Genomic DNA, 57671 nt, shown 5'->3' with positions numbered 1-57671 from the left:
GCGAGCTGGTGGTCGAACTTCGCGTCGTGCTGTGGGAAAAGCCGAACGAAAAGGTCACCGACCTGATGCGGCACATGCGTCACGGGCTGTATGTCTGAAGACAGCGCCCAATATGACAGTTTTGCGTCGGTATTCACCGCTGCGCACCCTTTGTTACCGCCACTAACACGAGATGATCCAAGTCTGCTTGAACCCTAGAGCCGCCTATGTCATAGGCAGCGTTCATCTAAGGTATCAGGGGACTATGTATGGTTCAGGCTTCCGGCCTCATGGCAGGCAAACGCGGTCTCATCATGGGCGTGGCCAACAACCGTTCGATCGCGTGGGGCATTGCCAAGGCCATCCACAGCCAAGGCGGGGAAGTAGCGTTCACCTACCAGGGCGATGCGCTCAAGAAGCGCGTCGAGCCGCTGGCGGCTGAACTCGGCGCCTTCATGGCCGGCCATTGCGACGTCGGCGACGAATCGACCATCGACGAGGTCTTCGACAATCTCGAAAAACACTGGGGCAAGATCGACTTCCTGGTGCATGCGATCGGCTTTTCCGACAAGGACGAGCTGACCGGCCGCTATGTCGATACCTCGGCGGACAATTTCGCCAAGACCATGCAGATCTCGGTCTATTCCTTTACATCGGTCGCAAGGCGCGCGGAAAAGCTGATGACCGACGGCGGCTCGATGCTGACGCTGACCTATTACGGTGCTGAAAAGGTCATGCCGAACTACAACGTCATGGGCGTCGCCAAGGCGGCACTCGAAGCGAGCGTCAAATATCTCGCCGTCGATCTCGGCCCGAAGAACATCCGCGTTAACGCGATCTCGGCAGGCCCGATCAAGACGCTCGCAGCGTCGGGTATCGGCGACTTCCGCTACATTCTCAAATGGAACGAATACAATGCGCCGCTGCGCCGTACCGTCACCATCGAGGAAGTCGGCGATGTCGGTCTCTACATGCTGTCCGACCTGTCTCGCTCCGTCACCGGCGAAACCCATCACGCCGACAGCGGCTACCATGTCGTCGGCATGAAGGCCGTCGACGCGCCTGATATTTCGGTCATCAAGGACTGATGCTCTTCCAGGGACGTCTGCCGTGCTCATCTACATGATCCGCCACGGGCAGACGGACTGGAATGCCGAAGGCCGGCTCCAGGGCCAGCAGGATATACCGCTCAATGCGCTCGGCCGCTCCCAGGCGACGCGCAACGGCGAGCGGCTGCGCGAGATGATCGGCGCGGCCGACGGGTTCAGCTTCATCGCCAGCCCGCTGTCGCGGACTCGCGAAACCATGGAACGGCTGCGCACCGCCATGGGCCTCGATCCCCTCGCCTATAAGACCGACAAACGGCTGATCGAGGTCTCCTTCGGCGACTGGGAAGGCTACACACTCGATGAAATCGGCCACATTTCTCCGGATCGGCTCAGCGCCCGGGCCGAGCAGAAATGGAGTTTCATCCCGCCGGGCACGTCTGCCGAGAGCTATGAGATCCTCTGCTGGCGGATCGGCGCCTGGCTGCAATCCCTCGACGGCCCGACCGTCTGCGTCAGCCATGGCGGAGTGATCCGCTCGCTCTTCCGACTGATCGGAAACCTCGACGAAGACGAGGCCGCCACCGTTCCGACACCGCAGGACCGCATCCTTGAAGTCGATACCCGCAGCAACCAGATCGAATGGGTCTGACCGTAGCTGAAACGGCGCAACATATATTCTAAATTATACTTCGCTAAGCCTGCAGTATTACTGAACAATCTGCAGATCATCGACGACGCGGCTGCCATCGACAACCGTGTAGAAGACGAGCACTTTGACGCCTGCCTTCAAGCCCTCGAAATTGAATTCCTCAGGCACCTTGTAGGTCTTTCCGTCGTCGAGCGTGAAGTTGAGCGCCTTCGCGTCCACGGCCTTGATCGTGGCTTCGACGTCGGCACTTTGCGCCCAGCTGTTGAGGGGCGAAAAGACGCTGGCCGTGGCAAGCAGAGCAGCAATCAGGATGCGCATGGTCGAAAGCCTTGATGAGGTCGATGATGTCTCGTTTCGAAGCACAGATAGCCTCCTGATTGTGGCGAAAATCGCCCCGCACCATGACATTTTCCGTATAAGTAATGGGCTGATAGTTAACGCTTTTCCAAGATTCGATGCCGCGCGGCGATCGAGCCCCGCCACGTCCGCAAACCATTCATAGTATTCGTACAATAAATCGCGCCAAAGTTTGTAGGGTGTGGTGAAAGCGTAAATTAACCCCCGCCCCATAGGCTGCCCCATCATGCCACAGAGGTTAATGAGAAGGTTTGCGCGCGTGAAATTCTGGCCGTTGTCCGGTTCCAAATCACTGCGCCTCGCGCGCAGCACCAAGGCCCCGACGGCAATCGCATTCGTCATCGCCCTTACGGTGATCTCGATCGGCGTGATCGTCGATCAACGTTATACCGAGGGCTTTCGGAGCGACCTTCGGGCGACGACGGAAAATGTTGCCGGCCTGTTGGCGCGGCGCCTCATTGCACGCGTGGAGACCGACACCGCTGCCGCCGGCCATCTGGTCCACGCCCTGAGGGAAGACGCAGAGGGCTCTGCGGAGGGGTTCAAGCACTACGTTGACAAGGCGCTTGGCGAGGCAGCGCATTTTTCGGGCGTGGCGGTCGCGCCCAATTTCGAGTTTGCCCAGTTCATCACGCGCGACGGCATTGCCGGCGGCATGCCGGGCAAGGTCGGCAGGATCGATATCCCGCGCCTCGCGAACGACCTGAAATCCGTCAGCGGCCGCAACCGCGTATCGCTGCTGAGCGGAAGTCAGGAGGAACACCTGACCCTCGTCGTGCCGGTGCCGAAGGAAGAGGGCGACACCGAGCTGTGGGGCGCCATCGCCGTGCTGATCGACAAGCAGGGCCTGATGGAGGCGTCCGGCGTCACCTTCTCCCCCGCGACGGCGACGAAACCGAACCTGATCAATCTCGAATGGCTGAACGTCGTCTTGCGGGACGCGGACAGGCCGGAATATTTCGCCTTCTTCGGCAATGACTCGATCGAGGACCAGTCTCCGATGAAATGGGCGGTGCCTATCGGCGGCGCCAACTGGACGCTGCTTGCCGCTCCTCGTTCCGGCTGGGACGTCGTGCCGCCCAGCCAGCTGGGGATCCGCCTCGCCATCGTGATTGCCGCACTCGCGATTATCGTGCCGATCTTCGTCGCCACCTCGCTGATTTCGGAGCGCAACCGCAATATCGACGCACTGAAAGTGCGGGAACTCAACCTCATCGAGCTGTCGCAACGTTTCAACCTTGCCATGGAAGCCTCCAATATCGGCATCTGGGAGGTGACGGGCAACAGCAACAGTCTCTTCTGGGACAGCCGCGCCGCCGGGCTGCACGACAAGCCGGCGGCCAGCGAAGGCAATCGTCTCTACGACTGGCTCGGATCGATCTATCCGCCCGATCGGACGGCGGCCGAGACACATTTCATCAACTGCGCCTCCAGCAACACGCCCTGCAGCGAGACCTATCGCGTCCAGTTGCCGGACGGCACGCTGCGATACCTGAGGTCCGCGGGCGCGAACTATCGCAACGCCGACGGCACCCTGCGCACCACCGGTATCGTCTGGGACGTCACCGGCGACGTGGTGATGACGCAGACGCTGCGCAACGCCAAGGAAAATACCGACATCAAGAATGCCGAGCTGGAGCTGGCGCTCGATGAACTGTCGAACCGCGAACAGGACCTGGAAGAGCTGTCGCAGCGCCTCGACCTGGCGCTCGACTCCTACGACTGCGGCATCTGGGAGGCAGACCTGCGCGACAACAGCGCGTTCTGGGACGAGCGGATGCATCAGCTCTACGGGCTCGCCTATAGCGGCCGCCGCACGAGCCGGGAAGACTGGTTGAACTGCCTGCATCCCGACGACCGCGAAGCCGCCGTGAACGCCGCAGACAATTCGGTCGCTGTCGGAGAAAAGCTCAACGCCATCCACCGGATCATGCTGGAAAACGGCCAGATTCGCTATATCCGCTCGGTCGGCCAGGTCCATACGGCGCGCAACGGCATCGCCAAGATCGTCGGCATCGCCTTTGATATCACCGCCGACGTGCTGCTTGCCGACCAGCTCAAGAATGCCAAGGACGAAGCGGAAGCCAAAAACGCCGAACTCGAACTCGCCAAGAGCCGCATCGAGCACAATTCGCTGCACGATCCACTGACGCTGCTGGCCAACCGCCGCAAGCTGGACATGGAACTCGACCGGCTGTCGCGATCCAGCCACAGCGAGCGCCAGAAGTTCTCGATCCTGCATCTCGATCTCGACCGTTTCAAGCAGATCAACGACACGCTCGGCCATGCGGCGGGCGACGCGATGCTCGTGCACGCCTCGCGCATCCTGTCCCGCAACGTCCGCGGCAGCGATATCGTCGCACGTATCGGCGGCGACGAATTCGTGATCCTCGCCACCGGCAATTCCAGCAGCGAAGAGATAGGCCAGCTCGCCCAGCGCATCATTGCGGAATTCCACCAGCCGATCGATTTCGAAGGTTTCGCCTGTCGTTGCGGCGTTTCCATCGGCATCGCCCAGGCAAGCGGCATGAATGTCGATGCCCGCCGCACGCTCGTCAACGCCGATATCGCGCTCTACCGGGCGAAGGGCATGGGCCGCAACCGATACGAATTCTTCACCCAGAACCTGCAGGCCGAGATCGTCAGCCACAAGCGTACCGCCGACGAGGTGCTGGCCGGCATCGACAACGACGAATTCATCACCTTCTACCAGCCGCAGTTCGATGCCCGTACCAGCCAGCTGACCGGTGTCGAGGCCCTTATCCGCTGGAACCATCCGCATCACGGAATTCTGGCACCCGACCGGTTCCTGAAGATTGCCGAAGACCTCAATGTCTCCGCAGCACTCGACCATATCGTGCTCCAGACAGTCCTGAAGGACAAGATGCGCTGGGCGGCACTCGGTGTGCGGGTACCGAAGGTTTCCGTCAACGTTTCTTCCAAGCGCCTGCATGACGAGACGCTGATCGATACACTGCAAACGCTGGCGATCACGCCCGGCGAGATCTCATTCGAGCTGGTGGAATCGATTTTCCTCGACGAGAGCGAAGCATCGGCGGCCGGCAATCTCGAACGGATCAAGGAACTCGGCATCGATATCGAGATCGACGATTTCGGCACCGGCCATACCTCGATCGTCAGCCTTCTGAAGCTGAAGCCGAAGCGGCTGAAGATCGACCGCCAGCTCGTCATGCCGATCCTGACCTCGCCGCAGGAACGGGCGCTGGTGCGCTCGATCATCGACATCGCCCGTTCGCTCGGCGTGGAAACGGTGGCGGAAGGCGTCGAGACGATGCAGCATGCAAGCCTTTTGCGCGAACTCGGCTGCGATCTCTTGCAGGGTTACGCCTTCGCCCGGCCGCTCTCCTTCAACGATTTCACCCAGGCTGCGCATGCTGGCTGGCGCAAGGCCGCCTAGAGCCGGCATTGTTCACCATTCCGGCGCGATCGTTCCGTCAAGAAAGACTTGTCGCCCGGCAACCTTTTCCATATGACAGCCGCGTCAGAAGTTGGCGAAAGGCCAACTCCGCCACAGCTGGTCTTGTCACGCCATGTCGCACAACACGTTCGGTCATCTTTTCCGCGTCACCACCTGGGGTGAGAGCCATGGTCCGGCACTCGGCTGCGTCGTCGACGGCTGCCCGCCCGGCATCCGCTTCACGCTCGCGGAAATCCAGGCCTGGATGGACAAGCGCAAGCCTGGCCAGTCCCGCTTCGTGACGCAGCGGCGCGAGGAGGACATCGTCAAGGTGCTCTCCGGCGTGATGATCGATGCCGACGGCGAGACGATGATCTCGACCGGCACACCGATTTCCATGCTGATCGAGAATACCGACCAGCGCTCCAAGGATTACGGCGAGATCGCCCGCCGCTACCGGCCCGGCCACGCGGACTATACCTATGACGTGAAATACGGCATCCGCGACTATCGCGGCGGTGGCCGTTCTTCCGCCCGCGAGACGGCGGCCCGTGTCGCCGCCGGCGCGCTTGCCCGCAGGGTCGTGCCGGGCCTCAATGTCCGCGCCGCGCTGATCCAGATCGGCAAGCATAAGATCGATCGCGCCAACTGGGATTGGGATCAGGTCGATCAGAACCCGTTCTTCTGCCCGGACGCGGCGATGGTGCCCGTGTGGGAAGATTATCTCGACGGCATCCGCAAGGCCGGATCGTCGATCGGCGCCGTGGTGGAAGTTATCGCCGAGGGTGTTCCCGCCGGCCTCGGCGCTCCCGTCTATGGCAAGCTCGACCAGGATATCGCCAGCCTGCTGATGTCGATCAACGCCGTCAAGGGCGTCGAGATCGGCGACGGCTTCGGTGTCGCAGAACTTTCCGGCGAGGAAGATGCCGACGAGATGCGCATGGGCAATGACGGCCGGCGCATCTTCCTTTCCAACCATGCGGGCGGTATCCTCGGCGGCATCTCGACCGGCGAGGCGGTGGTCGCCCGCTTCGCGATCAAACCGACCTCCTCCATTCTTACCGAGCAGCGCTCGATCGACGTCGATGGCAACAATGTCGAGGTGCGCACCAAAGGTCGCCACGACCCCTGCGTCGGCATCCGCGCCGTGCCGATCGGCGAGGCGATGGTTGCATGCGCGATTGCCGATCACTACCTCCGCGACCGGGCCCAGACGGGCCACAGTCACTCCGGACGACATCTCTAGGAAACGACAGCCATGGCCTATGATCAGAAGCGCGTCGTCGACGCCCTCCGCGCCTTCGAAGCCGGCGAAATCGTCGTCGTAACCGATGACGACGACCGCGAGAACGAAGGCGACCTGATCGTCGCCGCCGTCCACTGCACGCCGGACAAGATGGCCTTCATCGTGCGCCACACGTCCGGCATCGTCTGCGCACCGATGCCGCGCGAGGAGGCCAAACGGCTCAACCTCAACGCCATGGTGGCGGAAAACGACAGCGCCCATACGACGGCCTTCACCGTCACCGTCGATTTCAAGCACGGCACCACGACCGGCATTTCCGCCGAGGACCGGACGCTCACCGTCCGCAATCTCGCCAATCCGAATGTCGGCCCGAGCGACTTCGTGCGGCCCGGCCATATCTTCCCGCTGATCGCCCGCGAAGGCGGGGTGCTGATGCGTTCCGGCCATACGGAAGCGGCCGTCGATCTCTGCAGGCTCGCCGGACTGCCGCCGATCGGCGTCATCTGCGAACTCGTCAACGACGATGGTACCGTGACGCGCGGCCAGCAGGTCACCGACTTTGCCGCCAAACATGGCCTGAAACAGGTTTCCGTCGCCGATCTGATCGCCTATCGCCAGCGCAAGGAAACGCTGATCGAGTTGCAGACGGCCTTTGACGTCGAGACGCCGCACGGCAAGGCAAAGGCGCATGCCTATTCGCTGCCCTGGGATCCGATGCAGCATGTGGCGGTGATCTTCGGCGACATCCGCGACGGCGTCGATATTCCCGTCCGCCTGCATCTCGAAAACGTCACCCGCGACGTATTCGGCACGCAGCGCTCGGTCGATCGTTACATGGCGAAGATCGAGGAAGAAGGCCGCGGCGTGATCATCTACCTGCGCGAAGGTTCGGTCGGCGTCGGCCAGAAGGATCATGGCCGCAAGCTGCGCCAGGACCAGGAGGGCCATGCCGAAGCCCAGGCCCGCGAGAGCGAATGGCTGGAAATCGGCCTCGGCGCGCAGATCCTCAAGGATCTCGGCGTCACCTCGATCAAGCTTTTGACCCGCAGCGAGCGCCACTATGTCGGCCTCGAAGGTTTCGGCATCAAGATCGCCGAAACGGTGATCTGCTGATCACCCTCAATCCTTAGGGTTGCAAAAGGTTTAGGACCGTTTCATCGTCGCTCGTTGTCGGGCGGCGATTTTTCGTGTACGGATAATAGTTGAAGATCATCTGGGATGAGACGAAACGGATTGCGAATATCGAGAAGCACGGTCTCGATTTCGCGGATGTTGGTTTTTTCGGCTGGGAAACGGCCGTGATGGAACGCGGCCATTCCGGCCGCATCAAGGCAATCGGCTATTTCGAAGACGGCACCGCGGTCGTGATTTTTGCGAAGCTGGGGACCGAAGCAATCTCGATAGTCAGCTTCCGTCCGGCCAATACGAAAGAAAAGAGGCTTCTCCAATGGCAATGAAACGTCGGATTTTGAAGGAATTCCAACCGGGTCGTGGCTATACCAAGGAAGATTGGGACGCCGTCGATAGCCCGCCGCTGACCGATGAGGAACTCGCGAGCATGCGGCCGGCCCGCGAAGTCCTGCCGCCGGAATTCTTCGAGGCGATCGACGAGATGCGCCGTGTTCGCGGCCGGCCGAAGCTTGAAGCGCCAAAGGTGGCCGTCACGCTCCGGCTCGATCCGGACGTGCTTGAAAAATTCAAGGCCGGCGGCAAGGACTGGCGAGCCAAGATGGCCGAGGAACTGCGCAAGGCAGCCGGGCTCTGAGGCGACCTACCGGCTTGCGGCCAGGATTTCCGCGATGAAACGGTGAGCCTTGAGTGCATCCTCGCCGGTGACGCGCAGAGGCGCACCGGTTCGAACCGCATCGACGAGATTCCCGATCAGAGCCCGGTGCATCTCGTGGCCGAAGGCCATCGGGTTGGCCCCTGCCCCGCTGCCGGATTTTTCGTCGCCCTCCGTGATGCTCGTGCCATCCACGAAGGCCGCATTGAGCGTGCCGCCAGTGAAGACCGCCGTACCTCGGGTTCCAAGCAATTCAATGCGCTCCGGCAGGCCCGGATAGGCGCAGGTGGTGGCGTTCAACGTGCCGATCGCGCCGTTTTCGAAAGCGAAAGTCGCCGTCACCAGGTCCTCGGTTTCCATCGAATGGATCGGGCTGGTGCGGACGAAGGACGAGACGTCTTTCGGCGTGCCGGCGAAGCTCAACAGCAGGTCGATCGTATGGATGCCCTGGGTGAGCAGCACGCCGCCGCCGTCGCGCGCCATCGTGCCGCGACCCTCGACGTCGTAATAGCTCTGCGGGCGCCAGTTGCGGATCGCGGCGGATGCCTCGATCAACTGGCCCAGCCGGCCGGAGCTGACGATCTCGTCAAGCTTCAGCGCCGCCGAGCGGAAACGGTTCTGCAGGACCATGGCGAGCAGTACGCCCGCATCGCGCGCGGCGTGGACGATTGCTGCCGAGCGTTCAAACGAGATGTCGAGCGGCTTTTCCAAGAGAATATGCTTTTTCGCCGCGGCGCATCGCTGGACGAGTTCCAGGTGACTGCTCGGCGGTGTGAGGATCAGCACGGCCTCGATCGTCCCGTCAGCAAAGATCGCATCGAGATCGCCGGTCACGGGGATCGGGTATTCTGCCGCGAACGCCTCGCGCCGAGCGGCGGTGGGGCTGAAGGCCGCGACGCATTCGATCCGGTCGGACAGGTCGAGCAGGGCGCGGGCATGGTGCCCAGCCGCCATGCCGAGCCCGATCATCGCCACTTTCAATTTTGCCATTTCGTCCTCCCCCTCAAGATCTGTCTTCAGCCGAGAACTTCCAGCGTCCGCATGATGCCGCGCAGTTCCGCCAGACCCTTCAATCGGCCGATGCAGGAATAGCCGGGATTGACGCGTCTGCCTATGTCGTCGACGATCGCGTGGCCGTGGTCGGGCCGCATGGGGATCTGCCAATCCGCTCGACCCTCGGCCTTGCGGCGTTTTTCCTCGGCCATCAGCGCCATGGTGACCCGCACCATGTCGGTATCGCCCTCCAGATGCTCCGCCTCGTGGAAGGAGCCGTCGCCTTCCCTGGTGACGTTGCGCAGGTGGGCGAAATGGATGTCGGAAGCGAACTCCCTGGCCATCGCCACCAGATCGTTTTCCGGGTTGGCGCCGTAGGAGCCGGTGCAGAGGGTGATGCCATTCGAGGGTGACTTCACCGCCGTAAGCAGCGCGCGGGCATCGGACGCCTTGCAGACGACGCGCGGCAGGCCAAAGAGCGGGAACGGCGGATCGTCCGGATGGATCGCCATTTTCACGCCCGCCTCTTCGGCGACCGGGATGATCTCATCTAAGAACGTGAAGAGGTTTTCGCGGAAGCCGCCTTCCTGCAGCTCCTTGTAGATATCCAGCATGCGGTTGAGGCTCTGCCGGTCATAGACGAATTCGCGGGCCGGCACCCATTCGATCAGGTTGCGCTCCAGCCGGGCGAGGTCGCTCTCGCTTGCCGCCTTAAGCCATGCTTGAGCCTTGGCGATGCGGTCGGCCGGGTGATCTGCCTCCGCGCCAGAGCGCTTCAGGATCAACACGTCGTAAGCGCAGAATTCGACGATATCGAAACGCAAAGCCGTACCGCCATGCGGCATCTCGTATTCGAGATCGGTGCGCGTCCAGTCGGTGATCGCCATGAAATTGTAGCAGACCGTCTTGATGCCCGCCCTGGCGACCGCGCGGATCGAGGCCTTGTAGTTGTCGATCAGCTCGCGGTAACGACCGGTGCGGGTTTTGATGTCCTCGTGGACGATGATGCTTTCCACCACCGACCAGGCGAGCCCTGCCTCCTCGATGATCGCCTTGCGTTTGGCGATCTCGTCGTCGGGCCAGATGCGGCCGTCATTTAGGTGATGCAGCGCGCTGACGATGCCGGTCGCGCCCGCCTGTTTCACATGCGAAAGCTTGACCGTATCGTCCGGCCCGAACCAGCGCCAGGTCTGTTCCATTGTCGTTCTGCCTTATCAGTATCAGCCGATCCGCATGCCGGTCGCGGCGTCGAAAAGATGGCTGTTGGTGGGCGCCAGCGCCAGATAAAGCACTTCGCCGGTTTTGATGAAAAGCCGCTCGCGCAGCTGGGCCGAGAATTTCTGGCCGTCGACCGTGCCCTGCACGAAGGTTTCCGAACCTGTCGGCTCGATATTCGTCACCGTCATCGGAATGCCTTCGCCGCCGGAGGCGATGGAGAGGTGCTCGGGCCTGATGCCGTAGGTGACGGCCGCGCCGGCGAGAGCCGGGGCCTCCGAGCCGAGCGGCAGGCGGACGCCGTTTTCGGTCAGCACGGACTTACGATCCTCGGCCACCTTTCCGGAGAGGAAATTCATTGAAGGCGAGCCGATGAAGCTGGCAACGAAGGTGTTGACCGGCCTGTCGTAAAGCTCCAGTGGCGCGCCGACCTGCTCGACGATGCCATCCCGCATCACGACGATCCGGTCGGCCATGGTCATCGCCTCGATCTGGTCGTGGGTGACGTAGACGGTGGTGGTCTTGATGCGGGCGTGGATATCCTTCAGCTCGGCGCGCATCTGCACGCGCAGCTTGGCGTCGAGATTGGAGAGCGGCTCGTCGAACAGGAAGACCTTCGGATTACGCACGATGGCGCGGCCCATGGCGACACGCTGGCGCTGGCCGCCGGAGAGCTGCTTGGGGTAACGCTTGAGGTAGTCGGTCAAGCCGAGGATACGCGCGGCGTCGTTGACGCGCTCGGTGATCTCTTCCTTCGACTTCTTGGCCAGCCGCAGCGAAAAGCCCATGTTTTCGGCGATCGTCATATGCGGATAGAGCGCGTAGTTCTGGAACACCATGGCGATGTCGCGGTTCTTCGGCTCGACTTCGTTGATGACCCGGCCGTCGATGCGGATGGTGCCGCCGGAGATATCTTCCAGCCCGGCGATCATGCGCAGCAGCGTGGACTTGCCGCAGCCGGAGGGGCCGACGAGCACCACGAAAGCGCCGTCCGGCACATCGACCGACACGCCCTTGATGGTCTCGAGGTCGCCATAGGCCTTGCGGACGTTCTGGATTTCAACGGAAGCCATGTATTTATCCTGAAACTGTTCGGGTTTGGGGCTTCAACCGATCTGCGGCGCGGATGGCTGCGAGCAGGCTGAGGCCGGTGTGGTAACCCGGATCGAGATCCGGCGTGGCGGGCACGAAATCGACGGGGCCGTCCCTGGTCATGGTCTGGTAGGCGATCGGCGGCGTGCCGCGCCAGTAGCGCTCGAAGAAGGCGGCATGCGCGGTCTTCCAGACCTTGAGGCTCTCGGCGCTGCCGGTGCGCTCATGGACGAGAGCCGCCGAGCGGATGGTCTCCGGTAGCGACCACCAGGGGCAATAGGGGCTCTGCGCTGCGCCGGTCTTGAGGGACACCGTGAGCGTGATGCCGGGACCGACGAAACCTTTGTCGAAGGACGAGACGAGGATGCGTTCCAGCGTCTCGATCAGGGCCGTGTCGGCGGCGTCGTCGAGATAGTCGAGCGCGAAGCCGACGAACTCGATGCCGTGGCCGACGTTGCAGCTATCTTCCCCGGGGATGTTGCGGAGCAGGCCGGTCGCGGCATCGTAGTGCCGGTCGATGACATGGGCGATGAAGCGGTCGGCATAAGCCAGATGCGCCGTGTGGCCCGCCCGCTTCAGCGTGCCGGCCGCGCCGAGCAGGATCATCCGCGGCCCGAAATCATCGGCCTGGGCCGCAAGGCTGTCGAGCGAGAGCGGGCGGCGTTCATCCATCTGGAAACGGCCGGTTTCGATGGCAGCGATCACCCGGTCGAAATAGGCGAGATGGTCGGCGATTTCCGGCAGGCCGAAGCGGCTGGCGGCCGCCACCAGCCCCTTGGCCACGAAGGCGTCCGAATAGGTGTAGATCAGGGCCGGCTTTTCCTGGGCGTGGACCACGTTCGCCTGATCGGCATAGACGGCTTGCATGTCGCGGTCGTAGCAGAAATAGGCATGGCCATCCGGCTTCTGAAGTGCAGCCAAAAGGCCATGGAGGCGGCGTGCGGCGGCGTCCAGCTTTTCGGCAAGCGGCGGCAGTTCGGTCTCGAAGAACTCGGCGTGACCGATCAGGGCTTCGAGCCCCCGGCCTTGGATCCAGCCATAGGTGTAGTCCGGGCCGCGAACACCGTCTTCCGCACCGTAGTCCTTCAGCGTCAGGCTGTTCTGCTTGGTGTTCAAAAAACCGCCGCCGAGCATCGGCCGCTGCAGCATCCAGTAAAGCGTGCCGGCATTGGCGGCGGCATAGGTGGTGCGCGCCTCTTCGAAGAAATCCATCCTCGTCACTCCTTGAGGCCGGTGCTGGCGACGCCCTGCACGAAATTGCGGCGCAGGATGACGAACAGCAGAATGGACGGAATGAGGACCGTGGCGGAGGCGGCGCTGAGGCGGCCGAGATCGACCGTGAAACCGGTCTGGAACAGCGCCAGCCCGACCTCGATCGTGTAGCTGGTGCGGGTGGTCGCGACGATCATCGGCCAGGCGAAGGCGGTCCAGGCCTGGAAGAAGGCGAGCACGGCGAGAGCGCCAAGCGCGCCGCGCAAGAGCGGCAGGACGATGTGGAGGAAGATCCAGAATTCGCCGGCGCCGTCGATGCGGGCGGCCTCCAGCAGTTCGTCGGGAATCGAGTGGATGACGTTCTGGCGGATCAGGAAGATGCCGAAACTCATCACCAGGTACCCGAGCAGCAGGCCCCAGATGGAATTGAGGATGCCGAGGCTTTTCGCCTGGAAATAGAGCGGGATCATGTAGACCTCGAACGGCACGATGGCGGTTGCGAGGAAGAGCGCGAACAGGATGTTCAGCGTCCGGAAGCGGAATTTGCCGAAGATGTAGCCGGCGATCGCAGACGTCGCGACGATGGCGATGGTCGACATGACAGCGAAGGCGATGCTGTTGCCGATCCAGCGGAGCAGCGGCGTTTCGCCGAGCACCGCCGAAAAATTGGCAATCGTCGGATCACGCGGGATGATGGTCGGCGGCCAGGCCAGCATTTCCGCCGGGGTCTTGAAGGCGTTGGCCACCAGGAAGACCAGCGGCAACAGCATCAGGATCGAGACGACGATGAGGAAGACATCGATCGCGAAATTCGTCATCCGCTTCTTGCGGCGCAGGCGCACGCCCTCGGCAAGCTCTTCGGCAGTCGGTTCGATATAGGTGACGGAATCGGTGGTCATGCCTTGCCCCTTTCCCGCAGCATCGAGAACTGGATGAGCGTCAGCGCCAGCACGATGACCAGAAGCACGACGGCCTCGGAGGCCGCGTAACCGACGCGATAATTGCGGAAACTGTTTTCCAGCATGTCGAGGACCAGCACCCTCACCTGCCGTCCCGGCGCGCCCTGCGCATCGGACGCCAGCACGAAGGCCTGGGCATAGACGTTGAAGCCGGAGACCAGCGTCACGACCGAGACATAGAGGGTGATCGGTTTCAGCATCGGGATCGACAGGTACCAGAAGCTCTGCGGGCCTGAGGCGCCGTCGAGTTTCGCCGCTTCATAAAGCGAGACCGGCAGGTTCTTGAAACCGACGATGTAGATCAGCACCGCATAACCGAGTGCCTGCCAGGAGCAGAGCACGATGATGCAGATGACCGAGAGAACCGGATCGAACAGCCATGACTGCGCCGGGATGCCGAAGAAGGTCAAAAGCGCGTTGAGAGGCCCGAGCCGGGCGTCAAAGATCCATTTCCAGGCCATGGCGGCGGGAACCAGCGACACGACATGCGGAATGAAGATCGCGGTCTCGTAGAAACCGGCCATCCGCGAGCGGGTGCGGTGGAAGATCAGCGCGGCGATGATCAGCGCCATCGGGATCGTCAGCACCAGCACGCCGAAGGCGATGATCGTGGTGTTGAGCAATGCGTCGAGGAACAGGTGGTCGCCCATCAGCTCGCGAAAATTGGCGAGGCCGACGAAGGGCTTGTTCTTCGACAGGATGTCCCACTTGAAAAGGCTGAGCCTCAGCGTGTCGGCGATCGGATAAAGCCGGACATAGGCAAAGACTGCCAGGGTCGGCAAAATCGCAAGGATCGCAAAAATCCATCTTTTGCGCTTCAGCATAAAGTTTGGCCTGTAGACAGCAGGGTTCGGCCGCGGCGCGGGTCGGACCCAGGATCCCCGTTAAAGTGCCCGGAGCGATGATGCCCCGGGCCCATGCGATTGGCGAGTGGTGGCGGCGATTATTTCGCAGCCAGGCCTTCGCGGGCGAGGATGGTGTTCACTTCGTCGCTGGCCTTCTTGAGGAAAGCGTCGATCTTGGCATCGTCGCCGGCCATGGACGCGTCGCCGAAGGCAACGACGAGCTGGGCGGCAACGCGGGTCAGGATCTCTTCGATCGGGCCGATCGACGGCAGCGTGAAGAACTCGTAACCCTTCGGATAGTCGACGAAGGCGGCGAAGGCCGGCTGCTTGGAGGTGACGCTCGAATAATCGATGCCCGAACGGTTCGGCAGCCAGCCGACATTCTGCAGCAGCCAGACGAGGTTTTCCGGCGAATTGGCGGCCTTGGCGAATTCCCAGCCGAGCTTGGCATCGGCGCCCTTGCCGGCGACATAGAGGTTGGTAGGCAGGGCGATGGAACCCTTCGGCAGCGGCGCGGTGGCGTATTTCAGGTCCGGCGCCTTCTTGGCGATATCGCCGATCACCCAGGATTCGCGGATGAACATGGCGGTCTGGCCGCGCTCGAAGGCATCGGCGTCGGCCGGCATTTCCGGGGTCACCGTCTTGGTGGTGAAGATGTTGGTGAGATACTGTTTCAGCGCCTTGCGGCCCGCTTCGTTGGCGAAATTGGGCTTCCACTTGCCGTCACCGGCGGGAACCAGGATCGCGCCGCCATATTGGTGCATGTTGATCCAGAATTTCTCCGCGATGCCCTGGCCACCACCCGAGAGACGCAAGCTCCAGCCGGAGACGGTCGCCTTGCCGGATGCGTCGCGCTTGGTCAGCTTCTCGGCATAGGCGGAATATTCCTCCATGGTCTTCGGCGCGGCAGTCAGCCCCGCAGCCTTGAACATGTCGGTGTTATAGAAGAGTGCACCCTGGCCGCGGAAGAGCGGCACGCCGTAGATCTTGCCGCCCTTGCCTGCGGTATCGCTGAAGAACTTGTCGAAATTCTTCGGGTCCTTCACGAAGGTCGCGATATCGGCCGGCGCTTCCGGCAGAAGGTCGTTTTCGAGGTAACGGGTGGCGGTCGAGCCCGAGAGCTCGATGACCGTCGTGCCGTCCTGGCCGCCGGTAAGGCCGAGTGCCACGCGCTTTTCGTGCTCGCGAAGGGCGATCGCCTCGACCTTCACGTCGAGTTTTGGATAGGCGGCCTTCATGCCCTGGGCGACATGTTCGTAGAACGGCGCCATTTCCGGATAACCGCTCCAGACGGTGAGCGTTTCAGCCGAAACAGTGGTGACGCCGGAGAGAAGCGTAGCGCCGAATGCCGCGCTCATCAGCAGCGCGCGGGTCGAAATCCTGGTCTTGACTGATCTGTTTTTCATGTCCCTGTTCCCTTGTTGTTGTTGACAAAAAGCTCTCATGCAACCGGTTGCGTGTCAAGCATCGGATCGTTTGTGGCAGCTCGTCCGCTCATGCGGCCTCGCTTCCAGCGCAGGTGGTTTTCGCGAGTTCGATGGCGCAGGCCGCAAGCGCTTCCGCCGAGCCCGGCGCGAAGGTTGCCGCCATGCCGTAATAACGGTGCGCCTCGTCCACCTCGTAGCCGCCGAACTGGAATTCGCTGGCGGGCGGGATGTAGCCGGGATTGTCGTCGGCAAAGCCGATGACAAAGGCCGGCTTGTCCGGACCGAGTGCCGCACGAATGGTCAGCGCCGTCTCCGCAAAGATCTCGCCCGGCAGCGCCACGATCGGCACGCCGCCCCAATCGAGGACGGTCACGCGGGCTGCGAGCGGTCCGGGTTTGATGGGCGCAATGTTACGCGCCCAATCGGTCCAGTAACCGAGCAGGTTTTTGCGTGCGGGTTCGGCGCTCAAGGCTTCTTCCCGCCAGCGCTTTTCGAGAATGTTGGGCGCTTCCGTCTCTCGGCGTTCGAAGGCGAGGCTCACCGTGCCATTGCGGGCATGCACCGTGTCCGAAACCGGCTGTTCCGCAGCGCCGAGTGCCGCCTCGGCGACCTTGCGGCCGATCCGTTCGGCAGACGCAAAACTGCGGTCGGGGTTGGCGGCGAGCGAGATCGAGGCATGCGCGGAATGGCCGGTATTGGCGTCGCCGACGCAGCCGGTCATGAACAGGGCGACTGCGCCGGGATGGGCTTCTTCCAGCGCCTGGCGCACGAAATGCGGATAGTCGGCCGTCCAGAGGAGATTGTCGGCCGCCAGCACCACCGGATGGCAGGCATAGGCGATAACGAGAGCGATCATGCCGCCATCGGCGGCACGGATGCGAAGGAGCGGCAAGGAAGCGTCCACGGGTCCGCCCGGATGGCGCCGATTGCGCGCAATCCCCGGATCACTTCCCTGCCCCACGGTGATGGTTGCCGGCCGGCGCGCGGCGGCGGCCTTGTCGATGGCGGCGACGCAAGCGTCTTCCAGCCGCTCCAGGTAGGTCGGGTCGGCGGCGATGCTGAGACGTCCGGCCATGGAAACCGGGCCGCCGTGATTGTGGAGTGCTGCGACCACGACGTTTTCCGCCGGCAGGACGCAACGCTCACGGATGCAGGCGCTCATGGCCGCATCGATGCCGATGACATCGGCGACGACGACCGCCGTGTCCCCGACCACCACGGCACGGGCCGTGAGGGCATCATGGGCGCCTTTGGCCGGCAGCGTGCGGGCCGCGAAGCCGGACATGGAAAGGCCAGGCGGCGGGGTGATATCGACGATGGCGGCTCCAGCCCGGATCATGCGCAGTAAGCTTTCTCGCCGTGGACCCAGGCTTCCCGCACCTTCAGTTCACCCGCCCCTTCAGGCCATTCGAAGCGGATGAGATCGGCGCGGGCGCCGACTTCCAGCTGGCCGCGCCCGGCGACGAAGCGGCCGGGGTTTCGGGTTGCAAGCAGAAGCGCATCGGCGAGTGGAAGGCCCGCCATCTGCGACGCGATCGCAATGTTGGCAGACAATGGCAGGCTGGCGCCGGCGAGATACGGCGTGCCGGCAACGCTGATGCGGCCTTCGGGAGACACTTCGACACGGCCGCCGACGGGCTGGTCGTAGATGCCGGCGGGCATGCCGGCGAGCGCCACCATGTCGGAGACCAGGATCGCCCGGTCCAGGCCCTTGGCGCGCAGCATCGCCTTGAACGTATCGGCCGGCAGGTGCCAGCCGTCGGCGATGAAGCTTGCCGCCAGCCGGTCGTCGGCGAGCTGCGCCCAGATGAAATTCGGATGGCGCGGCAGCATGGCGGCAGCACCATTGCCGAGATGGGTGGAGAGGACCGCGCCCGCTTCCGCCGCCGCATGGATTTCATCTGCCGTCGCGGCTGTGTGGCCGAGCGCCACGTGGACGCGCCTCGCCGTCAGCGCCCGGATGTATTCGAGGCTTCCCTCGTGTTCAGGCGCGATCGTCACCACCGAAACCAGATTGCCGGAAACCTGCTGCCAGCGATCGAATTCTGTGATCGACGGCGGGCGGACATGGGCGAGCGGATGGGCGCCGCGCGGACCATCCTTGTCCGAGATAGACGGGCCTTCGACATGGATGCCCGGCACCATTTCGGCAATCAGCTGGTGGCCGGCGCGGATCCTTGCGATATCGGCGAGCGCCTGGAGGATCGAGGTCTCCGACGCCGTGATGATGGTCGGCAGCCAAGTGGTGACGCCGACGCTCAGCATTTCCTCGCAGAGCGAGAGGAGGATGTTGGCGGTGACTTCGCCGTTGTTAAGGTCGAAGCCGCGATAACCGTTGACCTGCAGGTCGATCAGCCCGGCGGAGAGATAAAGCGGGCTGGTGTTTTCCACTGGGCGAATGGCGGCAATCGTGCCGTCGGCGATGTCGATCGCAAAACCTTTGCCGGTGCGGGGATCGATACCGTCGACGACCATGGTCAGAGCGCCCTCACCCTGCCTTGGAAACTGGCGATGAACCGGCCGTTCGCCTCGTCGCCGCCCGGCGCATTGCCGCTGCGCCAGACCGGCGGCTCGATGCCGCGTTCGACGAGTTTGGCCACCGTGCGGATGACCAGGCAGTTCAGCGTGAACGCGTTGGCGAAGGTGGAGATCGCCGCGATATTCTCGCTCATGCCGGGAACCGTCACCACCGCATCGCCGATCGGCACCTTGCAGTCGATGGCGATGTCGACGATATCGTGCAGGTTCTGTTTGGTCGGGTGGCGGGCCGGATGGTCCGGCGAAGTTTTCGAGGCATGTTCGCGGGAGCTGACGCCGATCAGGAAGGCGCCGCGGCGTTTCGCCTCCAGCGCCGCATCGATCAGCGCGGCGTTGATGCCATAGGCGTTGACGAGGATGAGCAGGTCCGTTTCGCCGAGCCGCTGGTTTGCGATCACCACCTTGCCGTAACCCGGCGTCCGTTCGATCGCCATGGAACGGAGCGCGCCGTTCGACAGAAGCGTGCCTTCATCGAGAATGGCGCTGATATGCATCAGCCCGCCGGCGCGGAAGAAGACTTCCTGCGAAGCAAGATTGGAATGGCCGCCGGGGCCGTAGATATGCACGAGGCGATCGGCGGCGATCTGGTCGGCGAGCTTGACTGCCGCCTGGTCGAGCGCGGTCTTTTCCTCCTCCAGGACCCGTCGCATCAGGCTTTGGGTCGAGGCAAGGTAACCTTCGCAGAGCGCATCCGCATCGATGACGGAGTGATCAGGCATCGGGGTCCGAATCCTTGTCGATATAGAGGGTGCAGGCGGGGTGGAAGCGCAGGACGCTTGCCGGGCATTCGGTGGTCAGCGGACCGTAAAGCGTCTTCGAAACGGCGTCGCGCTTGATGGCGCCCGGCACGACGCAGAACAGCCGGTCGGCGCGCAACAGGCGCGGCACCGTCAGCGTGATTGCCTCATTCGGCACCGAAGCGAGATCGGCAAAGCAGTCGTCATCGACCTGCTGCTGGCGGCAGATGTCGTCCAGTTCGACGACCTTGACGTCGAGCGGATCGTTGAAATCGGCGACCGGCGGGTCGTTGAAGGCGATATGGCCGTTGACGCCGATGCCGAGGCAAACGAAATCGATCGGCGCCTCGTTCAAGAGGTCGGAATAGCGGCGCACTTCGGCGCTCGCATCCGGTTCCGGGGTGATGCGGTGCACGGCGGCGAACGGCAACCTGGCGAACACGTGCTCGTCCAGCCAGTTGACGAACCGCGCCGGCGAGGACGGCGACAGGCCGATATATTCGTCCATGTGGAAGGCGGTGACGCGGCTCCAGTCGATGCCGGGCGCGGCGCAAAGCGCCTTCAGCATGTCCGCCTGGCTGGGGGCGGCGGCAAAGATCATCCTGACACTAGCCTGGTTGGCGAGACGTTCCACCAAGGCGGCGGCGATGTCGATGGCTGCGGCTGCGCCCATCTCGGCCCGCGTTGCAAAGCTTTCGACCGCGAGGCGGTCGAAGGTCCGCCGCGTTTCCGGCAAAGGACGATGGGCGGTGGCGAGGGTCAACGCGGTCTCCATGTCTGCAGGGACGTGTCGGCAGGCGGGCTTCGCCTCGCCGCATCCGTTGCAGGTCCCCTTTTTCTTGTTGGTGAAAGAGTTCCATGCAACCGGTTGCATGTCAAGTGGATGAATGGCAGTCTTTCGGCTGAATACGGGGGCGGAATTGATAGCGCCGCGGACTTCATGCTAAGTGCCAAACCAACGGGCGAATTCACGATTTCCAATGATCAAGCAGGGCCGATGATCAAGCGGACCAAGGGCGTCACCATCAGCCAGGTCGCGGATGCGGCAGGCGTTGCGCGTTCCAGCGTCTCGCGCGCCTTCACGCGGCCGGACATGCTATCCCCGGAAACCGTGACGCGGATCATGAAGGCGGCGGAAGCGCTCGGCTACGTGCCGAACCACACGGCGCGGGCGCTGAGCACCGGGCGGCACGGCAATGTCGGGCTGATCGTGCCCGATATCGCCAACCCGTTCTTTCCGCCGCTGATCCAGGCCGCCCAGTTGGAAGCGGACCGTTCCGATTTCTGCATCTTCCTCGGCAATACGGAGGAGAACCCGAAGCAGGAGGACAAGCTGGTCGGCCGGTTCGCCGGCCAGGTGGAAGGACTGGTGCTCGCCTCCTCGCGCCTTTCCGACGAGCGCATCCGCGCCCATGCGGGCCTGTTGCCGCTGGTGCTGATCAACCGCGATATCGACGGCATTCCCCGGGTGCTGATCGACAGCGGATCGGGCGTGCGCCAAGCGGTCGAACATCTCGCCAAGCTCGGCCATCGCCGGATCGTCTATGTCAGCGGCCCGTCGAATTCCTGGTCGAACAAGCAGCGCCGCACCGCCATCAAGGCCGCGGCATCCGGCCTCGGCATCGTCGTCGAGACCGTGCCGGCGGTGCTCGCGAGCTACAATTCCGGCCGCAATGCGGTGAGCGCTATCCTCGCAACCGGCGCCACCGCAGCCGTCGCGTTCGACGACCTGACGGCGCAAGGGGTGCTGGCCGGGCTTTCCGAAAAGAAGGTTTCGGTGCCCGGAGATTTCAGCCTGATCGGTTGCGACGACGTGCTCGGAGCGGTCACCTATCCGGCCCTGACATCGGTCTCCAACCGCTCGACGGAGGCCGGCCGGGTGGCGGTCTCGCTGCTTCTCGACATGCTGCAGTCGCGGGCCATACGCGACGTGCGCTACGTGCTGGAAACACATCTCGTGGTGCGCAATACGACGGCCGCGGCCCGATAGAGCTGGAACCTTGCCCTTTGGGGCGGGTTTCAGCAAGGATGTCCTATCTCTCCACGGGAGGATTCCATGTCCGACGAAATGCACGTGACCGAACAGCGACGTTATGGACGTGGAGGATTGCGCCCGTGAACCGAAGCATCAAGATCACGCCGCCGAGCCTCGATCCGGCCGCATCCGTCGCCGACCTCACCATCGAAACCATCCTCTTCGAATTCAGCGACTGGGTGCCGAACAATCCTGATCTGCCGGTGCTGGTCTATCGCAACGCGATCGCGGCCGAAGGCGAGATGGCGCCGAAGTTGGAAGAACTGTTCCGGGAGAATGGCTGGCAGGGCATCTGGCGCAATGGCGTCTTCGATTATCAGCACTATCACACAGGCGCCCACGAGGTGCTGGGGATTGCGGGCGGCCGGGCCCGGCTACTGATCGGCGGACCTCGCGGCAGCGAACTCGGCGTCAACGCCGGAGACTGCCTGATCCTGCCCGCCGGCACCGGCCACAGGCGGATCGATGCCAGCCGAGATTTCCTGGTGGTCGGCGCCTACCCGCCCGGACAGGATCCGGACATCCAGACCCGGCCCGCGAACCGGGCGCAGCTTGACACTATTGCAAGCCTGCCGCTTCCCAAGACCGACCCCGTGGAAGGCGCCGACGGCGCTCTTCTTCGCGTCTGGTCGCGGCGCCGGTCCTAGAGCCTCCTCCCATGCCCGCCACCGCGTTCAGAATGGCAGGCCGACGTCTGCTCACCGCAGCTTTTCGGGCGGCGAGATGCTGTGTCTGCGACCTTGAAATCGCCCATAAATCAGGCATCAAAACGTCGCGGCATAAGCACGGCCATCGAGGCCATTAGATTTGAGCCTCACGCCGGCGAGGCATTTGACGGCCCCCAAAATGTATGGCTACCTTATATTTTAGCGCGAACGGGAGGAGACTGTTCGCGTCACATCACACTCCGGCCTCGCCCGCGAGGTGCCGGACTGAACTCTAGGAGGAGAGTGCAGTGAAGCGATTTCTGGCAGGCACCCTGGCGCTGGTGTTTTCGGCATACATTCCGGGCGGTACAGCCACCGCCGCCGACGATTATCCGAGCCGGCAAATCACGCTGATCGCCGGTTTCCCGGCCGGCAGCGGCGCGGACGTCTATGCCCGCTTCTTCGCCAAGAAGCTGGAGGAACAGCTCAAGCAGACCGTCATCGTCGACAACAAGCCGGGCGGCCTCGGAAGCCTCTCGGTCGTCGCACTCAAGAACGCCAAACCGGACGGTTATACGATGCTGATCGGATCGGCCGACCAGTTCACCGCCGCCCCTTACGTCTTCAACGCCCCGCCCTATGATCCGCTGAAGGACTTCGATTATGTCGCGCCGGTGTTCAGCCAGGCGTTCATGATGCTGGTCAACGCCAAGTCGCCCTACAAGACGATTTCGGAACTGACCGCGGCGATGAAGGAAAAGGGCGACAAGGGCTCCTATGCCACGTCGAATTTCCCCTCGACCATTCTCGGCGAGATGTACAAGGCCAATTCCGGCGACCTGAAAACCCTGCAGGTCCGGTACAAGACCAGCGCCGACTCGTTGAACGACTTTGCCAGCGGCACGATCGACTTCATGGTCGGCGACCCGGTCTTCGGTCTTGCCCGCTCGCGCGACGGAACGCTTCGCGTGCTGGCCGTCTCGACGGCGAAGCGCATTTCGTCGATACCGGATATCCCGACCTTCGCCGAACAGGGCGTACCGAATGTCGACGTGCGCATCTGGTGGGTCCTCGCCGCGCCGAAGGGCACGCCGAAGGACATCGTCGACAAGATGCACAAGGTGATGACGCAGGTCACCACCAGCGACGAAGCCCGCAAGTTCGTCGGCACCAATGGCGGTGAGCCGATGACGCTCGACAGCCCGAAGGCGACCCTCGACTATGCGACGATGGACACCAAGCGCTGGGAAGAGTGGGCAAAGATCGGCAAGATCGAAAAGCAGTAGGCTTCCAGACGCATGACCGTATCAGGAAGGCCGGGAGGATCTCCGGCCTTTTTCATTTCAGCCTGTCCGAAACAGGGGGCAATGCGCCTTTCTCGAGCAACCGCGGATTGATCTTCTGCATCAACAGCTTCGCCGAAGATGCAGGCTTGAAGCGTGAGAAACCGCCTGCGTCAGGCAATTTTATCGGAACCAGCACAGCCGCTCGACAGTTAGACCGCATAATTCGACGGCTCTAATCGACGGCGAGGCAAAACCGATGAACACGCGCCCCCAATTCATCGCCGGGACTTCGCTCGCGCAACTCCCCCCGCAGATCTACTACGTTCATCCCCTGATGCTGAGAGGTCTCGACGCCTGGCGGGAGGTTTTCGCGCATGCCAGGGATCTCGGTTTCGACACGGTGCTGACGGCGCCGCTTTTCGAACGGGGCAATAACGCCAGCGTCTTCGTGACCAGGAATTTCGATCGGCTCGACCCGGAGCTCCAGATCGGCTCATCCGTCGAGGACGGGATCAAGGCCCTGATCGCGGCGGCGGGCGAAAGTAAGATCAAGCTGATGCTCGACCTCGTGATCGACCGGGTCGCGGTGGACGCGGACCATGCCGGGCCAATCCTTGCGGACCCGCGTATCGCGCCGCGTGAAAGCTGCAGCCGGGGCATCGATTTCATGAGTGAAGCCCGCCATATCGAGGACTGGCGCAAACGGATGGCGCAGCTGACCGGCCTCGGGATTGCCGGTTTCCGCTGCCTCGGCATCGGCCGGATGGCGCCGGAGGCCTGGTACGACCTGATCATCTCGACCCGCAAAGCGGCGCCGGAGACGACATTTCTGGCCTGGACGCCGGGGGCCTCCTTCGAGGATCGCCGGGCGCTCGAGGGCGCCGGCTTCGACGGCAGCTTCTCGTCGCTCGCCTGGTGGAACATGGAGGAACGGTGGATCCTCGACGAATACCAGATCCAGCGCCAGCTCGGTTACCAGATCACCTTCCCGGAAGCGCCGTTCGGCAAACGCATCGCTCATGGCACCGACAGTTGCGAAGTGCTGCAGCGGAAGGCCATCCGCTCGCTCAAACTCGCCTCGACCTTCGCCAGCGGGCTGATGATCCCGATGGGGTTCGAGTTCGGGGCCTCGACGCCGCTCGACCCGCTGTTCGGCGATGGTACGGGGCTGAGGGGCTTGCGCGAGCAGGGTTCTTTCGATCTCTCCGCCGATATCCGCAGCGTGAACACGGGCACCAACAAGACGGCGGCCGGGTTCGCCCGCCAGCCGCTGCGCCTCATTTCCACCAGCCAGACGCCGGCCGTGGCATTGATGCAGACCGACAGGGAAGATGTTCGTTCGGCGCAGAAGGTGCGCGTCGTGGTTCTGAACCGGGATCTGCGCCGCTCCGTTGCCGCTCCCTTCAACGCGCTTCGCGAAGCCGCCTCGCCTTTCCTGCCGCTCGAAGCGCCGGAGGCGGACGGCGAAGCCTTTGCCGCACAGCTCAAGCTGAAACCTGGCGAGATCCGGATATTCGAGGGCCGGTCGTCGGTGCCGATCGTCGATGCTGTCCCCGTGCCGACTATCGACAAGGCGACCGCCTCGCCACGCCTCGCGATCGAAAAGATCACGCCTTCCGTCGATGACGGCCGTTTCGTGGTCAAACGTGTCGTCGGCGAGACGGTGACGGTCGAGGCGGATATTTTCGGCGATGGCCATGATCCGCTGGCCGCGGCGCTCAAGTGGCGCGCGGCCGACGAGACCGAATGGAACGAGGAGCGCATGCAACTCGTGCTCAACGATCGCTGGAGCGCGGAGTTCACGCTGAAGCGCATGGGGCGTCACGAATTCCTGATCGAGGCGTGGCGCAATCCGTTTGCGATCTTCCGCTATGAATTCGTCAAGAAGCACGAGGCGCGGCTCGACCTGCGGCTTGAAATCCAGGAGGGCATCAACCTCGTCCTCGATGCGCTGGACAATTCGTCCGGCAGGATCAAGACACGGCTGAAAGCCCTGTTCGACAAGCTGACCGAGGTACAGGACCCGCAGCGCACGGAAATCCTGCTGGCGCCCGCAACCGCCGATCTGATGGCGGAGGCCGACCGTCGTCCCTTCAAGGTGCGCTCGCAGGCAATCCCGGTCGATGCGGAGCGGATCGCGGCCGGTTTCGCGAGCTGGTACCAGTTATTTCCGCGCTCGCAGAGCGGCGATCCCAACCGGCACGGCACGTTCGACGATGTCATCAAGCGGCTGCCTGAAATCCGCGACATGGGTTTTGACGTGCTTTATTTCCCGCCCGTCCATCCAATCGGCAAGACCAACCGCAAGGGTCGCAACAATACGCTGAACGCGGCGGCGGAGGATCCGGGCAGCCCTTACGCGATCGGCTCGGAGGATGGTGGTCATGACGCGATCCATCCCGAGCTCGGCACGTTCGAGGACTTCCGCCGGCTGGTGGACGCCGCCAGGGACGAGGGCCTTGAAATCGCGCTTGACCTGGCGATCCAGGCCTCGCCCGACCATCCGTGGCTCAAATCGCATCCAGGCTGGTTCGACTGGCGGCCGGACGGAACGATCCGTTATGCGGAAAACCCGCCGAAGAAATACGAGGACATCGTCAATGTCGATTTCTACGCCCATGATGCGATCCCCTCGCTCTGGGTCGAGCTGCGCGACGTCGTGCAGAAATGGGTCGATAACGGCGTAAAACTCTTCCGGGTCGATAACCCTCACACCAAGCCCTTCCCCTTCTGGGAGTGGCTGATCGCCGATATTCGCGCGCGACATCCCGAAGTGGTCTTCCTGTCGGAAGCCTTCACCAAGCCGAAGGTGATGTACCGGCTCGCCAAGGTCGGCTTCTCGCAGTCCTATACTTACTTTACCTGGCGCAATGCCAAGTGGGAGCTCGAGCAGTATATGCGCGAGATCACCACCGAGGAGCCGAAGGAATTCTTCCGGCCGCATTTCTTCGTCAACACCCATGACATCAATCCGGACTTCCTGCAGAACGCGCCGCGACCGGCCTATCTGATCCGCGCCGCGCTTGCGGCGACGCTGTCCGGCCTCTGGGGGGTCTATAACGGTTTCGAGCTCTGCGAAGGCCGGCCGGACGCCAAGCGCAAGGAATATGCCGACTCCGAGAAATACGAGATCCGCGCCTGGGATTACGACCGCCCCGGCAACATCAAGGGCGAGATCGCGCTTCTCAACCGGCTCCGGCGGGAGAACCCGGCGCTGCACTCCCATCTCGGCCTGCAGCTGCTTACCGCGTGGAACGACAACATCATGTTCTTCGAGAAGGCGAGCGCCGGCCGCGAGAACGTTTTGCTGATCGCCATCAACCTCGACCCCCATAACGCCCACGAGGCGGATATCGAAATTCCGCTCTGGTCATGGAACCTCCCGGACCATGGCGCGCTTGACCTCGAAGACCTCGTCGGCGGCAACCGTTTCACGCTGGCCGGCAAGGTCCAACGCATCCGGCTCGATCCGTATCACGGCCTGCCGTTTGCGATCTGGCGCGTGCGATAAGGGAGGAAACAAAATGGACATGACGGGCAGCCGCGGTCAGGCTCAGAACCAGGCGCAGGGCCAAGAGAGCGATCCCTTGTGGTACAAGGACGCGATCATCTACCAGCTCCACATCAAGTCGTTCTTCGATGCCAATGGCGACGGGATCGGCGATTTTCAGGGCTTGCACGAGAAACTCGACCATATCGCCTCGCTCGGGGCGAATGCGATCTGGCTCCTGCCGTTCTTCCCTTCGCCGCGCCGCGACGACGGTTATGACATCGCCGATTACGGCAGCGTCAGCCCCGACTACGGCACGGTCGATGAGTTCAAGGCCTTCGTCGAAGCGGCGCATCAGCGCGGCATAAGGGTGATCATCGAACTCGTCATCAACCACACGTCCGACCAGCATCCGTGGTTCCAGCGCGCGCGGCATGCGCCGGCCGGCTCTCCGGAGCGGGATTTCTACGTCTGGTCGGATACGGACCAGAAATTCCCGGAAACGCGGATCATCTTCCTCGACACGGAAAAATCGAACTGGACCTGGGACCCGGTGGCCGGCGCGTATTACTGGCACCGTTTCTATTCCCACCAGCCGGACCTCAACTTCGACAATCCGCAGGTTCTGGAGGAACTGCTCGGCGTCATGCGCTTCTGGGCGGATACCGGCATAGACGGGTTCCGCCTGGATGCGATCCCCTATCTCGTCGAGCGCGAGGGAACCAATAACGAGAACCTGCCCGAGACGCACGAGATCCTGAAGAAGATCCGCGCCTCGCTCGATGCCACCCATCCCGGCAAGATGCTGCTCGCCGAAGCCAATCAATGGCCGGAAGACACGAACGAGTATTTCGGCAATGGCGACGAATGCAACATGGCGTTCCACTTCCCGCTGATGCCGCGCATGTACATGGCGATCGCCAAGGAAGACCGTTTTCCGATCACCGACATCATGCGCCAGACGCCGGAAATCCCGGAAAACTGCCAATGGGCGATCTTCCTCAGGAACCACGACGAGCTGACGCTCGAAATGGTGACCGACGAGGAACGCGACTATCTCTGGAACATCTATGCCGCCGACCGCCGCGCCCGCATCAATCTCGGCATCCGCCGCCGCCTTGCACCGCTGATGGAGCGGGATCGCCGCCGCATCGAGCTGATGAACGCGCTGCTGCTCTCGATGCCCGGAACGCCGGTCCTCTATTACGGCGACGAGATCGGCATGGGCGACAATATCTATCTCGGCGACCGCGACGGGGTGCGCACGCCTATGCAATGGTCGCCGGATCGCAATGGCGGTTTCTCCAAGGCCGATCCGGCAAGGCTGGTGCTGCCGCCGGTGATGGACCCGCTCTACGGATACGAGGCGGTGAACGTCGAGGCGCAGGGGGCCGACGCCCATTCGCTGCTCAACTGGACGCGCCGGATGCTGGCATTGCGCAACAGGCACTCCGCCTTCGGCCGCGGGTCGCTGAAATTCCTGGCCCCGGGAAACCGCAAGATCCTTGCCTATCTGCGGGAATACAATGGCGACACGATCCTCTGCGTCGCCAATCTCTCGCGCCTGCCGCAGGCGGTCGAACTTGACCTGGCGCAGTTCGCCGGCCGTGTGCCGATCGAATTGTCCGGCATGTCGCCCTTCCCGCCGATCGGCCAGCTCACCTACCTGCTCACCCTGCAGCCGTTCGGCTTCTTCTGGTTCCAGCTGGTAGCGGAAGCCGACGGCCCGGTCTGGCGCAAGGAGCCGCCGGAGCAGATGCAGGACATGGTGACCATGGTCACCCGCCGCGACCTGCAGGAACTGGTCGATCAGCCCAGGCTTGCCGGCACGCTGTCGAACGAGGTCCTGCCCGCCTATCTCGGCAAGCGCCGCTGGTTCGGCGCCAAGGGCGAAATTCTAACCGGCGCTTCGCTGGTCGCCGCAACGCCCATCCCGTTTGCCAACAACATCCTGCTCGGCGAGCTGGAAGCGGAGGTGAATGGGCGCAGCGACACATACCTGCTGCCGCTCGCGGTTTCCTGGGACGATGCCCAGCCGACGGCACTTGCCCAGCAGCTGGCGCTTGCCCGCATCCGGCAGGGCCGCCGTGTCGGTTTCCTGACCGACGGGTTCGCCATGGAGGGTCTGGCACGCGGCGTGATCCGCGGCCTCAGCGAGCGATCGGTGATTTCCGGCCGTGCCGGCACGCTGGAATTCATCGGCACCGACAAGCTCGACGGCCTGACGATCAACGAGGACATGGCCGTCCACTGGCTGTCGGCCGAGCAATCCAACAGTTCGCTTATCTTGGGCGACATGGCGATGGTGAAGCTGATCCGCCACGTCTTCCCGGGCATGCATCCAGAAGTCGAAATGACCCGGTACCTGACCAATGTCGGCTACCAGAACACCGCGCAACTGCTCGGCGAGGTCGCCCGCACGGCGCCGGACGGCAACCGCTACACGCTGATCATCGTGCAGAGCGCCATCCGCAACCAGGGCGACGCCTGGAACTGGATGCTCAGCAACCTGCGGCGCGCCATCGACGAGATCGTCGTGACCGGCCTTGATGGCGAGGTGGCGGACGAGCATTTCAAGCCGCTCGTCAATTTCGTCGCCGCCATCGGCAAACGGCTTGGGGAGCTGCATGTGGCACTCGCCCAGGCGACCGACGATCCGGACTTCCAACCTGTCCGGGCAACGGCGGCCGATGCGGAAAAATGGCGCGAGGCTGTCACGGGCCAGATTTCCCACAGCCTTTCGATCCTCGAAAGGACGGTCGAAGGCCTGGATTCGGATATCGCCCGCGAAGCGCAGACGCTTCTCGAACGCCGCGATGATCTTCTCGGTCTCGCCAAGCATTTCGCTGGCGCCGTGAAAGGCACGCTGATGACCCGCAATCACGGCGACTTCCATCTCGGCCAGATCCTGGTCGCGGAAGGCGATGCCTATATCATCGATTTCGAAGGCGAACCGACCCGCGACCTTTCCGAGCGCCGCGCCAAGACCAATCCGCTGCGCGACGTGGCCGGGCTGCTGCGCTCTCTGAGCTACCTTGCGGCCTCGGCCGATCTCGACCGGGAAATCGTCAGCGAGGTGGACGATGCGCGCCACAAGGCACTGGTCGCCCGTTTCATGGAGATGGCCGAGCCCGCCTTTCTCGATGCCTATTTCGAGGCGACCGACAACTCGCAGGAACTGCGCATCCCGCGGGAGGCTCGCGGGCGGATTCTCGATCTCTTTCTGCTCGAAAAGGCCGCTTACGAAATCGCCTACGAGGTGCGCAGCCGCCCCCATTGGCTACCCCTGCCGCTTGCCGGCTTCTCGGCGATCGCATCCCGACTTCTGGAGAATGTCTCATGAGATACGAGCGCACAGACCTGATGATCGGCACCGTCCGCGAAGGGCTGCAGGCCCTTGTCGAAGGACGGCACGGAGATCCGTTCTCGATCCTCGGACGCCATCAATACGGCAGTCTTACCGTGGTGCGGGCATTGATGCCCGGTGCGCTGGCGGTCGAAGTGGTGGAGGCCGAGACCGGCAAGGTGCTGGCCGAACTCGAAACCATCCATGAAGGCGGGCTGTTTGCCGGCGTGACCGGCGGTACAACGACCTATTTCTTCCGGGTCCACTGGCCGGACGCCATCCAGGAGATGGAGGACCCCTATTCCTTCCCGCTGCTGCTCGGCGAGCTCGACCTGCACCTGATCGGCCAGGGCACGCATTACGATCTCGGCCGGACGCTCGGCGCCATTCCGATGGAGGTCGAGGGCATCGAGGGCGTGCGCTTTTCCGTCTGGGCGCCGAACGCCCGGCGCGTTTCCGTCGTCGGCGATTTCAATTCCTGGGACGGGCGGCGTTATCCGATGCGGCTGCGTCCGCAGGCGGGCATCTGGGAACTGTTCATCCCGCGCCTGACCCATGGTGAGCGCTACAAGTTCGAGATCCTCGACGGCAACGGCAACCTGCTGCCGCAGAAGGCCGATCCGGTCGCCCGCGCCAGCGAGGCGGCGCCATCGACGGCTTCCATCGTCGCCTCCTCGAAACCGTTCCGCTGGAACGACGAGGAGTGGATGCGCAGGCAGCGCACTGAGCGGGATCGCGAAGGCGCGATGTCGATCTACGAGGTGCATCTCGGCTCGTGGCTGCGGATCGCCGAGGAGGGCAACCGCCATCTCGACTGGGTCGAACTCAGCCAGCGGCTGATCCCCTATGTGCAGAACCTCGGGTTTACCCATATCGAGATGCTGCCGATCATGGAGCATCCGTTCGGCGGGTCTTGGGGTTACCAACCGCTCGGGCTGTTTGCCCCGACCGGACGCCATGGCACGCCGGAGGACTTCGCCTATTTCATCGACCGCTGCCATCAGGCCGGCATCGGCGTCATCCTCGACTGGGTGCCGGCGCATTTTCCGACCGACGTCTGGGGGCTTGCGAGGTTCGACGGGACGCCGCTCTACGAACATGCCGACCCGCGCGAAGGGTTCCACAAGGACTGGAACACGCTGATCTACAATCTCGGCCGCAACGAAGTGAAAGGCTTCCTGATCGCGTCCGCGCTCGAATGGCTGGAGCACTACCATGTCGACGCGCTACGCGTGGACGCGGTCGCCTCGATGCTCTATCGCGACTACAGCCGCAACGAGGGCGAGTGGATCCCCAACCAGTATGGCGGGCGCGAAAACCTTGAGGCGGTCGAATTTTTCAAGCACTTGAACAGCATCATCCATGACCGCTGCCCGCACGCGTTCACGGCGGCGGAGGAATCAACCGCCTGGCCGGGGGTGACCCGGAAGACCGAAGAGGGCGGCCTCGGCTTCGACTTCAAATGGAACATGGGCTGGATGCACGACACGCTGCATTACATGCAGGACGATCCGGTCTACCGGAAATACCACCATGGGGCCATGAGCTTCGGAATGATCTATGCCTATTCCGAACGCTTCATCCTACCGCTCTCCCATGACGAGGTGGTGCACGGGAAGGGCTCGCTGCTCGGCAAGATGCCGGGCGACCATTGGCAGAAGCTGGCCAACCTTCGCGCCTATTACGGCTTCATGTGGGGCCATCCCGGTAAGAAGCTGTTGTTCATGGGCGGTGAACTGGCGCAGGAGAGTGAATGGAACCACGACGGCTCGGTCGTCTGGGACCTGCTGGACAGGCCCGACCACGCCGGCGTCCAGCGGCTGATCCGCGATCTCAATGCGCTCTATGCGCAGGAACCCGCGCTGCAATACGGTGACCTGCATCATGAAGGCTTCGAATGGGCGGTAGCCGACGATGCTGAGAACTCGGTCTACGGCATGCTGCGCTCGTCGCCGGACCGTTCCTCACATGTGCTGGTCGCCTCGAACATGACACCCATGCCGCGGCACGGCTACCGCGTCGGCGTGCCGGCGGAAGGTCGCTGGGAGGTGGTGCTGAACACGGACGCAGCGCTTTATGGCGGATCCAATCTGGGGCAGACGGAGGCCTGGACGGAACGAGTGTCTGTCCATAGCAAGGAGTTTTCGATCTCGCTGGTGCTGCCGCCGCTGGCGACGGTGTTCTTGCGGTGGCGGGGGTAGCGCGAGTTACGCGGATATTCCAAAATTGAGGGGGTGTCGCAAGCACAACGACGCGATGGTGTTTTTCGCTGGCTTCGCCTATTCCCCCCGCCAGCCATCCTGATAGGTCACCTTGTCCACCCCTGCGAACCGCCCGACCCGCAGCAGTTCCGCCTCCAGCTTCTCCAATCTCCCCGCCGAAGCCCGAACGCCCTTTTCAAGCCAGAGCTTCTTCACGTCCAGCGTGCCCGACTTGCGGTCCGCCTTCATGTCGATGCGGCCGATCATCCGGTCGCCTTCCAAGAGCGGGAAAACGTAATAGCCGTATTGCCGCTTCGGTTCCGGCACGAAAACCTCGATGCGATAGAAGAAGTTGAACAGCCGCTCGGCCCGGTCGCGGTTGCGCAGGAGCGGATCGAAGGGGCTGAGGACACGCACCCGGGCGGGCGGTTCGGGGATCGGCCCGAGGTTTTCCGGAAAACCGACAAAGGCGAAGGAGGGGCGCGGGCGGCTGCCGTCGGCGGTCTCGATCAGCACTTCCACCAACTCATCGCGATGGGACTTCACCCAGTCCTTCGCGTCGTCGGGAGTGACGAGATCGAAGAAAGCGGCAAGCTCTCCGGAAGTCGCGAAGCCGAGGCGGGTCATGGCGCCGCGGCAGGCCCAGTCGATAAATTCCTCGTGGCTGACTTCCGGCTCGTGATGATGCCGCGGAATGACCCGCTCCATCAGGTCGTAGATCTTCTGGAAGTTGACGCGGCCGGCGATCGCCAGCTTGCCGGTGTGCCAGTAATATTCGAGCGCCGTCTTGTTCGGGTGCCAGTTCCACCAGCCTCCGGACTTGTGGTCCTCCGCCTTCATGTCGCGGGACATGATCGCACCGTTATCGGCGATGTGCTGGAAGGTGTCCTCGAAGGCGGCGTCGAACCCTTCGCCATGCCATTTCCTCCAGCGTTCGGCGAGGATCGGCTCGCGGCGGCGGAAACGGTGTTTCCAATAGCGGAAGAAGCTAGTGGGGATGATCGACGCGTCATGGGTCCAATGCTCGAAAAGTTCGCCGTCCTTTTCGAGAAGTGCTGTCAGGTGCTCGCGCCGGTAGGTCTGGTTGCGCGAGAACAGGATCATGTGATGGGCGCGCTCGACGGTGGCGATACTGTCCACCTGGACGAAACCGAGATCGTCGATGAGCTGCAGCAGGCCGGCCTTGCTCAGCGCCCGGCCGGGCGGCTCGCAGAGCCGCTGCCGTTCGAGGAATATTCTGCGGGCCTGATCGTTCGAAATGAGAATCGCCATGGGAGGTAGACTAGGATGTCGCCGCGCCGGATTCAATGTTCACGTTCGGTTCTACATTCCCCTTCCTCTTCTTCCGGTCTATAGACCGCTGAACAGCGAGGGACAGGCTTGGATATCCGTTTCGAACAGGCAGAAGCGCGTTTCGAGGGACGCACCGTCGTCCATCCGCTGACGCTGTCGTTGACCGAGCGGCGGATCGGCGTGATCGGCCTCAACGGCTCCGGCAAGACCACGTTCGCGCGGATGATCAACGGGCTGGTCCTGCCGGCGGCGGGCCGCGTGACCGTCAACGGGTTCGATACGGTGAAGGACGGCGACAAGGTGCGCGGCCAGGCCGGCTTCATCTTCCAGAACCCGCAGAACCAGATCATCCTGCCGATCCTGAAAGAAGACATCGCGCTTGGGCTGAAAAGTCGAAAACTGTCGAAGGCGGAAACGGAAGCGGCGGTCGGGGCAATGCTTGCTCGTTTCGGTATCGCCCATCTTGGCGAGCGGCGGGCGCATGAATTATCCGGTGGCGAACTGCAGCTGGCGGCTCTTGCCTCGGTTCTGGTCACCCACCCGGGTATCCTGATCATGGACGAACCGACCAACCAGCTCGATCTCAAAAACCACAGCCTGGTGGAGCGGACGATCCACGGGCTCGACGAAAACATCATCGTCATCAGCCATGACCTCGGCCTGATCGCCGATTTCGACCGTGTCCTGTTCTTCCACGAAGGCCGCCTCGCCCATGACGGCCCACCTGCGGAGATCATCGCGCGCTACCGCGAGCTTGCGGCATGAAGACGCTCTACGTGGAAGGCGACACGTTTCTGCACCATCTTTCGCCACGGACGAAACTTGTCGGCCTCGCCGCGCTCAGCCTTTTTCTTTTCCTCATCCACTCGCCCGCCGTTCTTTCGGTCTCGGCGATCCTCGGCGGCATCGTCTATGCCTCGCTCCGGCTCGGATGGCGGCAATCCTGGCTGCGGCTGCGGCCGATCCTGCTGACCATCGCGGTCGTGGCGCTCTTCACGCTTGTCCTCAACGGGTGGCACGACGCGTCGATCGTCGTGACGCGGCTGACGGCGCTTACCGTCTTCGCCGCGGCGGTGACGGCGACCACGAGCACCGGCGATTTCATCGACGAGATCACCCGGCTTGCCATGCCGCTTGAACGCCTGGGGCTCGTCAGGGCCGTCGATATCGGGCTTTCGATCGGTCTGGTCATCCGTTTCGTGCCGGAGGTTCTCGGCCGCTATCAGGCCATCCGGGATGCCCACCGCGCCCGCGGGCTGAAGGTCCGGCCGCTGACGCTGGCGGTGCCGCTGATCATCCTGACACTCAAAAACGCCGACGAGATCGCCGCCGCCATTGACGCACGCGGCGTCCGGGCGCAAAAATAACCCCATATAACGACTGGGGATTCGCATAGCATGACCACCCGTGATCTCGTTCTGGCCGCCCTTTTCGCCGCCATTATCGTGGCGCTCGGTCTCGTGCCGCCGATCATGCTCGGCTTCATCCCGGTGCCGATCACGGCCCAGTCGCTGGGCGTCATGCTGGCAGGCGTCATTCTTGGCGCCAAGCGTGGCGGTTTCGCGGTGCTTCTGGTCCTGCTGCTCGTCGCAATCGGCCTGCCGGTGCTGTCCGGCGGACGCGGCGGCCTTGCCACCTTCGCCTCGCCGACCGCCGGTTATCTCGTCGGCTGGTTCTTTGCGGCCGTCGTCACCGGTTATTGTTCCGAGCGTTTCGTCGATCGGTCGCAGACCGGGATCGTGCAGATCACCGGCTTTTTCCTCGCGGCCCTGCTTGGCGGCGTGGTCATCGATCATGCGCTCGGGATCATCTACCTCGCCTATGTCACGGGCACCGGGCTTTCGAAAGCCTTCATCGGCGACCTCTCCTTCGTTCCGGGCGATGTGCTGAAGGCGATGATCGCGGCACTTGCAGGGCGCGCCGTGATGGTCGGTTATCCGCTGCTGCCGCACCGGGCCTGACTGACCGCCTCAATCAATCCAGGAACTGGTAGAGCCAGTCGCGCAGGTCTTCGGGAAGCGGCACCGGCTCCATGCTTTCGGGGTCGCAGGTCATCCAGACGATCTCGGCTTCCGCGACGGCCTCGTTGCCCCGCAGCATATGCACCAGGAAGCCGGCGGACTTTCCGCCGATCTTGCTGACGCCGATATGCGTGTGCACGACGTCCCCAAGTCTCAAGGCCGAATGGAACGTGCAGGTGATCTTGCCGATCCTGAAGAACGGATCGTCCTTTTGCGGCTTGCGGCGACGCCAGAATTCCGTGACGGCTTCTTCCGCCCGCACGACATAGGACGACCGGAACATCTCGCCGTTCATGTCGACATCGCGGAAAGGAACCCGGAATTCCTGAGACTTGACTTGCTCTTTGGCCACGGTACCCTCTGGGTTGCACCCATTCATGTAAGACCATTCTTTCAAGCTAAACAAGTGCAAGAGCAAGGGGTTGCGGCTTGAAAAAGTCAGCTTTCTGCGCCATGTCGGAAAGGTCCAGACCGGACTGACCCTCACGAGGCCGCCGCATGACCACGCGCCTTTACGAACACAAGATCTTCCTCGAACACAGCACGCCCGAGGGACATCCCGAACGGGCGGACCGGCTGCGGTCGCTGGCGATCGCGCTGGAGCATCCGAATTTCGCCAGGCTCGACCGCAAGGACGCTCCCCAGGCGAACGAGGACGCGGTCCTGCTCGCCCATCCGGAAGAGCACCTGCGCGCCGTGATGCGCGAAATCCCCGAGGAGGATACGATCCGCCAGATCGAGGCCGACACCTATGTGGGACCGAAGAGCTTTCAGGCGGCGCTGACCGGCATCGGCGGCGCAATGGCGGCCATCGACGACGTGGCGACCGGCAAGGTGGACAATGCCTTCGTGGCGGCAAGACCGCCCGGTCATCACGCCGAAAAAGACAAGGCGATGGGCTTCTGCCTGTTCAACAATGCCGCGATCGCTGCGCGCCATGCACAGCGAAAATACGGAATGGAGCGCATCGCGATCGTCGATTGGGACGTGCATCACGGCAACGGCACGCAAGACATCTTCTGGGACGATCCGTCGGTGCTGTTCTGCTCGACGCACCAGATGCCGCTTTATCCCGGCACCGGCGCAAAGGACGAGACGGGCACGAAGAACAATGTCGTCAACGCGCCGCTTTCGCCCGACACCGGCAGCGAATATTTTCGCGAAGCCTTCAAATCCCGCGTGCTTCCGGCGCTCGACAATTTCCGGCCGGACTTCATCATCATCTCCGCCGGCTTCGACGCGCATCATCGCGATCCGCTGGCGCAGATCAATCTCGTGGGCGACGATTTCGACTGGGCGACCGGCCGCCTGATGGAGATCGCCGGCAAATATGCCGGCAATCGTATCGTCAGCCTGCTCGAGGGCGGATATGATCTCGAAGGGCTCGCCGAATCGGCGGGGATGCACATCTGCAGACTGATGAAGGGATAGATGATGACCGACACCACCGAGAGCCTCGATGTGAGCGGCTATTCCTTCGAAAAGGCCGTCGCCGAACTGGAAAGCATCGTGGCCCGGCTGGAACGCGGCGACGTGGCGCTCGACGAATCCATCGCCATCTACGAACGCGGCGAAGCGCTGAAGAAACACTGCGAAAAACTGCTGACGGTCGCTGAAAACCGCATCGAAAAGATCCGCCTCGACCGCGCCGGCAAGCCGCAGAGTGTCGAACCGCTCGACGGCGAGTGAGCGCTCCCGACTAAAACCAAAGTCTTACGACCTTCGCACCGAATGCGTCATAAACCGATTGACGCACCGGGACCGCCTCCCCATGATAGCCGCCATCTAAGTGGTTACTTTGGGAGGAGACCATTATGAACTTCGGCGTGAAGTCCAGCAAAATCAATCTCATGTTCGCGGCGACGCTTGCCGTCTCGACGGCATTTTCCGCCGCCGGCGCGAAAGCGGCGGAATTCATCAACGTGCTGACGGGCGGCACGTCCGGCGTGTATTATCCGCTCGGCGTCGCGCTTGCGGAAATCTACGGACAGGGGATCAAGGACGCCCGCACCCAGGTGCAGGCCACAAAGGCTTCCGTCGAAAACCTCAACCTGCTGCAAGCGGGGCGTGGCGAGATCGCCTTTTCGCTCGGCGATTCGGTCCAGGAAGCCTGGAAGGGCAACAAGGAAGCGGGCTTTCCCGCCAAGCTCGACAAGCTGCGCGGCATCGCCGCCATCTATCCGAATTATATCCAGGTGGTCGCGAGCGCTGAATCGGGCGTGAAGACGCTGGCCGACCTCAAGGGCAAGAGCCTCTCGGTCGGAGCGCCGGCTTCCGGCACGGAACTCAATGCCCGCGCCATCTTCACCGCCGCCGGCATGTCCTACAAGGATCTCGGCAAGACCGAATACCTGCCATTCGCCGAGTCCGTAGAGCTGATCAAGAACCGCCAGCTCGACGCGACGCTGCAATCGGCGGGCCTCGGTGTCGCCTCGATCCGCGACCTTGCGACCTCGCTGAAGATCAACGTCGTGGCGATCCCGGCCGCCGAAGTGGCCAAGATCGGGGCGCCTTATGTCGCGGTAAAAATCCCCGCCGGCACCTATGAGGGTCAGACCGCCGACGTCGAGACCGCTGCCGTGGGCAATTTCCTGATCACCCATTCAGGCGTCTCGGACGAAACCGTCTACCAGATGACCAAGCTGCTGTTCTCCAACCTGCCGAAGCTTTCCGCAGCCCATGCCGCCGCAAAGGCGATCGACGTGAAGAAGGCGCTGGAGGGCATGCCCGTGCCACTGCATCCGGGCGCCGAGCGGTATTACAAGGAAGTCGGGTTGGTGAAGTAAAGGGAGCGATTGCCCCTCATCCGCCCTGCCGGGCACCTTCTCCCCGTCAGAACGGGGAGAAGGACATATGCCGCACCGTCTTCCCCTCTCTCGGCCGCGCTCGGGGCACGTCCCCTCTACCCGCAAGCGGGTAGAGGTTTAGGGTGAGGGGCAAGCGATCTCCGGAGCAAACATGTCCGAATCCACAATGCACCATCCGACAGCACCGCGGAGCGCCGAAGAGCCGATCGAGGGCCTGCCGGCTGGTTTCGGCGAAGGCTTTACCGGGCGTATCGCCTTCTGGATCGCCTTCGCCTTTACCCTCTTCCAGATCTGGACGGCGGCCTACGGCACGCTTGCGAGCCAGATCGTCCGCGCCATGCATGTGGGCTTCCTGCTGCTGCTCGGCTTCGTGCTGATCGGCAATCTCGTCGCCCGGACGAAGGCCGGCAAGATGTGGTTCTGGGCGCTCGGCATCCTCGGCTTCCTGACCGGGGTCTACAACTGGGTCTTCTATCAGGACCTGATCGTCAGAAGCGGGTTCCTGACGACACCGGACCTCATCGTCGGAGCCGTGCTGATGGTGCTCGTCTTCGAAGCGGCGCGGCGGCTGATGGGCCTGCCGCTGACGATCATCGCCGCCATCTTCCTCGCCTACTGCTTCTTCGGGCAATATGCCCCCGGGCCGTTCATCCATCGCGGTTATGATTTCGAGCAGATCATCGAGAATTTCGCCTACGGGACCGAAGGCATCTACGGCACGCCGATCTATGTCTCGGCCGCCTACATCTTCATCTTCGTGGTCTTCGCGGCCTTTCTCGAAAAAGCCGGGATGCTGAACCTCTTCAACGATTTCGCGCTCGGCCTCGTCGGCACCTGGCGCGGCGGGCCGGCGCAGGTCTGCGTGATGTCCTCGGCGCTGATGGGCACGATTTCCGGCTCGGGCGTCGCCAATGTCGTGGCCTCGGGCCAGTTCACCATTCCGCTGATGAAACGCTTCGGCTTCCGATCGGCCTTTGCCGGCGGGGTCGAGGCGACCTCGTCGATGGGCGGGCAGATCATGCCGCCCGTCATGGGCGCCGTCGCCTTCATCATGGCCGAAACGCTCAACGTCTCCTATGCGGAAATCGTCAAGGCCGCGATCGTCCCGGCCGTCCTCTATTTCGGCGCCTGTTTCTGGATGGTCTTTCTCGAAGCCGGCAAGGCCGGCCTCAAGGGCATGAACAAGGCCGACCTGCCGAACCCCTGGGCCGCCGTCAGGGAGCACTGGCCGCTGATCCTGCCGCTTGCCGCCCTCGTCTACCTGCTATTTGCCGGCTATACGCCGATCTTCGCCGGAACGATGGGCCTGGCCCTGGTCATCGTGCTGATCCTCGGCATGCCGCTTGCCGCAAGCATCGGCCCGCTTGCCTTCCGCCTCGTCTTCTGGGTCGTACTCGGCATCGCCGCCGCCTCGTTCCTGCGCTACGGGGTGAACTTCCTGGCGATCGTCATCATCGCCCTGATCGCCGGATGCTTCTTCGTCAAAGGGGGGCGCGAGACGCTGGCGATCTGCCGCGACGCGATGGCGGAGGGCGCAAAGAACGCGCTGCCGGTCGGCATCGCCTGCGCCATCGTCGGCATCGTCATCGGCACGCTGACGCTGACCGGCATCGCCTCGACCTTCGTCGGCGCAATCATCCGTGTCGGCGAGCACAACCTGTTCCTGTCGCTGGTGCTGACCATGATCACCTGCCTGATCCTCGGCATGGGCATCCCGACGATCCCGAACTATATCATCACCTCGTCGCTTGCCGGGCCGGCGCTGCTGGAACTCGGCGTGCCGCTGATCGTCAGCCACATGTTCGTCTTCTATTTCGGCATCATGGCGGACCTGACCCCGCCGGTAGCGCTCGCCGCCTTCGCGGCCGCGCCGATGGCCAAGACATCCGGGCTGAAGATCGGCGTGGAGGCTACCAAGCTCGCGACCGCCGGCTTCGTCGTGCCGTTCATGGCCGTCTATACGCCGGCGCTGATGCTGCAGGATCCGGGCGCGGTCGCCGCCGCGTGGGGTTATCCGGTCGAAGTCGCCTACGTCTTCCTGAAAGCCTGCTTCGGCATCGCGCTCTGGGGCACGGCGGTGGTCGGTTTCCTTTTTGCCCGCATGATGGCCTGGGAGCGGCTGCTCGCCGTGATCGCCGGCGCGAGCCTTGTAATGGCGCTTCCCTGGACCGACGAACTCGGCTGGGTCCTCGGCATCGTCGTCGTCGCACAGCACTGGTGGCGCAACCGCAATGCGCCGGGCGCACCGGCGCTGACATGAGCGCCGGGCGATGAGCCTCTGCATCCTGGCGGGCGGCAAGGTGAGCGCGCTCGCTCTCTCGATGTTCACGCTCTCCTGGACCCATTCGGTGCAGAAGACGGAATGGCGCGAGACCTGGGCGGTGACGCCGGCCGGGCTGGAGCTTCGGCAGGCGGAGGTGAAGGGCTCCGGCGCCGGCATGGAGCCGGGGGCGGATGCCGTTCTGAAGGACGGCTGGTGGGTTTGGCGCCCGACGCTGCCGCCACAGAAGCGCATTCTGCTGGCGGCTTCGGGCATGACGCCGGACGGCTGGCGGCTATGTCATGATGGCGGGTGCGTGGAACTTGGAGCGACGGCGGGGGATGAGACCGTTCTGAGCAGGTGTCCCTAAATGTGCCTAAAACGAAATGACCGTGCGGATTTCGTCGTACCCGGCATGCAGGCCGGTTTCGTCCTGCTCCACCAGGCCGGCTCGTCCCAGGATTTCGACATCCTCATGAACCCGCCGGTAATCCCGGCCAAGCGATCGCGCTAGGGCAGCCACGCTTGCCTGGGGGTTCTTGTGCAGATAACGCAGCAGCTCCAGCCGCTTACCCGTCATGGTGCTGGAAAAGGCATCCCAAGTGACGAAGGTCAGGTGATCTTCCGAAACCGCCTCGCCCTTTTCGGCGCGATGCCACGCATCGGAAACCCTCTTCGCAACCTTGTCGAAGGATCCGCCGATATGCAGGTCTATGTCCTTGCTCATATCTTCTCTCCTCGTAGCGCCTCGACATCCTGCCTAAAATCGGACAGCAGTTGCTCGATCGAAACAAACTGGTAGCCCTCTTCCCGGTCACCGTAGTGGCGGTGATTACCCTTGCCGCGTTCGTTGTCGTAACCGACCAATCGTTCGCCGGGACGGCCGTAGAACAGCGAGTATTTCAGGAAATGCCGCGATGGCGGCACCTCGCTCGGCACACGCCATACCTTGATCTCCAAGATCGCTCCGTCGCCGAAGACAATGCGTTCCCGGATGACGAGTTCGGCTTTCATAAGAAGATTATGGCATCCGATGCCATAGATGGTCAATCTCCGTCGCTCTCGACCAAATCCGGGTAGTTCGCTATATTCGCCGCCATGGACAAGGATCTGGTGATTGCCAAGCTGAGGGAGCATGAGGACGAGCTGCGCGCCGCGGGTGCGGAGCATGTGTCGATCTTCGGCTCCGTGGCCAGGGGCGAAGCGACGGAGGAGTCCGATCTCGATATTCTTGTCAGGCTGACCGACCCCGTGATCAGATCCGGTCTCGGATATTTCAGTGCTCTCGCGATCCTGCAGGAGCGTATCACTGAAATTACGGGCCACGAAAATGTTGATGTGATCGCCGAACCGATTCAAAAGGAGAACGTGCGGCGCTCCATAGAACGGGACCGCGCCATTGCCTTCTAAACGTCCTCTAACGCGGATGCGCGATATCGTCGAGAATGGTGCTGCAATCCTTGAGTATACTCAGGGCATGGATTTTCAGGCATATACGGAAATCGACTGGTTCGCGACGCCGTCGAGCGGTGTTTTTCACGGGTTTCCGAAGCAGCCGTCAAACTCAGTTCATTGGCCGAGGAACTGTTCCCCGCGCACGACTGGCTCGCCATTCGAAATCTCGGCAACGTTCTGCGCCATGACTACAAAGGCGTTCTGGACCAGGTGATTTGGACGACCATTGTCGACCGCCTCCCTCCCCTTCTCATTGAACTCGAAACATTCCTGGCGCAGTATCCGGACGATCAGGAAACACTGTAGCGAGTCCCCTCATGTCCTTCTTCCCCGGAACCGACCCGGCCGCGGGCGACGCCTTTGCCTGCGACGCGATCGAGAACCTGATCATCCCGCGCACCAGCGATATCGGCGGATTTTCCGTGCGGCGCGCCTTGCCCAGCCGGCAACGGCGGCTGGTGGGGCCGTTCATCTTCTTCGACCGGATGGGACCGGCGCTCCTGCGTGCCGACGAGGCGCTGGACGTCAAGCCGCATCCGCATATCGGACTTTCCACCGTCACCTATCTGTTCGACGGGGAGATCAAGCACCGCGACAGCCTCGGCACCGAACTGGTGATCAGTCCGGGAGACATCAACCTGATGACCGCCGGCCGCGGCATCGTGCATTCGGAGCGCACGCCGGAAAACCTGCGCGGCCATCCGATGTCGGTCTCCGGCCTGCAGACCTGGCTGGCGCTGCCGGACGACAAGGAGGAGATCGACCCGACCTTTTCGCATACGGGCAAGGAAAACATGCCGGTCATCGATGCGGAGGGGGCGAGCGGCCGGGTGGTGATCGGTTCTTTCGAAGGCCTCGGCTCGCCGGTCTCGACCTTCACCGATACGCTCTATGTCGATCTGCGGCTCGAGGCGGGCAAACGCTTCCCGTTTGCCGCGGCGCATGAGGAACGGGCGATCTACATTCTGTCCGGCGAACTGGTGGTTTCGGGCGACCGGTTCGCGGCCGACCAGCTTCTCGTCTTCCGGCCTGGCGACAATATCACGCTCGAAGCCGGCGCGATGGGCTGTCACCTGATGCTGTTCGGCGGGGCGGCGCTGAACTCCAAGCGCTATATCTGGTGGAACTTCGTTTCCTCCTCCAAGGAGCGTATCGAAAAGGCAAAAGATGAGTGGCGCACCGGCCGTTTCGACATCGTGCCGGGGGACGAGGAGGAGTTTGTCCCCTTGCCCACGGCCTGAAATCGGTTAGAACCGGAGGTCATGCAACTTGAAAAAGCCTGCTTTCTTCTCATGTTGGGGAGGAACACGCTTCCGGAAAAGAGCAGAAAAGGCCACCATTCGTGACATCAATCCCCGCCACGCCATTGCTCGACAAGGTCAAGCTTCCTGCCGATCTTCGCCAGATCGAAGACCGCGACATGCCGCAGCTTGCTCGAGAATTGCGCGACGAGATGATCGATGCGGTGTCGCGCACCGGCGGCCATCTGGGTGCCGGCCTTGGCGTCGTGGAACTGACGATCGCCATCCACAAGGTCTTCAATACGCCGGATGACCGGCTGATCTTCGATGTCGGCCACCAGTGTTATCCGCACAAGATCCTGACCGGCCGGCGCGACCGCATTCGAACGCTGCGCCAGGAAGACGGGCTTTCCGGCTTCACCCGCCGGGCCGAAAGCGAATACGATCCATTCGGCGCCGCACACTCCTCGACCTCGATCTCCGCCGGCCTCGGCATGGCGGTCGCGGCCGACCTTTCCGGCTCGAAGCGCAACGTGATCGCCGTCATCGGCGACGGCGCGATGTCGGCCGGCATGGCCTATGAGGCGCTCAACAATGCCGGCGCGCTCGATGCGCGGCTGATCGTCATCCTCAACGACAACGACATGTCGATCGCCCCGCCGACCGGCGCGATGAGCGCCTATCTGGCGCGCCTCGCCTCCGGCCGCACCTATATGGGTTTTCGCGATCTCGGCAAGAAGCTGACCGCCTATCTCGGCAAGAATGTCGACCGGGCGATCACCCGCGCCGTCGAGCATGCGCGCGGTTACGTTACCGGCGGCACGATGTTCGAGGAAATGGGTTTTTACCATATCGGACCGATCGACGGTCATTCCTTCGACCATCTCCTGCCGGTGCTGCGCAATGTGCGCGACAATGCCCGCGGTCCGGTGCTGATCCATGTGGTGACGCAGAAGGGCAAGGGTTATGCGCCCGCGGAAGCCGCCGCCGACAAATATCACGGCGTCAACAAGTTCGACGTCATCACCGGCGCGCAGGCGAAATCGAAGCCGAACGCGCCGAGCTATACGAGCGTCTTCGGCGAAGCGCTGGTGCAAGAAGCGACACTCGACGAGAAGATCGTCGGCGTCACCGCCGCGATGCCGAACGGCACGGGCATCGACAAGCTGGCAGATATCTTCCCGGCCCGGACTTTCGATGTCGGCATTGCCGAGCAGCATGCGGTGACGTTTGCGGCTGGCCTTGCGGCGGAAGGCTACAAGCCGTTCTGCGCGCTTTATTCGACCTTCCTGCAGCGCGGTTACGACCAGGTCGTCCATGACGTGGCGATCCAGGGACTGCCGGTCCGCTTTCCGATCGATCGGGCCGGTTTCGTCGGCGCCGACGGGCCGACCCATGCGGGGTCGTTCGACACGACTTTCCTCGCCACCCTGCCGGGCATGGTGGTGATGGCTGCCGCCGACGAAGCGGAGTTGAAGCACATGGTGCGCACCGCCGCCGCCTATGACGAAGGCCCGATCTCCTTCCGTTATCCGCGCGGCGAAGGCGTCGGCGTCGAACTGCCGGAACGCGGCCAGATCCTCGAAATCGGCAAGGGCCGGGTGGTCAAGCAGGGCGCCAAGGTGGCTTTGCTCTCCTTCGGCACGCGCCTCAAGGAATGTCTGCTTGCCGCGGAAGACCTCGATGCCGCCGGGCTTTCGACGACGGTCGCGGATGCCCGCTTCGCCAAGCCGCTGGACCAGGACCTGATCCGCCAGCTCGCCCGCCATCACGAGGTGCTCATCACCATCGAGGAAGGTGCGGTCGGCGGCTTCGGCAGCCACGTTCTGCAGTTCCTGGCGACCGAGGGCCTGCTCGACAACGGGCTGAAGATCCGCTCGCTGGTGCTGCCGGACATCTGGATGCAGCAGGCAAGCCCGGATGCAATGCATGCCAAGGCCGGTCTCGACCGCGCCGGCATCGTTTCGACCGTCTTCAGGACGCTCGGCCAGCCGCAGATCGGCGTCGGTTTCGCCGGCTGAGGCCGAAGGCCGGGGTCTCCCGGACTAGAAGCCGAGTCGGCTCAAGGGCCCGATGATCTTGCGATAGAGCATCGGCGGCGTGAACTCACGCAGCACGTCGCGGCGGATTTCGGCATAGTCCTTCTTGTCCGCCGAATTCGGGCGCGGCTTGAAGAGCGTCGAATGTGACTTGCGGGAATCGTCCCAGGTCGCCGTGTAATAATAGAGGGCGATCGAGTCCCTCGTCTTGTCTTCCGGATGGTTCACGACGCTGGGGTTGCCATGGAAGGAGTCCGACGTGGTCGAGAACGTGACCATGCGGTTGAACAAGGGGGTGAAACTGTGCACCTTGCCCTTCATCTCCTTGTCCCAGATTTCAAATGAGCCGCCCCACTCTTCCCGCCAGCCCTTGTTGAGATAGATCAGCGTGTTGAGCCGGCGCTCGACCTTCATCTTGGAATGAAGGTTGAAATCCGCGTGGATATCGAGATGCCCGCCGTTGGCGGTCTCATGGACGCCCGCGCCGAAAAAGAACGGGTCGGGGATCAATCCTTCGATACCGGTCATTTCTTCCAGGAACAGGATGAAGGGGCGCGAATTCAGCGCGTAGAACAGGTTCTTGGTGTAGGTGGGAAGCCGCTCCGGAGCATAGGAAACCTTCTTGTTCTCCTGCGCCCTCGCAAAAGTCGTCTCCTTTTCCGGACGGTTCCGGAGATCGGTCAGGACGTTTTCCAGAACCTGCTCGGGCAGGAAATTGTCGATGCAGATATGCGGATAAGGCGCTGCCGATTGATAAGCCTCGGCGTAATTCCTGGCCATCGAGCGAGCGGCATCAACATCTGCCAGAAGAGTATCCGCCTCAATCGGATATACTAACTGCGCCATTGCACTTCCCCAACCTATACTTCGGTCAGATTGTCATATTTTGGGGATGGCGCAAGTATGACAAAAGCCCATTCTTCGAAAGCCTTAGCCTCCGGAGAAATTCGAAATCAAGCTTTTCATTTTTAAACCCAACTTAAAATCAATAGATTCAAGTATGGGTGCATTGCAACACGGTATTCCTTTTCCAAAATGACGCCCCGAATCTGTATCTTCCTACGCCGAATGAAGTAATGGTTCCGATCGAGGGCCGGTCGTTACCTCCGCTCGCCCTCGATCACCATGTCGAACTGCACGACGTTGGAATAGATCGGCGTGCCGACGTCCATGGCGTAACGGGAGCGGTAGATCTTGCCGCTGACGTTGAAGCCTATCTTTCGGCCGTTCCAGGAGGTCAGCTTCACGTCGAAGATTTCGGGCGAGCTGCGCCCTTTGGCGGTCAGCGTGCCGGTGATGCGGGCACTGTCCGGACCGGTCTGTTCGATCCTTTCCGAACGGAACGCGATCGTCTCGAAATGCGCGGAATCAAAGACCGCGCCCGAGCGCAGGAAGGTATCGATACGATCCTGGCCGGTGCTGACACTTTCGGGCTCGAGGTCGAAATTCACCATGGAATGCGCGAGATCGCCGGCTTTCAGGTTGAACGTGCCCGAAAACTTGCCGAACGTGCCCTTGATGCCGCCTCCGCCGACCTGGTCGACCGCAAAGGCGATGCGGGAGCCGGGGGTGATGGCATAACGCCCGGCCGCCTCCGTGAGACTGGGGACGTCGACTGCCGAAAAGCCGGCCTGCGGAAGCGATATGGCGAGCAGCATTGCTGCGATGACTGTTGTCTTGCGGGTCATGGTCCCGGCTCCTCGATCGACGTTTTGACGGTGCGGTGCCGGCTGCCGAGCATGCGGGTGAGCACGTCGTCGTGCCTGGCATAGTGGTGGTAGAGCGCCGCGGCGGAATGCAGGAAGACGAGTGCCAGCGTCGAATAGGCGAGCACCGCATGCACGGTCGTCCACCAGGCCTCGGAGGCTTCCGACTTCGGCACCGGAAGGTGCGGAACGACGACGAGGTTGAACGCGAAGGTGGGAATTTCGAGCGGCGAGACGGAGGCGATCATCCAGCCGGCCACCGGCACCACCACAGCCAAGGTCAGCAGCAGAGAGTGCATCGCATGGGCCAAGCGACGCTCCAAGGCACCCAGACCTTCCACGGGCTTCACGCGCACGGCGGTCAGCGAATGGATCAGCCTCAGTGCGGCCAGCAGCAGTGCCAGCATGCCGAAGGACTTGTGCCACTGGAAGAGCGCGAACTGCAGGGCGGGATCGATGGATTGCCGGGTCATGACAAAGCCGAGGACCAGCAGGCCGAGGATCAACGTCGCGATCAGCCAGTGCAGAACGATCGCGATGGGGTCATAACCATCTGCAAGGCGACGCGGCATGGGATGTTTCCGGAACTCTTCACGACAAGCGGAAACATCGTGCTTTTCGACCCGGCCGACAAGCACCGGCGCGATCACGTTTCATTCAATATTCCTGAATTCGGATTTGAGCCGCTGTTACCGATCGGCGGCTGTCAGGAAGAGGATATTCAGGTCCTTTTCCGGATAGAAATCATCGGCAACCATCTCGAAGGTCGTGGATCCGACCTTCTTCACGCCGTTGCCGCAGAAGCTGACGTAGTCCTGCGCCCTGCCCTTGTCGATCGTCAGCTTGAACTTGCCGATCGAGCCGCCCCAGTTGGCGCCGGTGGTGAGGATGTAGGAGACCCATTGCTCGGTGTAGTTCGGGCCGCTTTTACCGGCTGCCGCTTCGAGCTTGGCGGCGGTCTTCATGAAGGCGGCGTCGATGCAGTAGCGGTCGGCGTATTCCTTGTAATTGGCCGCCGGCTTGCCCTGGTCGATGAAGGTCATGGCGACCGTGCCGCCGACGCTCGGCTTGTAGCGGTGGCTGACGCGGACGGGCTTGCCGGCCGGGAATTTTGTCTTCCACCAATAGACCGAGCGGAGCGTCCAGGCCGGCGTCAGCTCCTCCTGCCAGCCCTTGCCTGCGTCGTAACGGTTGACGAACACCAGCCCTTCGGCGATCCACGCCGCTTTCACGTCTTCTGGCAGGGCCTTGAGCGCGGCGAGCGTCCTGTCGCTATAGGGCAGAAGCGGAATGTTGCGCGCCACGAGTTCGTCGGTGCGGTCGATGCCGGCCGCCAGCACGCGCTGCTGCAGTTCCGGCTTGATCTGCCGGCTGTCCTGCACCACCGAAAAGCCGAGGAAATTGTCGCTGTCGGTATCGTCGAGCGCGATATTGCTGTCCATGCTGCCGGTGATATCCGGCATCGGGAAGGCGATGACGCTTTCGACATCCTTGTCGCTGGTGTTCTTGAAGACGTAATCGACCAGCACTTCCTCACGGGAAATGTAGAGCTGTTCCTCGGCCATCGCGACATCGGAGGTCTGGACGTAGATCAGTCCGCCCGTCTTCAGTTCCGCCATGGAATCGTTGGCGAATGCGGGGTTCGAGACAAGCAAAAGCCCGCCGATCAGCAAGGTCCACCGCATTTCCGTCCCTCCGGTTCGCTGCCGGCTTTCCGGCCGCCGGAAGATAGACGCAAATGCTGAAACAGAGAAGGCAGGCCGATGGTCTTCGGCCTGCCTTTTGGATCAATCAGAATGGGCTGATCAGAATTCCGACCATTCTTCCTTTACGGCCGCGGCGCTCGCCGCCTTGCCGGAAAAGGCGCGGGCGACGGTGGAACGCAGGGCATTCGCCGGCGACGCCACCGGACGAGCTGCCGAGGGGGCCGCAACCGGACGGGAGATCCGCGCCGCCGGTGTGCCGCCGAAGTTGAACTGCTTCAGCAGGGCATCGAGCGCCTGGGCTTCCTGGGCGAGCTTGTGGCTTGCCGCGTTCTGCTCCTCGACCATGGCGGCGTTCTGCTGCGTGCCCTGGTCCATCGCATTGACCGATGTGTTGATCTCCTGGAGACCGGTCGACTGCTCGCGGGTGGAGATGACGATGGCGGAGAGGTTCTGGTTGATCTGCTGCACTTCGCCAACGATGGCTTCCAGCGCCTGACCGGTCTCGCCGACCAGCGCCACGCCCGCATCCACCTGCTGGCTGGAGGTGGTGATCAGCGCCTTGATCTCCTTTGCCGCATTGGCGGAACGCTGGGCGAGTTCGCGGACTTCCTGCGCCACGACCGCGAATCCCTTGCCCGCCTCGCCGGCGCGAGCCGCCTCGACGCCTGCGTTGAGTGCGAGGAGGTTGGTCTGGAAGGCGATGTCGTCGATGACGCTGATAATATTGCTGATCTCGCCGGAGGACTTTGAGATCTGTTCCATAGCGGAGACCGCACGACGGACGACTTCACCGGATTTCTCGGCGCCGATGCGGGTGCGCTCGACGCGCTGGCCGACATCTTCCGCACGCCGGGCCGATTCCTTCACCGTCGTCGTCACCTGTTCGAGCGCGGCTGCGGTCTCTTCGACCGCGGCTGCCTGCTGTTCGGTGCGACGGCCGAGATCGTCGGCCGCGGAGCGAATTTCGCCCGCACCGGCGCTGATCGCCGACGCATTCTCGCCGACCGCCTGCAGAGCGGCCTGCAACCGGCCGAGGGCCTGGTTGAAGTCGGTGCGCAGCCGGTCGAGATTGCCGGAGAAAGGCTTTTCGATGCGATAGGCGACATCGCCATCGGCAAGGCTTGCAAGTCCGGTGGCAAGTGCGTCGATCGCAAACTCGATATTGGCGGCTTCGCGGGCCTTCTGGGCATCGTTCTCGAGGCGTTCGCGCTCGCTGGTGTCGCGCAGCATATCCGTATCGCGGGCCAGACGCTGCTTTTCGATCGCCGCATCCTTGAAGACCGTGACGGCCTTGGCCATGCGGCCGACTTCGTCGCCGCGTTCGAGGGCCGGAACCTGGATGTCGTGATTGCCGCCGGCAAGGCTGGTCATGGCTTCCGTCATGCCGGCGATCGGCTTGACGATGGCGCGCGACAGGGCAAGCACGAGGGCGACCGCGATGAGGCCCGCAATGGCGCCGCCGATCAGAAGCGTCAGCAACAGGTCGTTATGGGCGCCGGTCTGGGCCTTGACCATGGCGGTCGACAGATCGAAAGCCTGTTTCTTGATCTTGGCGGCAGCGTCGCGGAACACGTCGAGCTGGCCCTTGGACTGGTTGCGACCGATCTCGATGACTTCGTCGATCGGCTTGCTGGTGTTCTTGCGCGCGTCGAGCTGCGGAACGGTGAGCTGCGTGTGGAACACATCGGCTGCGGCCCGCATCGCGTCGAGCGAAGCGATCATGTCCGGCATGCCGGCGGCCGTCTTCTTGGCGGCGTCGATCGCCGTGATCATCTTCTCGCGGTTGTTGAAGACGTCCGCATAGGTGCTATCGCTCTTGAAGAGCAGGAAGCCGCGCTGATTGACCGCTTGTTCCAGCATGGCTTCGAGCGCCGTATCCACTTGCATCAGGATGGTCTGGGAGACGACCTGCTGAGCGGAAGACCGGCTCGATTTAAGCGCCTGCCAATAAACGCCGGCGGACGCCAGCAGACAAACCGACATCAACGCCGCAAAGGTGATGATCAGCTTCTTGTTCAGGGATAGGTTCTTAAGCGACATCGGTGGCTTCCGCTCTCGGTTGAAACAGCATTGGATATCTCCTCCAGCCTGGAGAGAATCCCAACATGATTAAAATTTGATTGAACGCGGCCGCGAGTTTTCATCGAGCAGGCCCCTTGCAAGCAAGGCGATAGGCAGGCATTGACTGCGATCATGTCCTCAACTCCCGAAAACCAACGCCTCGACCAGCTTCTCGTCTCGCTTAATCTCGTCGCGAGCCGGGCCCGTGCGCGCGACGCGATCGCCCGCGGCACCGTCACCGTCAACGGCCGCGTCGTCACCAAGCCGAGCCTCACCTTCCCGCTCGACGCGAAACTCACCATTGACGACCCGGCGCAGGATTACGTGTCCCGTGCGGCCCTGAAGCTCGTCGCGGCGCTCGATCACTTCAAGCTCGATCCGGCCGGCCACGACTGTCTCGATATCGGCGCCTCGACCGGCGGCTTTACCGAAGTGCTGATCATGCGCGGCGCGGAGCACGTCACCTCGATCGACGTCGGTCATGGGCAGATGCACCCGCGGCTGCTCGCCGAGCCGCGCGTCACCAATATCGAGGGCCTCAACGCCCGCTATCTGACCGCCGAGGATTATGACGACCGCGAGATCACCTTCATCGTCTCGGACGTCTCGTTCATTTCGCTGAAGCTGGCGCTGGCGCCGGCCCTCGATCTTGCCGAGCCCGGCGCACTCTGCGTGCTGCTGGTCAAGCCGCAATTCGAGGCAGGCCGCGAGGCGATCAGCAAGGCGGGGCTTCTGAAGGAGCCGGAGACGGCGCCGCAGGTGGCAGCCGAACTCGAACGCTGGCTGGTCGAAGAGATGGGCTGGGTGAGCCTCGGGCTCATCCCTTCCCCGATAGCCGGCGGCGACGGCAACCAGGAATATCTCCTCGCAGGCCGCAAGCCCGGTGAACCCTCATGAGCACGGTCACCGTCACGATCAATCGGCTCGGCGCCCAGGGGCACGGTATCGCCAACGGCGAAGACGGCCCCGTCTATGTGCCCTATGCGCTGCCCGGCGAAACGCTGGCGATCGCCCGGAACGGCGATCACGGCACGGTCATGTCGACCTCCAATCCCTCGCCTGACCGGGTCACGCCGCCCTGTCGTCACTTCGGCCCGGACAGCGACGCCTGCGGCGGCTGTTCGCTGCAGCATCTGGCGGACGCGCCCTACCACGCCTTCAAGCGCAACCTCGTGGTCGAAGCACTGAAATCCAAGGGCCTGACGCCCGAGGTCGGGGAGCTGGTGATCGCGCATCCCGGCGAGCGCCGTCGGGTGGTGTTTTCGGCGCGCAGGACCGAGAAGGAATTCCTGCTCGGCTTCAACCGCGCCGAGACCAACCATATCGTCTCGATCGTCGAATGTCCGATCGCCTCGCCGGGCATCGTAACCCGGCTGGAGGCGATCCGCGCGGTAGGCAAGGCGCTGGCGACCGGCTCGGAGACGTTCCGGATCTCGGTTCTCGAGACCTTCGCCGGCCTCGATCTTGCAGCGGAAGGGCTGAAGCCGCTCGACGACAAGCAGCGCCGCACGGTAACCGAGACCGTGCTGGCGCTGAAAAGCATCGCGCGGGTTTCTGCCAACGGCGAGATCGTCATCGAATTGCAGAAGCCGCTGGTGGATTTCGGCGGCGTCAAGGTCTCCCCGCCCCCCGGCGCCTTTACCCAGGCGACGAAACCGGCGGAAGACGCGATGGCCGAACTGGTGCTCTCGCATGTCGGCAAGGCCAAGCGCGTCATCGACCTGTTTGCCGGTTCCGGCACGTTTTCGCTGCGGCTCGCCCGCATCGCCAAGGTGCATGCGGTCGAAGGCGACGAGAAATCGGTCAGAGCGCTCGATCATGCAGCCCGCAACACGCAGGGGCTGAAGCCCGTGTCGGTGGAGAAGCGCGACCTCTTCCGCCGGCCGATGATGGTGTCGGAACTGAAAAACTATGACGCCGTCGTCTTCGATCCGCCGCGCGCCGGTGCCGAGGTCCAGATGAAGGAACTTGTCCGGTCAGGCGTGAAGACGGTCGTGGCGGTCAGCTGCAACCCGCTGACGCTCGCCCGCGACCTCAGAATTCTTGTCGATGGCGGATACGAGATCAAGGCCGTCACGCCGATCGACCAGTTTCTCTGGTCCCCGCATGTGGAGGCGGTGGCGCTGCTGCAAAAATAGGGCGCCTCGCACAGGCCTCACAATCCTTGATTGCGACCGATTGGTTTGCATCCAGGGGTTAAGGTGCCATCTTTCGATGCAACCATCAGCCACGAATACTCAGCGGCGATGGTCTTCGAAGGAGGGCAATCATGACAGAATTCGCAATGCATGGACACGGCGTCCGAGGCATGCACTGGGAGACGCTTCAGTCTCTGACCGGGCATGGGGATCCAGGCAAATTCGGGCGGATGTTTCCGAAACTGGATCCGCTCAATATCGACGACGATATCCTGATCGAGCTCGCCCGCGCGATGAAGGAGCCGGGGGATCCGGGGAAGAATCCCGATCCCGCGGGAGACAACAGGAACATTCCGGCAGGCTTTACCTATTTCGGCCAGTTCGTCGATCACGACATCACGCTCGACACGACGCCGCTCGACCAGCAGAAGGCCGATCCCCTGGCAACCAAGAATTTCAGAAGCCCGGCACTCGATCTCGATTCACTCTACGGGGACGGCCCGGGCATCCATCCCTATCTTTACCAGCGCGATCCGGTGAGCTTCAGGATCACACCGAAGCTGCTGGTCGGGCATGCGGCGGAATCCGGTGACAATTCGCCGGCCAATCCCACCGGGAAAATCCCGTCGCTGCCCAACGACCTGCCGCGCAACCAGGTCGGCCATGCCTTGATCTTCGACGAACGCAACGATGAAAACCTGCTCGTCGCGCAGACCCACCTGCTGATGATCAAGTTCCACAATGCCGTCGTCGACTGGGTCAAGGCGAAACAGCCCGATCTCGATGGAACGGCGCTTTTCAAGGAGGCCCGCCGCGTCGTCACCTGGCACTATCAGTGGATCGTGTTGTTCGACTTCGTCGAAAGGCTGACCGAGCCGGGGCTGGTCCGCAAGATCAAGAATGCCGGCCGGCGTTATTACCGGTTCGTCGAGACGCCCTACATGCCCGCCGAATTTGCGGCGGCCGCCTACCGTCTCGGCCATTCGATGGTGCGCGAGACATACAGCCACAATCACGTCTTCCATCCCGGCCCCGGCGCGATTGCCAATGGTACGCTTCCGCTGCTCTTCTTCTTCACCGGCAAGTCGGGCAAGATCGTCGGCGAACTGGATCCGGACCCTAAGGACTTTCCGCTCAATCCGCAGGTCGCTCTTCCGTCCAACTGGGCGATCGACTGGCGGCGGTTCTTCGATATCGAGGGAACCGGCAATCCCGATTTTGCCTTCAACTTCTCGCGGCGGCTGGACCCGTTCATCACGCCTTCGCTTCATACACTTCCCGGCCTTCGGGAGGATCCCACCGAGACCGAGAAGCGCGAAGCCAATCTCGCCTTCCGCAACCTGAGGCGCGGGGTGCAGATCGGCCTGCCATCCGGCCAGGATGTCTGTCGGGCCATCGGTCTGACGCCGATGACGCCGGAGCAGATCGCCAGGGGCGAGGACGGCAAAGTTGCGGAGCGGCACGGTCTGCACATCAAGACGCCGCTCTGGTACTACGTGCTGAAGGAGGCGCAGCACCACCACCAGGGCGAACGCCTCGGGCCGATGGGATCGACCATCGTCGCGGAGACGTTTCTCGGCCTCGTGCACGGAGACCACGAGTCGTTCCTGTGGCTGCGCTCCAATTGGACACCGGAGCTACCTGGAGCCACGGCCGGCCACTTCACCATGGCCGACCTGATCCGCTTCGTGGGTGATATCAACCCGATCGGCTGAACAGCGGACAACGGCTCGGCGGAGGACCGCCGGCCGTTCACCGATCCAGATCGAGCGTGCCGCTGCCGACGACGCCCGAGCAGCGGCAACGGCCTCCGACCCGACCCGGTTCTGCGTTGCAGACAAAGGGGCGACGGCGGTCCATGCTCGGCGGCGGGGAGACGACGCAGACGTAACGTTGCGGGCGGGGGCGATCTCTATCGCGGTCACGGTCACGGTCGCGATCCCTGTCCCTATCACGATCGTCGTCGCGGCGGATGATGACGCCGTTCGGGCCGATAGTCACGGAAGGGCTCTGGGCGAGCTGCAGCGGCTGGCTCCGTGAGAATGGCAGCATCTCGGCCTGCGCCGGCGCTATTCCCAGAAGCAATACGAGCAGGCACGACCAGAAACGATGCGACATTCTTTCCTCCCAGGTTATGGAGGCAATCTAGCGCCGAAGCTGCGTCAAAAGAAGACGGGAGCAGCGTTTCCCATGGGACACCGTTAACGTCGCATGAAGGCCTCGAAGGCGGCTCGCGCCTCCGCGCTTTTGAGCTGGGCGGAGAAATGCACCAGTTCCTCATCCATGCGGGCGAGCACCGCGTCGCGCGGCCCGCGCACCAGATCGCGGGCGATCTTCAGGGCCTGCGGGGGCTTCTTCGCGAGGCCGACGGCAAGTGCCAGCGCTTCGGCTTCGACCGCGTCCGGCTCGACGATCTTCCAGATCAGACCGGCATCGAGCGCGGCACCGGCCGAAAAACCCTCGCCCGCCACCAGCATGGCAAAGGCGCGCTGATGACCGATGACCTTCGGCGCCAGCAGGCTGGAGGCGGCTTCCGGCACCAGCGCCAGATCGACGAACGGCGTCTTGAACAGGCTGCGGGCGGAAGCGACCGTGAGATCGCAATGCATGTTCAGAGTGGTGCCGATGCCGATCGCCAGGCCATCGACGCCGGATACAAGCGGTTTTTCGGCAAGCGCCAGCGCCTTGATGAAGACGGCGGCGGCGGGCGCCTCCTTGGAGCCCGACATGGCATAGGCCAGGAAATCGCCCATGTCGTTGCCGGCGGAAAAGCAGCCCTCGGTGCCGAGGAAGGCGACGGCGCGCACCGCGTCATCGCGGTTGGCCTCTTCGAGCGCCGCGGTCATGCGGTGGTACATGGCCGAAGTGATGGCGTTCTTCTTTTCCGGCCGGTTGAAGCGGATCACCATGACGCCGGGGTGGGCTTCGGGACGCTCGACGAGGATATGGTTGTCGCTCACAGATCTCTCCTTCAGGCCAGGATCGCGCGGGCGGCTTCAAGGCTCGCTGCGCCTGAAATGACGCGGTCCTTCAGGGCCGAGGTTTCGGCGAGCAGGTTCTCGGCCATGAAGCGGCAGAGCGCGACCCGCTTTTCGGGACCGCCATTATCGGCAGCGACAAGCGCGCCCTTGGCGAGGTAGCAGCCGGTCAGCACCAGGCCGAAAAGACGCTGATAGGGCGTCGCGCCGGCGAGCGCATCGGCCGTCCTGCCGGCAGCCTGGGTGTCGAGGAGCCAGTTGGTGGCGGTTTCAAGTGCTGCGATGGCGGCCCTCAGACGGTCGCCGGTTTCGCCGAATGCCGTATTGTTCGAGGCCGTGACCTTGTCGGCGATCTCCTTCAGCTCGCCGATGAAGCCGCGCACCTGGTCGCCGGAGGAGAGCGGCAGCTTGCGGGTCACGAGGTCGATCGCCTGGATGCCGTTGGTGCCCTCGTAGATCGGCGCGATGCGGGCGTCGCGCAAGTAACGGGCAGCACCCGTCTCCTCGATGAAGCCCATGCCGCCATGCACCTGGATGCCGAGCGACGCGACGTCGACGCCGGCGTCGGTCGCGAAGGATTTGGCGACGGGGGTCAGAAGCGCTGCCCGTTCGGTCCAGTGGCGGGCCTCGTCGCCTTCGGTATGGTGCGACATGTCGATCGCGTGGGCGCAGGCGTAGCAGATGGCGCGGGCGCCTTGCGTCAGCGCCTTCATGGTGATCAGCGTGCGGGCGATATCCGGATGCTCGATGATCGGACTCATGCCGGAGCCCGACCAGCCGGGCGCCTTGCCCTGGGTGCGCTCGCTCGCATAGGCAATCGCCTTCTGGGTGGCGGCCTCGGCGATCGCCACGCCCTGCATGCCGACCGCAAGCCGGGCGTTGTTCATCATCGTGAACATGCAGGCGAGGCCCTTGTTCTCCTCGCCGATCAGCCAGCCGACGGCGCCCATGTCCTCCTCGTTTCCGGGAGAATATTTGCCGTCGCCATAGATCATCGTGCAGGTCGGCGAGCCGTGGATGCCGAGCTTGTGTTCAATCGAATGGCAGAAGACGTCGTTGCGTGCTTCCAGCGAACCGTCATCACCCACCAGGAATTTGGGCACCAGGAACAGCGAGATGCCGCGGGTGCCGGCGGGCGCATCGGGAAGCCGCGCCAGCACCAGATGGATGATATTGTCGGCCGCGTCGTGCTCGCCCCAGGTGATGAAGATCTTCTGGCCGAAAATGCGGTAGGTGCCGTCGCCGCTGCGCTCGGCGCGGGTCTTCAATACACCAAGGTCGGAGCCGGCATGCGGCTCCGTCAGGTTCATGGTTCCGGTCCATTCGCCGGAGACCATCTTTGCGAGGTACTTTTCCTTGAGCGCATCGCTGCCATGGGCGACCAGCGCCTCGATGGCGCCCATAGTGAGGGTCGGGGCCAGCGCAAAGGCCATGGAGGCGGAATTCCACATTTCGAGCGCTG

The 57671-nt window shown here is 63.0% G+C and carries 53 protein-coding genes (2 of these 53 running past the window's edge); 29 read left to right on the top strand and 24 right to left on the bottom strand.

From position 1 onward, the window contains the following. From ACSQ8R_RS02425 to ACSQ8R_RS02415, 3 genes are all read left to right on the top strand, one after another. A protein-coding gene (locus tag ACSQ8R_RS02425; RefSeq protein WP_436251918.1) for a DnaJ C-terminal domain-containing protein crosses the window boundary here: on the top strand, positions 1-98 show its 3' end. Its footprint begins 1039 nt before the window's first position; the window shows 98 of its 1137 coding nt (coding positions 1040-1137); the start codon falls outside the window, past its left edge; it ends in the stop codon at positions 96-98. A gap of 150 nt (positions 99-248) precedes the next feature. Next, positions 249-1067 carry an enoyl-ACP reductase FabI gene (gene fabI / locus ACSQ8R_RS02420; protein WP_436251917.1) on the top strand — a complete coding sequence of 273 codons (819 nt, stop codon included), beginning with the start codon at positions 249-251 and terminating at the stop codon, positions 1065-1067. Between the two features lie 22 nt (positions 1068-1089). Further along, positions 1090-1677 carry a histidine phosphatase family protein gene (locus ACSQ8R_RS02415; RefSeq protein WP_436251916.1) on the top strand — a complete coding sequence of 196 codons (588 nt, stop codon included), beginning with the start codon at positions 1090-1092 and terminating at the stop codon, positions 1675-1677. A gap of 57 nt (positions 1678-1734) precedes the next feature. Here the strand turns inward: ACSQ8R_RS02415 and ACSQ8R_RS02410 are convergent, their stop codons facing one another. After that, positions 1735-1995, bottom strand: a complete 261-nt coding sequence (locus tag ACSQ8R_RS02410) for a DUF1344 domain-containing protein (RefSeq protein WP_436251915.1) — start codon at positions 1993-1995, stop codon at positions 1735-1737. A 298-nt stretch (positions 1996-2293) separates the two neighbouring features. On the opposite strand from ACSQ8R_RS02410, the gene ACSQ8R_RS02405 reads away from it, so the two are divergent. The 5 genes from ACSQ8R_RS02405 to ACSQ8R_RS02385 all read left to right on the top strand — a co-directional run bounded on the left by ACSQ8R_RS02405 (position 2294) and on the right by ACSQ8R_RS02385 (position 8463). Then, entirely contained in the window at positions 2294-5452 is a 3159-nt protein-coding gene (locus tag ACSQ8R_RS02405; RefSeq protein ID WP_436251914.1) for a bifunctional diguanylate cyclase/phosphodiesterase, read from the top strand. 133 nt (positions 5453-5585) lie between these two features. Then, complete coding sequence (gene aroC, locus ACSQ8R_RS02400) at positions 5586-6698, top strand: chorismate synthase (RefSeq protein ID WP_436251913.1); 1113 nt, start codon at positions 5586-5588, stop codon at positions 6696-6698. Between the two features lie 12 nt (positions 6699-6710). Next, positions 6711-7811: a 3,4-dihydroxy-2-butanone-4-phosphate synthase gene (gene ribB, locus ACSQ8R_RS02395; RefSeq protein ID WP_038584252.1), complete on the top strand. Its 1101-nt coding sequence runs from the start codon at positions 6711-6713 to the stop codon at positions 7809-7811. Positions 7812-7900: 89 nt separating this feature from the next. Continuing rightward, the gene (locus ACSQ8R_RS02390; RefSeq protein ID WP_436251912.1) at positions 7901-8155 is read left to right on the top strand and encodes a BrnT family toxin; all 255 of its coding nucleotides are present in this window, start codon (positions 7901-7903) and stop codon (positions 8153-8155) included. Next, positions 8146-8463 carry a BrnA antitoxin family protein gene (locus ACSQ8R_RS02385; RefSeq protein WP_436251911.1) on the top strand — a complete coding sequence of 106 codons (318 nt, stop codon included), beginning with the start codon at positions 8146-8148 and terminating at the stop codon, positions 8461-8463. Before ACSQ8R_RS02390 ends, ACSQ8R_RS02385 begins: the two co-directional genes overlap by 10 nt. A gap of 6 nt (positions 8464-8469) precedes the next feature. Here the strand turns inward: ACSQ8R_RS02385 and ACSQ8R_RS02380 are convergent, their stop codons facing one another. The 11 genes from ACSQ8R_RS02380 to ACSQ8R_RS02330 form a co-directional block, all read right to left on the bottom strand. Continuing rightward, positions 8470-9471 (bottom strand): Gfo/Idh/MocA family protein, encoded by a 1002-nt coding sequence (locus ACSQ8R_RS02380; protein WP_436251910.1) that lies wholly within the window; start codon positions 9469-9471, stop codon positions 8470-8472. Positions 9472-9497: 26 nt separating this feature from the next. Further along, positions 9498-10673 (bottom strand): mannonate dehydratase, encoded by a 1176-nt coding sequence (gene uxuA / locus ACSQ8R_RS02375; protein ID WP_436251909.1) that lies wholly within the window; start codon positions 10671-10673, stop codon positions 9498-9500. 21 nt (positions 10674-10694) lie between these two features. Further along, complete coding sequence (locus ACSQ8R_RS02370) at positions 10695-11762, bottom strand: ABC transporter ATP-binding protein (protein WP_436251908.1); 1068 nt, start codon at positions 11760-11762, stop codon at positions 10695-10697. Between the two features lie 4 nt (positions 11763-11766). Next, positions 11767-12993, bottom strand: coding sequence for a hypothetical protein (locus ACSQ8R_RS02365; protein ID WP_436251907.1), 1227 nt, complete (start codon positions 12991-12993; stop codon positions 11767-11769). A gap of 5 nt (positions 12994-12998) precedes the next feature. Beyond that, positions 12999-13892, bottom strand: a complete 894-nt coding sequence (locus ACSQ8R_RS02360) for a carbohydrate ABC transporter permease (protein ID WP_436251906.1) — start codon at positions 13890-13892, stop codon at positions 12999-13001. Next, positions 13889-14776: a carbohydrate ABC transporter permease gene (locus tag ACSQ8R_RS02355; RefSeq protein ID WP_436251905.1), complete on the bottom strand. Its 888-nt coding sequence runs from the start codon at positions 14774-14776 to the stop codon at positions 13889-13891. Before ACSQ8R_RS02355 ends, ACSQ8R_RS02360 begins: the two co-directional genes overlap by 4 nt. A 119-nt stretch (positions 14777-14895) precedes the next feature. Further along, complete coding sequence (locus ACSQ8R_RS02350) at positions 14896-16203, bottom strand: extracellular solute-binding protein (protein WP_436251904.1); 1308 nt, start codon at positions 16201-16203, stop codon at positions 14896-14898. An 88-nt stretch (positions 16204-16291) separates the two neighbouring features. After that, positions 16292-17563 carry a neutral/alkaline non-lysosomal ceramidase N-terminal domain-containing protein gene (locus ACSQ8R_RS02345; RefSeq protein ID WP_436251903.1) on the bottom strand — a complete coding sequence of 424 codons (1272 nt, stop codon included), beginning with the start codon at positions 17561-17563 and terminating at the stop codon, positions 16292-16294. Next, positions 17560-18699 carry an N-acetylglucosamine-6-phosphate deacetylase gene (locus tag ACSQ8R_RS02340; RefSeq protein WP_436251902.1) on the bottom strand — a complete coding sequence of 380 codons (1140 nt, stop codon included), beginning with the start codon at positions 18697-18699 and terminating at the stop codon, positions 17560-17562. Before ACSQ8R_RS02340 ends, ACSQ8R_RS02345 begins: the two co-directional genes overlap by 4 nt. A 2-nt stretch (positions 18700-18701) precedes the next feature. Next, complete coding sequence (locus tag ACSQ8R_RS02335) at positions 18702-19481, bottom strand: sugar isomerase domain-containing protein (protein WP_436251901.1); 780 nt, start codon at positions 19479-19481, stop codon at positions 18702-18704. Beyond that, positions 19474-20262, bottom strand: a complete 789-nt coding sequence (locus tag ACSQ8R_RS02330) for a 6-phosphogluconolactonase (RefSeq protein ID WP_436251900.1) — start codon at positions 20260-20262, stop codon at positions 19474-19476. The genes ACSQ8R_RS02335 and ACSQ8R_RS02330 overlap by 8 nt, the downstream gene beginning before the upstream one ends. Before the next feature lie 234 nt (positions 20263-20496). On the opposite strand from ACSQ8R_RS02330, the gene ACSQ8R_RS02325 reads away from it, so the two are divergent. From ACSQ8R_RS02325 to glgB, 6 genes are all read left to right on the top strand, one after another. After that, positions 20497-21489: a LacI family DNA-binding transcriptional regulator gene (locus ACSQ8R_RS02325; RefSeq protein ID WP_436251899.1), complete on the top strand. Its 993-nt coding sequence runs from the start codon at positions 20497-20499 to the stop codon at positions 21487-21489. Positions 21490-21614: 125 nt separating this feature from the next. Then, positions 21615-22181, top strand: a complete 567-nt coding sequence (locus tag ACSQ8R_RS02320) for a cupin (protein ID WP_436251898.1) — start codon at positions 21615-21617, stop codon at positions 22179-22181. 308 nt (positions 22182-22489) lie between these two features. Further along, positions 22490-23467, top strand: coding sequence for a Bug family tripartite tricarboxylate transporter substrate binding protein (locus tag ACSQ8R_RS02315; protein ID WP_436251897.1), 978 nt, complete (start codon positions 22490-22492; stop codon positions 23465-23467). 256 nt (positions 23468-23723) lie between these two features. Continuing rightward, the gene (locus ACSQ8R_RS02310; protein WP_436251896.1) at positions 23724-26978 is read left to right on the top strand and encodes a maltotransferase domain-containing protein; all 3255 of its coding nucleotides are present in this window, start codon (positions 23724-23726) and stop codon (positions 26976-26978) included. A gap of 13 nt (positions 26979-26991) precedes the next feature. Beyond that, on the top strand, positions 26992-30300 hold the full coding sequence (gene treS, locus ACSQ8R_RS02305; RefSeq protein WP_436251895.1) for a maltose alpha-D-glucosyltransferase: 3309 nt from the start codon (positions 26992-26994) through the stop codon (positions 30298-30300). Continuing rightward, positions 30297-32504 (top strand): 1,4-alpha-glucan branching protein GlgB, encoded by a 2208-nt coding sequence (gene glgB, locus ACSQ8R_RS02300; protein WP_436251894.1) that lies wholly within the window; start codon positions 30297-30299, stop codon positions 32502-32504. The genes treS and glgB overlap by 4 nt, the downstream gene beginning before the upstream one ends. Before the next feature lie 78 nt (positions 32505-32582). On the opposite strand, the gene ACSQ8R_RS02295 is transcribed toward glgB, so the two are convergent. After that, positions 32583-33776, bottom strand: a complete 1194-nt coding sequence (locus tag ACSQ8R_RS02295) for a winged helix-turn-helix domain-containing protein (protein WP_436251893.1) — start codon at positions 33774-33776, stop codon at positions 32583-32585. A gap of 108 nt (positions 33777-33884) precedes the next feature. On the opposite strand from ACSQ8R_RS02295, the gene ACSQ8R_RS02290 reads away from it, so the two are divergent. Genes ACSQ8R_RS02290 through ACSQ8R_RS02280 form a run of 3 tightly spaced genes read left to right on the top strand, consistent with a single transcriptional unit; the run spans position 33885 to position 35758 of the window. Beyond that, positions 33885-34562: an energy-coupling factor ABC transporter ATP-binding protein gene (locus tag ACSQ8R_RS02290; RefSeq protein WP_436251892.1), complete on the top strand. Its 678-nt coding sequence runs from the start codon at positions 33885-33887 to the stop codon at positions 34560-34562. After that, entirely contained in the window at positions 34559-35164 is a 606-nt protein-coding gene (locus ACSQ8R_RS02285) for an energy-coupling factor transporter transmembrane component T family protein (protein WP_436251891.1), read from the top strand. The genes ACSQ8R_RS02290 and ACSQ8R_RS02285 overlap by 4 nt, the downstream gene beginning before the upstream one ends. A 30-nt stretch (positions 35165-35194) precedes the next feature. Further along, on the top strand, positions 35195-35758 hold the full coding sequence (locus ACSQ8R_RS02280; RefSeq protein WP_436251890.1) for a biotin transporter BioY: 564 nt from the start codon (positions 35195-35197) through the stop codon (positions 35756-35758). A 13-nt stretch (positions 35759-35771) separates the two neighbouring features. Here ACSQ8R_RS02280 and ACSQ8R_RS02275 read toward each other — a convergent pair whose 3' ends face one another. Further along, positions 35772-36170 carry an acyl-CoA thioesterase gene (locus ACSQ8R_RS02275; RefSeq protein ID WP_436251889.1) on the bottom strand — a complete coding sequence of 133 codons (399 nt, stop codon included), beginning with the start codon at positions 36168-36170 and terminating at the stop codon, positions 35772-35774. 146 nt (positions 36171-36316) lie between these two features. Here ACSQ8R_RS02275 and ACSQ8R_RS02270 point away from each other — a divergent pair, with 146 nt between their 5' ends. The 5 genes from ACSQ8R_RS02270 to ACSQ8R_RS02250 all read left to right on the top strand — a co-directional run bounded on the left by ACSQ8R_RS02270 (position 36317) and on the right by ACSQ8R_RS02250 (position 41255). Then, the gene (locus tag ACSQ8R_RS02270) at positions 36317-37249 is read left to right on the top strand and encodes a histone deacetylase family protein (RefSeq protein ID WP_436251888.1); all 933 of its coding nucleotides are present in this window, start codon (positions 36317-36319) and stop codon (positions 37247-37249) included. Between the two features lie 3 nt (positions 37250-37252). After that, a complete protein-coding gene (locus ACSQ8R_RS02265; RefSeq protein ID WP_436255352.1) occupies positions 37253-37507 on the top strand; it encodes an exodeoxyribonuclease VII small subunit in 255 nt (84 codons plus the stop codon). Between the two features lie 161 nt (positions 37508-37668). Further along, positions 37669-38604 (top strand): TAXI family TRAP transporter solute-binding subunit, encoded by a 936-nt coding sequence (locus ACSQ8R_RS02260; RefSeq protein ID WP_436255351.1) that lies wholly within the window; start codon positions 37669-37671, stop codon positions 38602-38604. 172 nt (positions 38605-38776) lie between these two features. Beyond that, positions 38777-40885, top strand: coding sequence for a TRAP transporter permease (locus ACSQ8R_RS02255; RefSeq protein WP_436251887.1), 2109 nt, complete (start codon positions 38777-38779; stop codon positions 40883-40885). A gap of 10 nt (positions 40886-40895) precedes the next feature. Continuing rightward, a complete protein-coding gene (locus tag ACSQ8R_RS02250) occupies positions 40896-41255 on the top strand; it encodes a DUF1850 domain-containing protein (RefSeq protein WP_436251886.1) in 360 nt (119 codons plus the stop codon). A 6-nt stretch (positions 41256-41261) separates the two neighbouring features. On the opposite strand, the gene ACSQ8R_RS02245 is transcribed toward ACSQ8R_RS02250, so the two are convergent. Next, a complete protein-coding gene (locus ACSQ8R_RS02245; protein WP_436251885.1) occupies positions 41262-41612 on the bottom strand; it encodes an HVO_A0114 family putative DNA-binding protein in 351 nt (116 codons plus the stop codon). Beyond that, a complete protein-coding gene (locus ACSQ8R_RS02240; RefSeq protein WP_436251884.1) occupies positions 41609-41935 on the bottom strand; it encodes a toxin-antitoxin system TumE family protein in 327 nt (108 codons plus the stop codon). Before ACSQ8R_RS02240 ends, ACSQ8R_RS02245 begins: the two co-directional genes overlap by 4 nt. A gap of 48 nt (positions 41936-41983) precedes the next feature. On the opposite strand from ACSQ8R_RS02240, the gene ACSQ8R_RS02235 reads away from it, so the two are divergent. From ACSQ8R_RS02235 to dxs, 4 genes are all read left to right on the top strand, one after another. Continuing rightward, the gene (locus ACSQ8R_RS02235; RefSeq protein ID WP_436251883.1) at positions 41984-42295 is read left to right on the top strand and encodes a nucleotidyltransferase family protein; all 312 of its coding nucleotides are present in this window, start codon (positions 41984-41986) and stop codon (positions 42293-42295) included. Positions 42296-42376: 81 nt separating this feature from the next. Further along, positions 42377-42646 carry a HepT-like ribonuclease domain-containing protein gene (locus ACSQ8R_RS02230; RefSeq protein WP_436255350.1) on the top strand — a complete coding sequence of 90 codons (270 nt, stop codon included), beginning with the start codon at positions 42377-42379 and terminating at the stop codon, positions 42644-42646. Positions 42647-42657: 11 nt separating this feature from the next. Then, positions 42658-43581, top strand: coding sequence for a pirin family protein (locus ACSQ8R_RS02225; protein ID WP_436251882.1), 924 nt, complete (start codon positions 42658-42660; stop codon positions 43579-43581). Positions 43582-43682: 101 nt separating this feature from the next. After that, entirely contained in the window at positions 43683-45602 is a 1920-nt protein-coding gene (dxs, locus tag ACSQ8R_RS02220; protein WP_436251881.1) for a 1-deoxy-D-xylulose-5-phosphate synthase, read from the top strand. A gap of 24 nt (positions 45603-45626) precedes the next feature. Here the strand turns inward: dxs and ACSQ8R_RS02215 are convergent, their stop codons facing one another. From ACSQ8R_RS02215 to ACSQ8R_RS02195, 5 genes are all read right to left on the bottom strand, one after another. Continuing rightward, entirely contained in the window at positions 45627-46466 is an 840-nt protein-coding gene (locus ACSQ8R_RS02215; protein WP_436251880.1) for a 2OG-Fe(II) oxygenase, read from the bottom strand. Between the two features lie 254 nt (positions 46467-46720). After that, the gene (locus ACSQ8R_RS02210; protein WP_436251879.1) at positions 46721-47308 is read right to left on the bottom strand and encodes a YceI family protein; all 588 of its coding nucleotides are present in this window, start codon (positions 47306-47308) and stop codon (positions 46721-46723) included. Further along, positions 47305-47898 carry a cytochrome b gene (locus tag ACSQ8R_RS02205; RefSeq protein WP_436251878.1) on the bottom strand — a complete coding sequence of 198 codons (594 nt, stop codon included), beginning with the start codon at positions 47896-47898 and terminating at the stop codon, positions 47305-47307. The genes ACSQ8R_RS02210 and ACSQ8R_RS02205 overlap by 4 nt, the downstream gene beginning before the upstream one ends. A gap of 117 nt (positions 47899-48015) precedes the next feature. Beyond that, positions 48016-49011: a DUF4424 domain-containing protein gene (locus ACSQ8R_RS02200; protein ID WP_436251877.1), complete on the bottom strand. Its 996-nt coding sequence runs from the start codon at positions 49009-49011 to the stop codon at positions 48016-48018. A gap of 120 nt (positions 49012-49131) precedes the next feature. Further along, the gene (locus tag ACSQ8R_RS02195; protein WP_436251876.1) at positions 49132-51072 is read right to left on the bottom strand and encodes a methyl-accepting chemotaxis protein; all 1941 of its coding nucleotides are present in this window, start codon (positions 51070-51072) and stop codon (positions 49132-49134) included. Between the two features lie 153 nt (positions 51073-51225). On the opposite strand from ACSQ8R_RS02195, the gene ACSQ8R_RS02190 reads away from it, so the two are divergent. The 3 genes from ACSQ8R_RS02190 (at position 51226) to ACSQ8R_RS02180 (ending at position 54946) form a co-directional block, all read left to right on the top strand. Further along, positions 51226-51990, top strand: a complete 765-nt coding sequence (locus ACSQ8R_RS02190) for a TlyA family RNA methyltransferase (RefSeq protein ID WP_436251875.1) — start codon at positions 51226-51228, stop codon at positions 51988-51990. Next, positions 51987-53231 (top strand): class I SAM-dependent RNA methyltransferase, encoded by a 1245-nt coding sequence (locus ACSQ8R_RS02185; RefSeq protein ID WP_436251874.1) that lies wholly within the window; start codon positions 51987-51989, stop codon positions 53229-53231. Before ACSQ8R_RS02190 ends, ACSQ8R_RS02185 begins: the two co-directional genes overlap by 4 nt. A gap of 131 nt (positions 53232-53362) precedes the next feature. After that, positions 53363-54946 carry a peroxidase family protein gene (locus ACSQ8R_RS02180; RefSeq protein WP_436251873.1) on the top strand — a complete coding sequence of 528 codons (1584 nt, stop codon included), beginning with the start codon at positions 53363-53365 and terminating at the stop codon, positions 54944-54946. Between the two features lie 37 nt (positions 54947-54983). Here ACSQ8R_RS02180 and ACSQ8R_RS02175 read toward each other — a convergent pair whose 3' ends face one another. From ACSQ8R_RS02175 to ACSQ8R_RS02165, 3 genes are all read right to left on the bottom strand, one after another. Continuing rightward, positions 54984-55349, bottom strand: coding sequence for a hypothetical protein (locus ACSQ8R_RS02175; RefSeq protein WP_436251872.1), 366 nt, complete (start codon positions 55347-55349; stop codon positions 54984-54986). Between the two features lie 83 nt (positions 55350-55432). Further along, complete coding sequence (locus ACSQ8R_RS02170) at positions 55433-56191, bottom strand: crotonase/enoyl-CoA hydratase family protein (protein WP_436251871.1); 759 nt, start codon at positions 56189-56191, stop codon at positions 55433-55435. Positions 56192-56202: 11 nt separating this feature from the next. Further along, positions 56203-57671, bottom strand: the 3' portion of a protein-coding gene (locus tag ACSQ8R_RS02165; protein WP_436251870.1) for an acyl-CoA dehydrogenase. It continues 325 nt past the right edge of the window; 1469 of the gene's 1794 nt are visible here — the last part of the coding sequence; the start codon falls outside the window, past its right edge; it ends in the stop codon at positions 56203-56205.

Source organism: Neorhizobium sp. LjRoot104 (genome assembly GCF_964253725.1).
Classification (GTDB): Bacteria; Pseudomonadota; Alphaproteobacteria; order Rhizobiales; family Rhizobiaceae; genus Neorhizobium.
Note: the sequence above shows the minus strand (reverse complement) of the source record. Positions and strands in the feature narration are given on the sequence as shown.

Bases quoted from the DNA above. Each gene is read 5' to 3' on its own strand.
- fabI (WP_436251917.1), top strand. From the start codon at position 249: ATGGTTCAGGCTTCCGGCCTCATGGCAGGCAAACGCGGTCTCATCATG.
- ACSQ8R_RS02410 (WP_436251915.1), bottom strand. From the start codon at position 1,995: ATGCGCATCCTGATTGCTGCTCTGCTTGCCACGGCCAGCGTCTTTTCG.
- aroC (WP_436251913.1), top strand. From the start codon at position 5,586: ATGTCGCACAACACGTTCGGTCATCTTTTCCGCGTCACCACCTGGGGT.
- ribB (WP_038584252.1), top strand. From the start codon at position 6,711: ATGGCCTATGATCAGAAGCGCGTCGTCGACGCCCTCCGCGCCTTCGAA.
- ACSQ8R_RS02385 (WP_436251911.1), top strand. From the start codon at position 8,146: ATGGCAATGAAACGTCGGATTTTGAAGGAATTCCAACCGGGTCGTGGC.
- ACSQ8R_RS02380 (WP_436251910.1), bottom strand. From the start codon at position 9,471: ATGGCAAAATTGAAAGTGGCGATGATCGGGCTCGGCATGGCGGCTGGG.
- uxuA (WP_436251909.1), bottom strand. From the start codon at position 10,673: ATGGAACAGACCTGGCGCTGGTTCGGGCCGGACGATACGGTCAAGCTT.
- ACSQ8R_RS02370 (WP_436251908.1), bottom strand. From the start codon at position 11,762: ATGGCTTCCGTTGAAATCCAGAACGTCCGCAAGGCCTATGGCGACCTC.
- ACSQ8R_RS02365 (WP_436251907.1), bottom strand. From the start codon at position 12,993: ATGGATTTCTTCGAAGAGGCGCGCACCACCTATGCCGCCGCCAATGCC.
- ACSQ8R_RS02360 (WP_436251906.1), bottom strand. From the start codon at position 13,892: ATGACCACCGATTCCGTCACCTATATCGAACCGACTGCCGAAGAGCTT.
- ACSQ8R_RS02355 (WP_436251905.1), bottom strand. From the start codon at position 14,776: ATGCTGAAGCGCAAAAGATGGATTTTTGCGATCCTTGCGATTTTGCCG.
- ACSQ8R_RS02350 (WP_436251904.1), bottom strand. From the start codon at position 16,203: ATGAAAAACAGATCAGTCAAGACCAGGATTTCGACCCGCGCGCTGCTG.
- ACSQ8R_RS02345 (WP_436251903.1), bottom strand. From the start codon at position 17,563: ATGATCCGGGCTGGAGCCGCCATCGTCGATATCACCCCGCCGCCTGGC.
- ACSQ8R_RS02340 (WP_436251902.1), bottom strand. From the start codon at position 18,699: ATGGTCGTCGACGGTATCGATCCCCGCACCGGCAAAGGTTTTGCGATC.
- ACSQ8R_RS02335 (WP_436251901.1), bottom strand. From the start codon at position 19,481: ATGCCTGATCACTCCGTCATCGATGCGGATGCGCTCTGCGAAGGTTAC.
- ACSQ8R_RS02325 (WP_436251899.1), top strand. From the start codon at position 20,497: ATGATCAAGCGGACCAAGGGCGTCACCATCAGCCAGGTCGCGGATGCG.
- ACSQ8R_RS02310 (WP_436251896.1), top strand. From the start codon at position 23,724: ATGAACACGCGCCCCCAATTCATCGCCGGGACTTCGCTCGCGCAACTC.
- treS (WP_436251895.1), top strand. From the start codon at position 26,992: ATGGACATGACGGGCAGCCGCGGTCAGGCTCAGAACCAGGCGCAGGGC.
- glgB (WP_436251894.1), top strand. From the start codon at position 30,297: ATGAGATACGAGCGCACAGACCTGATGATCGGCACCGTCCGCGAAGGG.
- ACSQ8R_RS02295 (WP_436251893.1), bottom strand. From the start codon at position 33,776: ATGGCGATTCTCATTTCGAACGATCAGGCCCGCAGAATATTCCTCGAA.
- ACSQ8R_RS02285 (WP_436251891.1), top strand. From the start codon at position 34,559: ATGAAGACGCTCTACGTGGAAGGCGACACGTTTCTGCACCATCTTTCG.
- ACSQ8R_RS02280 (WP_436251890.1), top strand. From the start codon at position 35,195: ATGACCACCCGTGATCTCGTTCTGGCCGCCCTTTTCGCCGCCATTATC.
- ACSQ8R_RS02270 (WP_436251888.1), top strand. From the start codon at position 36,317: ATGACCACGCGCCTTTACGAACACAAGATCTTCCTCGAACACAGCACG.
- ACSQ8R_RS02265 (WP_436255352.1), top strand. From the start codon at position 37,253: ATGACCGACACCACCGAGAGCCTCGATGTGAGCGGCTATTCCTTCGAA.
- ACSQ8R_RS02260 (WP_436255351.1), top strand. From the start codon at position 37,669: ATGTTCGCGGCGACGCTTGCCGTCTCGACGGCATTTTCCGCCGCCGGC.
- ACSQ8R_RS02255 (WP_436251887.1), top strand. From the start codon at position 38,777: ATGTCCGAATCCACAATGCACCATCCGACAGCACCGCGGAGCGCCGAA.
- ACSQ8R_RS02250 (WP_436251886.1), top strand. From the start codon at position 40,896: ATGAGCCTCTGCATCCTGGCGGGCGGCAAGGTGAGCGCGCTCGCTCTC.
- ACSQ8R_RS02245 (WP_436251885.1), bottom strand. From the start codon at position 41,612: ATGAGCAAGGACATAGACCTGCATATCGGCGGATCCTTCGACAAGGTT.
- ACSQ8R_RS02235 (WP_436251883.1), top strand. From the start codon at position 41,984: ATGGACAAGGATCTGGTGATTGCCAAGCTGAGGGAGCATGAGGACGAG.
- ACSQ8R_RS02225 (WP_436251882.1), top strand. From the start codon at position 42,658: ATGTCCTTCTTCCCCGGAACCGACCCGGCCGCGGGCGACGCCTTTGCC.
- ACSQ8R_RS02215 (WP_436251880.1), bottom strand. From the start codon at position 46,466: ATGGCGCAGTTAGTATATCCGATTGAGGCGGATACTCTTCTGGCAGAT.
- ACSQ8R_RS02210 (WP_436251879.1), bottom strand. From the start codon at position 47,308: ATGACCCGCAAGACAACAGTCATCGCAGCAATGCTGCTCGCCATATCG.
- ACSQ8R_RS02205 (WP_436251878.1), bottom strand. From the start codon at position 47,898: ATGCCGCGTCGCCTTGCAGATGGTTATGACCCCATCGCGATCGTTCTG.
- ACSQ8R_RS02200 (WP_436251877.1), bottom strand. From the start codon at position 49,011: ATGCGGTGGACCTTGCTGATCGGCGGGCTTTTGCTTGTCTCGAACCCC.
- ACSQ8R_RS02195 (WP_436251876.1), bottom strand. From the start codon at position 51,072: ATGTCGCTTAAGAACCTATCCCTGAACAAGAAGCTGATCATCACCTTT.
- ACSQ8R_RS02190 (WP_436251875.1), top strand. From the start codon at position 51,226: ATGTCCTCAACTCCCGAAAACCAACGCCTCGACCAGCTTCTCGTCTCG.
- ACSQ8R_RS02185 (WP_436251874.1), top strand. From the start codon at position 51,987: ATGAGCACGGTCACCGTCACGATCAATCGGCTCGGCGCCCAGGGGCAC.
- ACSQ8R_RS02180 (WP_436251873.1), top strand. From the start codon at position 53,363: ATGACAGAATTCGCAATGCATGGACACGGCGTCCGAGGCATGCACTGG.
- ACSQ8R_RS02175 (WP_436251872.1), bottom strand. From the start codon at position 55,349: ATGTCGCATCGTTTCTGGTCGTGCCTGCTCGTATTGCTTCTGGGAATA.